Source organism: Psychrobacter sp. TB67 (genome assembly GCF_000511065.1).
GTDB lineage: Bacteria > Pseudomonadota > Gammaproteobacteria > Pseudomonadales > Moraxellaceae > Psychrobacter > Psychrobacter okhotskensis.
Genome location: NZ_AYYA01000046.1, coordinates 1 through 57,671 on the forward strand (window position 1 = coordinate 1; position 57,671 = coordinate 57,671).

Below are 57,671 nucleotides of genomic sequence, written 5' to 3' on the forward strand. Positions count from 1 at the left end.
TTTTACCTTGCCAGTTGTAGCTATCGATACAAGGCTCACCAATCGGTGCATAGCCATGAGAGCGAATGGTCTCGTGCTCAAAGCCGCTTTCGTCCATATATACAATGGGGTAGCCTTGCTGCTTAAAGTGCTCAAGCTTATTCTGATATATCGCTCTTTTGATCGGACAGGCTTTTGGATGTTCTAAAGTCTTTTTTTTGACTGATGCCTAGACGCTTTAGGGCATGATGAATGCCTGTTTTACTACAGTTTAGACGACGTGCTCGCTCATACTGGTAATCATCAGGATGTTCTTTGACATCATTAAGTAGCACATCATCTGGTATTTTATAGGGTTTGGTTTGCCTGGTTGTTTTGCTATGAACACGTCTCTTCCAGTTCTGTATGGTGGTTGGGCTGAGATTATAGAATTCAGCTGCCTCGGCAAAGGTCATACCATCATCTAAGCTTTTTAGTACTTGTTTGCGAAAATCTAGCGAGTAAGTCATGGTCTTTATAATAACAATTGAATTTGATAGTTAGTTTATAACACTTTTAGGTGGGATTGACTATAAACTATCCGGCAGCCAGCAAATTAATAGCGCTCGAATAAATTTTAAGCAAAAAACATGAATAAAATACGAGAAAAAAGATGAGGATAAATAATAACTGAAATATTGTTGTACGTAATACGAAACACACTTTAGAGCCACAACCGTGACGGGTCAAGCCTCAGTATCTTGCCGTCGTCTATTGTATAATCAGTGCTGATGTGATAAGGAAATGATTTCGACTTTTATCATAGCGTTATTATTTATTTCCCAACAAGAACATTGTCGTCATCATATACTGAGTTTTTGAGCTGTGAGTGCCTTGATATTGCAGGGATTTTTTATACTTTGATATTTCGATTTTATTGCTGACGAATAATAATGAGCACCATGTTTTGACTATTAACCCGATGAATCGGTGCTTAATTAAGCGCGTTAATTTAGTTATAGAAGCCGCTGAAAATAAAAAGAAACCGCTGACTATAAAAATATGAGAGTGATATAAACTATCAACCATAGAATAAATAAGACCAGTAAAGGATATGAGTGATGGCAGGATATATTTTGGCTTTAGATCAAGGCACCACTTCGAGTCGCGCGATATTATACGACGATCATGCCCGACCGATAAAAATGGCGCAACAGCCAACCACATTACAGACACCCAAAGCTGGTTTTGTGGAGCAAGATGCCCAGCAGATTTGGCAAACTCAGATTAGCTGTGCGCATGACGTCATTAACCAAGCAGGGCTGCTCGCTACCGATGTGACTAGTATCGCCATCACCAATCAGCGTGAATCTATTGTCATGTGGGACAAAAAAACGGGCAAACCCTTAGCGCCTGCGATTATTTGGCAAGATCGCCGTACCGCAAACTATTGCAAAACCCTTGCAGCTGAAAGTGCGAGTACTGGTGTTCATAGCGATGAGACGGATGACGGTGATGATATGGCACATCGAGTGCAACGTATCACCGGGTTACGTTTAGATGCTTATTTTAGCGCCAGTAAAATCGCATGGTTGCTGGAAAACCATCCAAAGCTTAGCGTGCGTGCGAGCAAGGGTGAGATAGCTGTTGGCACTATTGATAGTTGGCTTATCTATAAATTGACAGGCGGCGAGCATGTCATCGATATTACCAATGCTTCTCGCACGCTGTTATACGATATTCATAAGCTGGAATGGTCAGAGGAGCTGTGCGCCCGCTTTGCTATTCCGATGAATATCTTACCTAAAGTTTTGCCCTCTGATGGGGATTTTGGTAAGACTAAAAAAGGCTTGTTTGCCAAGCAGATTCCTATTCAGGCGGTATTAGGCGATCAGCAAGCGGCACTTTTTGGCCAAGGCTGCCTCGATGCTGGTATGGCCAAAAATACCTATGGGACGGGCTGTTTTATGCTGATGAATATCGGTCAACAGCCCAAACTTAGCGAGCATCAGCTGTTGACGACGATAGCGTGGCAACGCAAATCGGCAACACTGCGCCCAGACAATTTATCCTTTGATCAAATCGTGCAGTCTGGCAAGCGTATGCTACAGCCGCCCAAAAAAGAAGTCACCTACGCGCTAGAGGGTAGCGTGTTTATGGCAGGGGCAATCGTCCAGTGGCTGCGTGATAATCTGGGAATGATTCAACAGAGCGGTGAAGTCGAAGACTTAGCGCGGCAGGTTGATAGTAGCGAAGGCGTGGTATTGCTCCCTGCATTTACGGGACTTGGCGCACCATATTGGCGCTCGGACATCAGTGCAAGTATTACAGGTATGAGTCGCGGCACGACCAAAGCGCATATCGCCCGAGCGGCGTTAGAAGCGGTCGCCTATCAAACCTATGATGTCTTAATCGCTATGCAAAAAGACAGCCCGCACCCTTTAACCGAATTGAGGGTCGATGGCGGCGCTGCCAATAATGATTTGCTCATGCAGTTTCAGGCAGACTTATTGGGCGTCCCCGTACTGCGTCCTAGAGATACAGAAATTACTGCCAAAGGTGCTGCGCTGCTTGCTGGTCTAAAAACGGGGTTATACGATGCGGCCACTATGAAAGCATCTTGGCAAGTCGATCGCATTTTTGAGCCAAGCATGTCTGCTGACGAGCGCGAGCAACACCTGCACAAATGGCAACAAGCGCTTGAAAGAGCATTAATGAAGGTCTAAAAAGAGCGGCAATAAAGCGTCGATTCAATTCTTGCATTCAGTCTGTTTTATTAATAAGTTTGTTTAAAATTACTGAAATGCCTAGGCCAGTGTACACAATCGTCATAAAGATACAGGCTGTAACGCAAGACAATCGAGATTTGGACACAGTTTACATAATCTGCCTATCTGTCTTTGTCCTTAAGTTTCTATACTTTAGATGAATGGAGCAACACTGCTAACTTTCAATCATAAATCTAATATATAACAAATAATTTAAGGAAAATATTATGAGTAACCATGACGGTATTGATCGTAGTGAAGTAAAGCACATGTCTAAAGAGACTAAGCATGACCTAAATGCTGACATCATCACTGGTGAGCCAGGATCACATCCAGTAGGTACAGGCATAGGCGGCATAGGCGGCGCAGCAGCAGGTGCGGCTATCGGTACGATGGCAGGACCACTCGGCACACTCATTGGTGGTGCTATTGGCGCTATCGTCGGTGGCGGTGCAGGTCATGCGGCCGCTGAAGCTATTGACCCAACGCGCGAAGAAGCTTACTGGCGCGCAGAGTATGCGAATGCAGACTATTATAAAGAAGGCCATGATTTTGACCGTGATTTACATCCTGCCTACGCAGTCGGTTACGCCAACCGTGCCCGTTATCCTGCAGATGCTCGCTTTGAAGATCATGAAGCAGACTTAGAAAACTCATGGCATGAAGTAAAAGGTGAGTCACGTATGGAGTGGAATGAGGCACGTCGAGCATCACGTGATGCATGGAATCGTGTATCGTAATATTGGGAAATAGAGAATTTCGGCATCTTAATCAGTACCATCATTTGTATTGATAGCTTAGTCAGTATCATCGATAGTATGACTGATTAACGATACAGTATTTTTATAGCCGAGTTCTTACCCTTGATAATTGCAGTTATATAAAAGCTTCTAGAGTATGCTCTAGAGGCTTTTTTACATGTTGCACCTTTGATAGTTGTGGTAATCTTAACGATGTCTCAATAACCCATAGAGCGACCATGACTGACTCTTCTTCTGAAACGTATGAACTTGCCCCTGATATCGCCAGATTTTATCAAGGCAAGTCTTTACAAGGTCAGCCACCCAGTCTTTGGACATTGATATTGTCTCAGGTTACTACTTGGATATTTGCACGGTCGCTCATGAATGCGGCCGTTTTAGGTTTTTTCTACGGTATCGCTGGTACTTTGGCTTATGGGATGTACTATTTTAGTTTTATCACTGGCGCACATATTGTTGATAGCTTACGATTCAAACATGGTTTTAATAACATACAGACGTTCATGCAAGTCAAGTTTGGGGCAACTGGTGAGCATCTTTATAATGCAGTGATTGGTTTTCGATTAGTGAGCGAGGTATTTAGCAACTTACTGGTGTTTGGGTTTATCACAACCTTGTTCGTGGGCTTTAATGAGAATTATTTAATACTGATTATAGCGGTCGCTACCTTAATTTATTCTTCAATTGGTGGGCTACACACTGCGCTGAAGACAGATGTGGCTCAAGCGCTATTGACGATCTTCGCCATTATTGTTTTAGCGGTTGCCATGTTTGCACATCCCTTGTTTTCTTTTAATGCCATCATTAGCTCCTCCAATTCCGCTGACAACAAGGGATGGATATTAATGATAGTTGCATTTATCCAAATATGGAGCTATCCCGCTCATGATCCTGTCATGACTGACCGAGGATTTTTAGCAGATAGAGCGACTACTAAAAAGTCATTTTACTATGCCGCGCCTATTTCGATGGCTTGCATCTTGTTATTTGGTTTGCTAGGTGTGTTTGCACAGCTGAACAACGCGGGAGGGGTCACTGAAGTGACGCAAACGCTGAACACTCTATTTTCACCAGCGGTAATGATGTTGTTTAGCTTCGCGCTGATTATTTCAGCGATATCGACCTTAGATTCTACCTACGCCAGTGCCGCAAAATTGATAGCCATTGATATGAAACTTGTCAAACCAACTGTAAAAAATGGCAGGCTGATTATGCTAGGGTTTTTGCTGGCAGGCTTGGCCTTCATTGCAACTGGCAGCAAAGACCTATTCGATGCGGTCGCTATTAGTGGTACCGCTTCCCTGTTTTTAGCACCTGTCGTATTTTTTAGCATTTGGTCAAGTTGGGAAGTCAAACCTTGGGCCATTGTAGTCAGCTTTGTATCAGCGCTCATGGCAGGTATTATTTATATGTTAGAAAACGGTGGCTATATTGCAGTGATGGCGCCAGTGTTTGGCGCAGAGCACAAATACGTGCAGCTGTTAGTATTGTGTGTCATCGCTTCTATGATTGGCAGCGCCGCCTTTGTACTGGCTCATAAACGAGTATGATCAACCAATATTTAGTACAAGGGCTTTGATAGAGTGCGCGTTAATAGAGCAAGCGTTCTCTACATTATCAATGAACCCAGTTTTTCTAGCTATGAAATAGTAGGATAAAACAATACGAAACACTACAGATTTAGTGGAGGCGGTCTATTATTATGAACAGCTTGCGTTGTTTATTCATAATAATGCATACTATCCAAATAGCACTAGGAGTTTTATGAGTTACTCTGCCAATAAAGGTAGCGATAAACAGTTTTATATCGCTACTGCCAATTTGCTAAATTTTGCCAATCCTAATCGCATGTATTATGAAAATGCTGAGCCGTACAGTAATAAAGAGTATGAAAGTAAATTGCGTGGCATCAGCGACTTATTAGCAAAAGCCCATGCCGACATTATTGCCGTACAAGAAGTATGGGACAGCGAGGCGCTAGAGGCATTGGCAGTATCGTTAGGATTTAAGCCCGAACATGTGGTTATTCCGCTAGCAAGCAATGACAGTTCGAGTGCTTATACTCAAGGTAGAGGGGCGCAAAATACACCTGCCGTAGGTATTATTAGTCGCTTTGAACAATTAGAGACGACTTTATTAGAGCAAGTGGCGCCAAAGGCGGTGATTGATATTCCTGATATTGGTCCTTATGAGCGTTTTAACCGTCCACCCTTGGTATTGCGAGTAGATGCATTCGGGCAGCCCATTACTATTATTACAGCTCACCTTAAAAGTAAGCGCGCTTTTTTCTTACGAGATGAAGCCGGCAATTTGTTAGAAGATATGGATGACCCCAATATTCGCATTCGTGCCAAGCTTCGTAGCTTATGTATGCGGGCAGCAGAAGCGGCATCTATTCGAATGTTTATCATCGAACGCTTGAAGCATACTCGTGAGCCCTTAATCTTACTTGGTGATATGAACGACGTCACCGGTAGTGTGACCACGCAACTAATGACCGAGACTGGCGAAGTCAATTATGATAAAAGCATGCGTGATGTTGCCTTGTTCGACGCCGCTCGCATTCAAGCGCGTTATGGTTGGATGAAAGACGTGGCATATACCCACATTTATCAAGGTATGCCAGAAGTAATTGATCAGCTGTTCGTTTCAGAGGAATTTTTGCCTGATAGCAAGTTTGCAATCGGTCAGGTTGAGCGAGTTGACTATTTTAATGACCATTTAAAGTGGGATTATGCCGATAGAGTCATCGATCATGGTATTATAAGGGCGAAAATAAAACTTCATTATTAACCCTAATATACTGTTAATCGATACATTATTTTTTAACCCATGCACGTCCCTTGCTTGATAGTGTACAAGCGTTTATGATGCCTCTTCATTGAGCATAGAGCGGTAATATTAGCCCGTATTACCAACTAACAAACAGTCGTTCTTAAATTTAGAATGAATACTGTCCAATGAAGACCATATTTATAAAGATAGGGCACAACATTAAGAGACTTACAATGAGTGAAAATAGAGACGACAAAATTGAAGATGTACTGGTAGATTCGGAACTGGCAAAGAAGCTGGTACCTAATAAATTTAAATTTACCAGTCAGCAAGGTCGCGCGCGCCGTCAAAAGCTATTGATGGGTGCCAAAAAACTGAGTGAAACGCAGTCTATCAATGATATTACCTTGGCTGCTGTTTGCGAAGAAGCTGGCATTCCAAGAGCATCTGCTTATCATTTCTTTCCGAATATCGAAGCCATATTTTTAGCATTGCGCTTTTTGAATGCTATCGAGATTTTAGAGATTTTGACAACTGTAGAAACGGTTGATTACGACAGATGGCAGGGATATTTAACAGCACTTATCGATCGCTGTGTGCATATCTTTCATGAAGATCAGACCAAAGCAAAATTGATCTATGGTACGAATACACCTGATTTTGAAGGTGATAGTTTCGGTGAAGATATGGATCATCAAGTGGTTGAACTGGTATATAAACGTTTAGCAGAACGGTATGAAGTGCCAAAATTTGAAGATATCCAAGATGTTCTTTTGGTCACTTATAGTATTATCAACGCTATCTTTACGGTTTCTTACCGCCGTCATGAGAGCATTACAGAGAAGTATCTGCAAGAAGCAAATACTGCGTCAATTGCTTATCTGCGCTGTTATTTACCAGAAAAGCTACCACGTAAAAACCGCTAATTTATTTTGTGCTAAACGTGGATGATATTATAAAAGTTAACTGAAATTTTAATACAAAAAAGCCGACTATTTATGAGTCGGCTTTTTTAATTTCTATTTTTGTGACGGTCTTTTGTTTGCCTAGGTTCAATAATAACGAAAATATTGACAAGTAGCTGTCAGAAAATATCTAAGATGAGCGACATTTGGTGCCAAAAACACCTTGCTCATTTTTGCGATTGATAGGTTATTGAGCGATAGAAAACAGTTTTTGCCCTTGGCAAACATCCTCACTCGGATCCAAAGGGGCATATTGCTTGTAATAACGCACGATCAGATTCTCTAAGGCGACGTTAGCTTGCGAATCATGGGCGTTCACATAGGCCTCACGCGCTTGTTCTAGCCAGCGATCTGCCATGCGGAAGTGACTGCCTGACTCTTTTGAGCCACGCTCACACTGATTGGTTGCCGCCCATATTAAAGCCACTTCACTAAATGCCATTTCACGTGGCGCAGTACCAATACCGTCGCTGTCTTTTAAAGCACTCAAAGTTGCCCAAAGATCAGGACGCATCAAAGCAGAGTCAGACGGGATATCCTGATATAGGCTTATGTCTTGTGCGGTATCATTTTTTAGCGCTTGCAATATCGTCTCTGCCGACTGCGCTGCGTATGTACCAGCCGGTGAGCGGCTATTAATACTGTCTTGATGAATAGCATAGTTAATCCACGCTTGCGCTTTATACGCTAGATACTGCTGCTGCGCTGTCATGTCTTTTTGCTGATAAGCTTGTAGTTGCGTCAACAGGCAACTCAGCGCTCGTTGCTGCGTACTTTGGTATTTATAAGCAGAGGGTTGTGTCTGCAAATCACCATGGCAATAGTTAGAAGCTTGTAGAGTAATAGCTGGAGCCTCTTTGGCTACTGCCAGCGCTGATGAAGCAGTCGTCAGGAGCAAGACTGCTGCGAGCGTAGTATAGATAGGCTGTTTATTGGTTACAGCTTTGATCGCAGAGTACAACATAATGCGAACCTTGTATTAAGGTAATGAGTGTGGATATTGGTTTTTATTAGCACTGACTTTATAAGCCCTTAATCGATAAAGGGCTGTAAATCGGCGAGCAAATTATCATAAGCCATGCCTATGATAATTTGGCTAAATTATAACGTAGAATCGCTGGTTAAACGTTTATTTTTGCGTGGATCTTCACGTTTGAATAAATCTTCATCAAATTTGAAGCGTAGTCTAAAATAAGCGCCTTCTTGCGTGCTGTCATCATAAGCGATGTCTTCATCTTCAAAGCCCATAAAGTTGTAGCCGAGTGATAACCACAGGTTAGTCATCGGGCTGTAGCCAACTTCTGCACCAACCAGATAAGCCAAGTCATCCGCTTGTTTATTCCAGTAAGTACCTGCTTGTAGACCAATATCCCAACGCTCGCTAATGTCATATAAGCCGCGTGCATAGACCGCGTGAGCCGTGTTATCGCTTACGATATTGTCAGCATCATATTCTGTATATTTACCCGCATAGCGACCTGATAACGTTAATGGGCGCGTCGGATGATAGTTGCCGCTCCATGACCAGACAATCGCATCTTTTTGATAGGGATCGTTACCGGTAGCGTTATCATCTAAACGGTACTCAAGCTTGGCAAGCATATCGAGCTGATTGCTATCATAATCACGGTAAGCGGCACCAAGCTGGAAACGATTGATAGTACGATGACCATCATCATAATCGACCTGCGAGTAGATATCTTTCGCTAATAAAGTAATATCATCGGTGTAGCGATAAGCTATGCCAGCGCTACCGAGAAGGGTATCACTGGTGTCGCCCCAGCGTTTTTCTAGACGCCCTGAAGCCTTGTAGTTTTCTTTGGCTAGATATTCAACCCCTACGCCAGCTGCAGTTGCCGTACTATCTTTATCACCTTCTAAAGACTCGACACGCTCAAATAATGTGCTCAAGGTCAGACCTTCTTGGACATACCACTTGTTTTTTAGACCGATAGCTGCTTCTGCTTCGCGGGCACTGATCGCATCACTCATACGGTATTCGCTATAGACTTTACCATCTTTCATATAAGTGGCATCGAAGCCTACGACTGTACGCTGACGTTCATCAGAATCATCAAGACCATAGCTGCCTGATAAGCTATTGATTAAGTCATGGCGGGCATATAGGCGACCTAAGCTACCTAGTGGTGTCTCGCCGCCGATAGAGGTTGCATTGCGCTCGCTATTATCAATATCTTGCTCATATTCGGCAAATACTAACGAGTTATTTAGTTTTGGCAAACGCGCTGTTAGACGGGCGCGGGCAGTTGTCCCTTCGATGTCTTTGTCAGCGTTACTGACGCCATTGAGCGCTGATTGATTAATGATGTCATCATTGAATATTGTATCATCAGTAACATCTAGCACATCAGTGGCTGCTTGGGTATTGCGTGAGGCGGCGGTCGCATCTTGTTTGTAGTAGCGCACCCCAATTTCACCAACGATATTTTGACTGAGACGCTGCTCAATGCTTGCTTCTACACCTTCGCGACTGGCCTCTGTTGTATGATCTTCTGTACGTACGCCTTCAAACTTAAGTGCGGTTTTTTTATTATTGAGTGCATGAGTAACTTCTACACCTGATTCCGTACGTCCAGCGGTTAATGGAGAAGCACCAGTGACAAAACCTTCTTCAGCATCGTTGTAATAAGCTTTGGCACGGGTGTTTAATTTATTGTCGTAATCCAATTCTATACGTAGCGCATCACCTTCAGCATCGCGGCCTTCTAACAGCTCAGCATTAATCTGGTTACTTGGTTGAAAGTTTGGATTTTCTGCTTTATTTTTGGCATATTCTGCCACCAGTTTTAGCTTATCGTTGAACTTAATAACGCTGTTAACGCTGGCTAGCTCTTCTTTATTCAGTGGGTCATCACTATTGACATAGCTGCCACCGATGGCGATTTTAGTGGTCAGTTGTTGCTTGGCTGCAATACCGCCCACCCAATATTTTTCGCCGCCTTCATCTACTTCTACGGTAACGCGTAGATAAATAGGGTTGCCTTCCAAATCTTGACTGGCAATTGGCGCTTTTAGGTATAAACTGCGGCTGATAGGGTCGATTTCATAATCAGCGAATCGTGTCAGCGTCTCACGGCGTACGATAAGTCCAGGGTTATTCGCATCGCGAGTAATGACCTCAATGGTTTCGGAATTCTCTAGTACCGCATCGAAGTCGTTAGCCAGTGGATAAGGACCGGAAATGCCAAGCCCACGAGTTTCGTTGACGCGTTGTGATGAGCTGGTCTCAGCGATAAAGGTGGTGATACGGGTGTTGTTGTCTTCGTATTGCGCTTTGGCACCAGTCAACGTACGGTTGTACTGGCCAAGCTCGATACCTTCGTCGTTATCTATTTGAGTCTTGAGATCACCGTACATGGCGAATGAGCGACCTTTATCTACCCGTACGTAGAGCTTGCTAGTAGACTGGGCGTCGAAGCCTTTTGCCGATGAATCGCCATAAACGGGATAGTATTCACCCGGATCGATATCACGGAATAAGCGTTCGCCTTTTTTGTCACTGTCATAGGCAAGGGTTAATAGATAATCACCGCGTACTTTGCCTTTTAGGAACATTGCTGCACGACCAGTGGCTGAATAATCGTCACCGCCAGCAATCTCATTCAATTCTTGCTCAAAAGCCCCTTGAGCATCCGTAATATTACTACCATCAAAGTCTTTAAGCGATATAGCACCTTCGACGATACCGACTGCGATTAGTGGACGTAGCTTAGCGGTGAACTGTAACGGAATCACTTGCTTGCTACTACCAGTATCAATTACCATCTCACCTTTGCCAGGTACACTCGGTGCAACGACGGAAATGAGTAGCTCGCCACCGTTAACGGTGACTTGAGTGCCAGCTGTATCTTTACTGCCGTCATCAGTACTAATGCGACCAATATTGGTATCAAGCGTAAGCGAAGTAGTACCAATATAGGGACGGTTGTCACGGTCTTTTAGACTAATAACTATCTGATATTCGCTCACGCCATCAGCAGGCACTAGCTGTTCTTGAGTACGATAATTAATAGCTTGCAAGCTATCAGGCGTCGTCACTTTAATGGTTTGTTCAGAGATGACTTTGCCATTCACGTCAGTAGCGACGCCGCGTAGGGTGTTATTACCGCGCTGTAAATCAACGGCATAATAATCAAACGCAGTTACATTTTGTTTTTCTTGCTCAGCAGTTTTACCGATTTTCTCTTCTGATACGGCTGTACCGTTGGCATATAGCGTAAAATTGCTACCCAGTGGCGCTTGTATTTGTACCATTTGCTTATAAGTACTGAGCTGCTGGCCTTCACTTAGATTAATAAAAGCGACGTCATTAGTAGCGACTTCTTTTAGATACTCTTCTAATTCTTTTTCTACTGGGGGTGCTACTGTGGTTATAGCCATCTCGACACGGTTGGCAGCTGGATTGACCATCTCATTAACGATAGCAGAGTCGCAGTTACTACCAAGGTCTAAATCACCATTGATGTTGCAGCCGCTGGCTTCCACATTATCATCGTAGTCGCGGTTGTAGTCGGGCTCTAAGGTCAGCTCCGTTTTTACGGCTTGCTCAAGGGAATCATTCTTAGCGCTCACTGATTTGCTACGAGCAACCAGCTCTGCGTTCAAGCGCTCAGTGCTATCGCCCATACCACCGACAATAGCGAAGTCAGCACGATGCAGCTCACCATACTTTAAGTCAACAAAACGGCTACCGGCATCGCCAGCGTTACGGTTGCTTTGGATAACCATTTCGGTCGCGTTAGGAATAGTCGTGCGATCAACTTTTAATACGTGAGTTTTGGCGCTAACCCCATAAAAGTTATACTTACCTTCGGGATCGGTCACAATGAAGTTGCCGTTTTCCATATAAATACGTACGCCAGCAACCCCTAGCTCGCCATCATCTTTTTGTTGGATGCCATCACGGTTAATATCGTGGTACACCTTACCGACGATGATACCATCTGTATTCATCACGCCGCGCTCAACCTCGATTTTCCACTGTGCTTCTCTTGATACTAAGCTTTGACCTTGCTTATTATTAGCTACGGCAGTCGCACGGTTGATACCGTCACCACCTAAAGATGAGGCACCGATTAATACGCGATAAGTGATGTTCTTAGTTTCGCCAACCGTCATGTTACCTAAATTTAAAACCTGATATTTACCATCAGCTTTAAACTCAGTAGTTTGCGTTTGACTGATATTAGTATCAGCAGTTTTACCAACACGTACACTACCATCGACATAGTCAAAACCACGTGGTAAGGCGTCTTTTAGTTGTACGTCATAAGCAGTGGATTTACCATCGTTCTTAACACTAATGTTGTAGTTGACATAGTCACCAAGCTCTGCTGTTTTGACATCACTCTCTTTAGTCACTTGTAGACTAGGAGAGGTATCGTTAATGGCAATAGTGGCATTAATATTACGGTCGATAGCGGTTAGGTCTGATGGGTTAGGCTGTTGATCCAGTCCAACAGAAGGTACAACACAAGCATCCAAAGTGGCAGTCAGAGTATCGCCATCTAGGGTCTGGATGATATTGTCATTAATGGCGTTAGCGTTATTTTGTGTAGGGGCTGATAGACGATATTTACCAGTATTATTGCCGGTCTCTATCGCTTTTAGTGAATAGGTATCGGCCGTTATTGGTGCATTGATAGTGACCCATACTTGGTCAGGCTTATCTAGCTGAACATTACATTGCGCGTAGCTGGCTTCGATATAAACGTCCTCACCAATTTGCGAGGTACTTTTACTGCCATCAAAGTTAAAGGCGTTAAAGTCAAGACTTGGGGTAACAATGACTAGGCTATCAGTGGCTGCTGCCATTACTGATTTATCTTCGACGACTACCGCACCGAGTTTGATATCAGCAGTGTCACCGTCATTACCATTAGAGTCAGATAGCGCTTGTAGCGTAAGCTCAATGCTTTCACTTTGACCTAAAGTAATTTGGGTGGTTAGATTCTCATCCAACTTGATTTCTTGATCTTCATTATCGAAAATACCGTTGTTATTCAAGTCTTGATAGACTTTAATATTCGATAAACTGTTGGGTATGACTAGCGTCAAATCGATGGTCTGTTCGCTGTAGCTAATATTTGAAAGTACGTTTACCCAGCTGACGGTTGTGTCTGTCTCCACAGTTTGTGTGGCAGGCTGGGTTAAGTTGATACCATACTTAGGAAAAGCAGACGACTGGACACTTACTTGGTTAGAAGTACTATTTAGATTAAGGTTAGTACCATTATTAACAATATAACTGGCGTTAGCAGTGTTCTCGATAAAGTGTAGCAGAGGGTTAGGTGCTGCTAGAGCAGTATTTGATTGCATAAGAAACATAGCTAACGTCAACGCAGAGACCTTAGCGGTGCGCAATGGCATGTGTTTAGACGATGTCATTAAACGAGCTGTCATATGTCGCTTATCCAATAAAACATAAATGAGTAGCTTAGATTCTCTGAGCCTAAGTAAATTCAGATTAGAGAAGGTCTATAAGTATCTGTAGATAGTTATAGACCTTAATCTAGGTATTGAAATTAGGTCAGTAATTGCAGTTTTAAAAAAAAGCTATAGGGTGCGAGCGGTTTTGATTTTGACTTTAAACTTCATGGTTGCAGTCCCTTGAGGCGCCAACGTAGCAACCGTAGTCGTAATCGCGGTTCCATTGTTAGAAGCCGTATAGGTGCCACCAGCACTGGCAGTCGTTGTTGCACTACCATCTACATAGTCAGCGTCGTCTGAGAATTTAGCCAACTCATCTAAAATCACTACGTCAGTAATATTAAATCCTACTCCTGAAGTAGATGTGTTTTGAGCTTCGATTTGGTAGATAATACATTCACCAGGAGATGCGCCAGTAATATCTGTAGTAACGAATGTTCCTACTGAAGTGCCAGTACAATCAGCATCTATCGCTTGTTTTTTGACTAAAAGTAAGCCGCGGACAGTCGTAGAGTCTGTTACTGTAGCTGATGCAGGGGCGCCTTCATTAGCCGGCTTTAAGGTAACTAGTGTATTTTCTACTGTAGGAGTAGTAGAATTTATTGGTGTGAAGAATGGTGCATTGGTCGATGACACTTTATAGTTAATCGTAACGGTACCAGTAGGTGCTATGCCGTTAGGCAAAGCTGTTTTAATATCATATACGTTTACACCACCTACGAGAGTAGGGGTGATAGCAATCGGCGATCCAGGTGCACCACTTCCAACACCGTCTGCATCATAAGTTATGGTGACAGTATCAAATACGATATTAACTGCATCTGGCGTGTTGCCGTCATTATCTTTGATGGTGAAAGTCAACTCGCCAGCAGTATCGCCCTCAACGTCTTTACCATCGTTAGTAATGACCGTTTGATGGGTAACTTGACCGGCAGTACCTGAAGTAGGAGCGATTTCTCTAGTAGTTACACCAGTTAGAGTTAAAGCGCGTTTGATAGTCAGTAGCGCTACAGTTGAATCATCACCTGCAGAAGCTGGGGCTTCACCATTGACGTTATCCACATCGTCAGTAGGATAGAATGTAGCAACGTTTTCATCATTACTATCTGTACTATCGATAAGGGTATTAGTAGTGGCAGGATTGTTATCCAGATCATCAGTGACTTTGACATGGTTAATAGCAGTGGCAGGGACAAGCGTGCCGGTACCACCTTTTTTTACTTTTAAGAGGATGGTTATACTTTGACCTGCTGGGATATTAACACCAGTAATATTAAAGCCGTTATCACCTGCACTGCTAGTATCGATGTTGCCTTTGGTCGCCTGACCCGTAATGGTAATATTAGTGGCTGTTAGTGCTTCTGAAAGTACTAAGCCCGCTGGCAGATTATCTGTGATAGTAATATCAGTGGCATCAGCACTATATGCAGTATTACCATCGTTATTCACTACGATCCGATAAGTGGCAGTATCATCATCATTATTAAGATCTAAGGCATTATCAATCGTCTTAACGATACTAAAGGTAGGTAGCCTTGTGAATGAGTTATTCGTGTTGGTAAGGCTTGACGTTGGAGCAGCAGAGTTGGCAGCTAAGACTTTACTAGTAGCAGATATTGTTAGATCTTGGGTACTACCTGCTTTATTGCCAGTGGTTTTGGCGTTGATCGTAAACTTAATATACTGTCCCTTTTCTAAGGGAAATTCCTGACCATTAGCTATCGTATAGGGTGCGTTATTTAGAGAACGATTTTCGGTCCCATCCGCGTTATATATAACGTAGGAGACGGTAGAGTTGGCTGAATCATATTTTGGGTCATTCCCCGTCAGATTTATAGTATAAGTATCGGTACGGTTACCAGTGTTGGTCAAAGTATGCTTAAACAGTGCAAACCCATTGGGAGCCACTGCTTCTTTAGTATTTACGTCATCGCCTTTCTTACCACCCGCAGCGGTATCGTCATTTTCAGCAACCAATGAAAATGATACCTGCTCTGATACGGTGATTTTGACTTCATTGGATTCAACGACAGGCTGAGTCTGACCGCTGACATTATAGCTAGCGCTTGCTTTGTTGGTTATTTCTACGCCTGTTGTTGTTGAGCCACTTTTGGCTGCGTTAGCAGTGGTACTGATACCCAGTACAGCAGCGATACCTACTGCCAATAAGCTATAATTAAAAGTGTTTGATCTCATGTATAACTCCGAAGTGAAAAAATATAGAGGTTAGGATTCAAGAATTGTAATTAGCATGCTTTAATCAGTTATCGTGTTAGTTAACGATTGTATTAAGAGCTACAGCTGCAGATTTATTTGCTGGTAATAGCTTTATATCCCAACGTAACGTGCGGTACTCAGATAAAGGGATTTTTACTAGCTTGTCATCAACCTTGCGCATCAAAGGCATGTCAGCATAGTTCTTACCATCGGTACTGGCTTGTGCACTAGCAGGAAACGCTTCACCAGTGAAAGCCATATTTGCTGGAATAGGTAGGGTTACTGCTAAGTCATTGATATTTTGATTAACGGTATTGGTATATGTTGCTTTGTACTGGACAACAGTACCTGCTGGAGCGGTACTGACGGGTAGATAACTGATCTTGCCTTCAGCATTTTTAATGACTTTGTTGGCAGTCAGCTCCATTTTTAGAGCGTTATCAGCATGAGCAGTACTTAGTAAACCTAAAGAGATTGTGGTAATAAATAGGGTGGCACGTAGAGAATTGAAGAATTTCATTTTATGTCCTTTCTATAATCATTATTATCAGTGTGCGATTAATTTCACTAAGAACAGCCCATTTGCTTGCTGTCAGTTATGAATCGATGTTACTGATAGAATTATGAAACTGTCTTTATTATATTTTTACAATTAATAGACAAAGAATCACCATAAAAACGACAAATGGTATTCTGGGGTTGCCAAACGGTAAAAGCCCTATCTGAGGAGATAGGGCTTTATGTGTTAAGAGATTGGTTTCATTAACCTATTAAAATTACAAGAGAAATTAGCTACTGAGCATTCACAGTACTACCGTACTTGGTGTTGAAATAAAAATCGCGTTTGGTTTTTGGCGCCAAAGTAAAAGTCTTGGTCTTTACTGTACCGTTTTGACCAATAGCGACACTGTCAGAAGCGTAGTCAGCCGACGCAGATGATGGATTGGTAAGCACAGATGTCACGATGGCATTACTTACCCCTTTTTGTTGTAGCACATCTTTCATGACGAAATTATCGATATTAATATTGGCGCGGTTGGTAGCAGTAATCCTGTAAGCAATACATTTCCCTGGGTCAATATTATCAATACTTTCGGTGCTAAAGCCTATTCTAGGGTCATTATTGTTTGAAGTATTAATAGCAGGGTCGGTATAATTGAGGGTAGAAGGGCAATTGTTTATATATTGAGCTTTTTTTAGGACTAATGCGGTGTTTTCTTTAATGACATTACCAAAATCAAGGTTAAGCGTATTACTGTTTATTTTTACGCCAGTTTGATAGGTTAATACACTAGGAACAAAGCTGAATTTTCGGATGTTGGACGTGGTATCGACACTATATAGCCAGTTGTTTGGTTCTAGCTCTTCTATACATAAGTCGGTCTTACCTGCTAAATCTTTTGCCGTTACTGAAAAGCTATACTTCCCTAAGCTTGTTGTATTAACAGTAGCAATAATAGGGTTGGCGCTAGGGTTATTACTGCAATCGCTTAAGCGTACTTTTACAATATTCATCCCATCTATGCCCGCTTCATTAGTATCAAAAATACCATTAAAAAAATTGGGGTTGTTATAAGGACTTCCTATTAGCTGAGGATCAGGACTGGTAATACCACCATTGTCATTAAACACAGTACCCGAGAAGGTGTAAGCTTTGGGTGTATTGGTAATCGTACAAGTGATCTCATCACCATAAGTAGCATTAGATAAAGTGAATGAACGTGTTTTATCAGTTGAGTTGTAAGTCATAGCTGTAGTAGGCATAACAGTAGTACTACCTGTCGTAGCATTATTACAAGTATAGGTGGCATCATAATTGGCAATATCGCCAATTATCGTTCCATTCATCACTCGTTCAGTAATAGTATAGCTTGTGTTTTCAGCTATGCTTACGGCATTTCGATTATCGTTGTTAGTGACGGCTGAACCTGAGCCTGTCGTAGTGACCGCATTGACAACATTTGTTCCCCTGTTGATACTAAGCTCAAACTGATCTTTGTTAGTATTAGTATCATTGATACGTACACCGTTAAGGGCTTTTTTTACAATAATTTTGGGCGGTGCAAGACAGAAGTAGAAGTCAGAGTAGCCAGTTGCATGGCTTCCGCTAGTTTCACTCTTAGCATTATTATGTAGTAGTGTGACAACACTGTTTGCGGGTTTATATCCCCATGCAGCATCTATAGTACATTGACCAGCATTGCAATTCTCACCTTCTTTAGCGGTTACGATGTTTCTCTGCGCGTTAATATTGTGAAAAATATTATTAAAGGTTAATTGACCATTAGTAGCTGAAACATCCACTTGCTCAATATAAGGAGTCCTATCTCCATATATTGGATATCTGATACCAAAAAAACTACCGTACCCAATAATTGTATTAACCATTGTTGAGTCTAAATCTTGTATTTTATAGCCGATCTTACTGACGGGTCGATTAACACTAAGATCTAAAGAGTGATCCGTCTGCACCCGTGTAGAATTGTGTACTAAGTTAATAGCATCAGAAGTAACGCCATTATTGGAACCATAAAATGGGACTGTACCATCACTATTATTGGCATCTATCAAAATGGGAAAGGCAATGGTAAAAATTTTGTTGTCTGCAAAAGTAAAAATCTTACTGGTGTTGCCAGCTGTCCAGCTCAAGGGTAGTGCTACTACGGATTGAGCAGAAGTAGAGGTAGGAGGATTAGACCCTAAGTAATACATCTTGTGGTTCGCTGGGCAACTAGCTAATTCAGAAGTTGGAGAGGACTCAAAAGGATTAGGATCTGCCGCAAGGCCTTTATGGCTAATCAATAGCAAACTCATAATAGTCAAAAGCGCCAGCACTCTATATATATATTTACTGAATAATTGCAAGTTTATTGGATTTGAAGTGAACTGGACTTTATGCATATCTTGTTCCTATAAGCTAAAACTTGCTATAAACATTTATTTAAGTACCAGCTGTATTACTCACCAAAATGATATATACATTACGTAAATTTACATAATAAGCAATAATTAAGTAAAAACCATATAAAGCTGATGAATGGCAGTTTTATCATGACCAGTTACAGCGATAATTTATAAAAAACAACTTATAAGCTAGGTATTAACTGAAAATTTTTCCAAAAAAATAATCACTATTTATTTAAGAAATACTTGTCATGTTGCCATTTTCTTATCGCTATAAACAACCACGTAATAAGCGCCTATAATAAAGAGTACTTATCGTTTGATAACCAAATGTAGAGCGCGATTTTCTATTTCATTTTACTGTGCTGCTTTTTTTCTAATAGGCTAAAGGGTAGTTGCATCATATTGTCACCTGAGCCTTCTATGGCTGCACTATAAAGTGGGGCGGCTGAGCGTATCTTGTCACAAGTAATAAGAAAGTCATTAAACAAACTATTCGCGTATTACTATATTGAATAACACGTTGATTTAACAATACCCTGCCATGGTGCAGGGCTGACTGATAAAAAAGGATGAATAAAGATGAATTATTACAAGGATGCTGATAGCACCGAAACCCAAGAGTGGCTGGACGCCTTTGAGTCTGTCATTAAACACGCGGACAAGGATCGTGCGCAATTTTTGTTAAAAGCTTTATACAATATGGGGGTACAAGAAGGACTGCCGTTCAATCGACTGGATACGGCTTATATTAATAGTATTGCCGTCGAAGATGAGCCAATGTATCCAGGTGACTTGGGTATGGAGCGCAAAATTCGTGCCTTGATTCGCTACAATGCATTGGCAATGGTCATGCGAGCCAATAAGAATGACGATGATTTGGGCGGTCACTTAGCGACATTCGCCTCTAGTGCCACGCTATATGAAACTGGCTTTAACCATTTCTTCCGTGCAGCGAGTGATCACTTCGGTGGCGATATGATTTATTACCAAGGCCACTCTGCACCCGGTATCTATGCTCGCTCATTTTTAGAAGGTCGCTTGACAGAGGAGCAGCTTGAGAACTTTCGCCGTGAAGTCGGTGGCAAAGGCCTATCAAGTTATCCGCATCCTTATTTGATGCCCGACTATTGGCAGTTCCCTACGGTATCAATGGGCCTTGGTCCTATCATGTCGATCTATCATGCACACGTGCATAATTATATGATCAATCGCGGATTGCTCGAAGATGAAGGTCGTAAGATTTGGACCTTTTTGGGCGATGGCGAGACAGATGAGCCAGAAAGCTTAGGGGCTATTTCTTTGGCGGGCCGCGAAAAGCTGGATAACCTAATTTGGGTCGTCAACTGTAACTTGCAGCGTCTTGATGGACCAGTCCGTGGTAATGGCAAGATTATTCAAGAGTTGGAATCTGTGTTTCGCGGTGCTGGCTGGCGAGTTATTAAAGTCGTTTGGGGTGGCAACTGGGATACCTTGCTAGCCAATGATGACTCTGGCGCGCTTAAATATCGCATGGAAGAAGTGGTTGATGGGGAGTATCAGCTGTATGAAGCCCGCGATCCTGAGTTTGTGCGCACGGAGTTTTTTGGTAAATATCCTGAGTTAGAAGAAGTCGGCAAGTCGTTGTCTGATGATGATATTGCACGCCTAAACCGTGGTGGTCATGACCCAGTGAAGGTCTATGCCGCCTTTAGTGAAGCGATGAAAACCAAAGGTCAGCCAACGGTAATTTTAGCCAAAACTGTAAAAGGCTATGGTTTGTCGGATCAAGCACAAGCGGTCAACAAATCGCATCAGATCAAAAAGCTGGATCAAGATGGCTTGATGTATTTCCGTGACCGCTTTGATTTGCCGTTTACGGATGAGCAGTTAGAGACGCTACCGTTTTATCGTCCAGAAGAAAACTCAGCAGAGATGAAATATCTAAAAGGTCGCCGTGAAGCTTTGGGTGGTCATTTACCCAATCGCCGCAGTGGGCATATCCCCTTAAATATCCCTGAGTTGTCCATCTTTGACCGCGTATTAAAAGGTAGTAATGGCAAAGAGCAATCGACGACGATGGTGTTCGTACGCCTGCTGGCAGCCATGCTAAAAAACAAAGACATCCAAGATCGAGTAGTACCCATTGTCCCTGACGAAGCACGTACTTTTGGTCTAGAAGGTATGTTCCGTCAATTGGGTATTTATTCTGCTATCGGTCAAACCTATACGCCAGAAGATAGCGAAGCATTGATGGGCTATAAAGAAGCCAAAGACGGTCACATGCTAGAAGAAGGCATCAACGAAGCTGGGGCGATGAGTGCTTGGATTGCGCTCGCGACCAGTTATTCGATCAACGCCTTACCGATGATTCCGCTATATATCTATTATTCTATGTTTGGTTTCCAACGTGTGGGCGATTTGGCTTGGGCGGCAGGGGATTGCCAAGCACAAGGTTTCTTATTGGGTGCGACCGCTGGTCGTACGACACTGAATGGCGAAGGCTTGCAGCATCAAGACGGTCATTCGCAGATATTGTTCAACGTCGTACCAAACTGCGTCAGCTATGACCCCTGCTTTGGTTATGAGCTGGCCGTTATCATGCATGATGGCTTGCGCCGCATGTACGCAGAAGGCGAGCGCGTCTATTATTACTTGACGCTTATGAACGAAAACTATGAGCAGCCTGCCATGCCAGAAGGGGTGGAAGAAGGTATCAAACGCGGTATGTATTTGCTAGAAGACAATGGCTCAAGTCAGGTTCAGCTCTTGGGTTCGGGCGTTATCTTACGTGAAGTGCAAAAAGCAGCACAGATTCTAAAAGATGAGTTTAATATCACCTCCAACGTCTGGAGTGTGACCAGCTTTAACGAGCTAACTCGTGATGGTATGGCTTGTGATGATTATAATCGCTTGCATCCAATGGATGAAGAAAAGGTGCCTTGGGTCACTGAGCAATTGGCCCAGCACGAAGGTATCGTAGTGGCAGCGACGGACTATATGCGTAACTATTCGGAGCAGATTCGTGGTTGGTTACCTGACAGTCGTCCTTATACCACGCTAGGAACAGATGGTTATGGTCGTTCAGACTCACGTGAGAAATTGCGCAGCTTCTTTAACGTCGACGCCGCTCACATTGTGGTAGCGACGCTAAAACGCTTGGCTGATGAAGGTGAAGTCGAAATGCGCTTGGTCAAAGATGCCATTTCTAGCTTCGGTATCGATGTAGATCATCCACCTGCATGGCAGCAACAGCCTCATTATGATCATTTCCCAGATGCGCCAGCGCCTGATAAGGTCAACCCGCATCCTGTCCCTGAGTTCGTTGGGGAAGAAGATGATGAAATCAGTAGTGAAGGCCGTTCTGAAGATCAAGCCGATGCGACTTTACTCAATGATGGTGATGTCAAAGAATAATAACCATAAGACAAGGAGATAAACCATGGACATTAAAGCCCCCGATTTGGGTGTTGATAGCGCCGAAGTCAGCGAAATTATGGTAGAAGTTGGCGACGTCATCGAAAAAGACGACAACATTATTTTATTAGAATCTGACAAAGCCTCAGTCGAAGTACCTAGCTCTGCCGCTGGTACAGTCACTAAAATCAGCGTTGCAGTTGGCGATCAAGTCAGTGAAGGCATGGTACTGATTGAGTTAGATAGTGATACTGGCACTGATAGTGAAGACAGCGGTAATGAGAGCAATGATGCTGAGGCAGACGATCAGCAAGCTCCTGAAAATAATGCGGCAAGTGCGGATAGTGTAGATGCCGAAAACGACGATAAAGAAAAAGCACAGGAAGACGAGCAAGCATCTTCTGTCTCCGATAGCGCTGCTGACTCTGCGCCAAGCTCAGGGAAAGCGACCACTCATGCACTGCCTGATTTAGGTGTGGATGAAGCGCAAGTTTCTGAGATCATGGTGAGTGTCGGTGACATGGTTAGCGCTGACCAATCTATTTTGCTGATTGAGTCTGATAAGGCATCGGTTGAAGTACCGGCACCAGAAGCAGGGAAAATTGAGAAAATACTGGTCGAAGCTGGTGATATGGTTGCCAATGGTCAAGATTTTATCGTCATCATTAGTAGTGGCTCAGAGGCGGATAGTGCCAATAAATCAGCAAATGAATCAAAAACTGAGTCAAAAACCGACAAACAAACCAGCTCAAATGACCAAAAGCAGGCGGCGGCTGAGCCAAAGCAAGCATCTGTAAAAGAGACGTCAACCAGTACACCGACTCAATCAGCGGACAACAAGCTGAATGAAACTCAGGTGAATGAGAAGTTGGTCGATGTTTATGCTGGTCCTGCCGTGCGTAAGTTGGCAAGGCAGCTAGGTGTAGATATCAGTCAAGTGACGGGTTCTGCAATTAATGAGCGTATCTTAAAAGAAGACTTATTTGCGCATGTGAAGCAAAGCTTGACCAATAAGCAAGCTGTATCTACTAGCAGTGATAGTGCATCAAGAGCAAGTCTACCAAGCTTGCCTGATATGAGTAATGTAGAAATTTGGGGCGAAACAGAAATAGAAGATCTGAGCCGTCTACAAAAAGTGTCGATCCCGCAGCTCAATTACAATACGTATCTGCCACAAGTGACCCAGTTTGATTTGTCCGATATCACTGAAACCGAAAAGTTACGTGGTGAGCTTAAAGGCGGCATGAAAGCGGAAGGGATTGGTTTTACTATTTTAGCCTTTGTTGTTAAAGCGACTGCTTATGCCTTGACTCAGCATCCACGTTTTAATAGTCATTTAAGCGATGACAATGCCCAAATTATCCTGCGTAAAAGTGTGAATATGGGTATCGCGGTAGCTACTGACGACGGTTTAATCGTACCCGTGATTAAAAATGTGCAAGACAAGGGTCTTAAACAAATCGCGATTGAGATTGGCGAGCTGGCAGTCAAAGCCCGTGATAAAAAGCTGAGCACCAAAGATTTACAAGGCGCAAGCTTTACCATATCAAGCCAAGGTAATTTAGGTGGGACGGCATTTACACCATTGGTAAATTGGCCACAAGTAGGTATCTTGGGTGTGTCTGAAGCCAGTATGCAGCCACGTTGGAATGAGAGTAGCCAGAGCTTTGAGCCACGCCTCATGCTGCCATTATCTTTATCTTATGATCACCGCGTGATTAATGGTGCAGATGCGGCAGTATTCACCCGATATATTGCGACCTTGCTTGCTGATCCACGCCGTATTTTACTGTAGAGATTTTTGGTTTTTAACCTGTATAAACAATAAAAAGACTGTCTACGGATGGTCTTTTTTTGTGCTTAAATTTTAAGCATAAAAAAACCAGCGATTAATCTGGCTTTTTTATTGGCGATATTTTGACTATAAATTAAAACTGTTTAACGAAAGCAACGCCATATACCCAAGGGCTAATATCAATCTCACCAGCATCTACGCCGTCCAACGTAGCATCGGTTTTGATGTCCATATAACGGGCATCAATACGGAAAGATTCAGTTGCAGCAAATGGGATATCAAGACCGATATGACCAGCAACACCCACGCTATCGTCAAGATCTAAATCTGCACCATTAGAAACTCTTTCTTTAAAGAAAGTGGTGTAGTTCACACCAACACCAACGAAAGGCTTCACATTCATAGGCAGGTTATAGCCATCGAAGTGATACTGTACAGTGAGAGTAGGTGGCAAATGCTGAGTTTTGCCTGTTAAAACAGGATTACCATCTGCATCATTTAGGTCAAAATCATGATGAAATGGAATTGCTGCTAGTAGTTCAACACCAACGTTGTTGGCAATAAAGTATTCTCCACTGATGGTCGGACGCACATCGCCATCAACATCAACAGATAAACCATTATTCAAAGTACCGTTGTCGCTTTTAGGGTCGACCATATGAGCACCGGCAGCCACTGTCCAAGTACCAGCAGGTACTGCAAAAGCAGAGGTCATAGTAAGTGCAGTAGCAGCAGCTAAAACTAGGGATTGTAGTTTCATCGTTTGATTCCTCAACGCAATAATAGGTTATCGATAAGCATTTAATGAGGGATGGCATTAAGTGCTGATACACAATGTTATCATTATAGATTGCCTTGTAACATTGTAACGCTATTGTAGCATTAAAACCATTTTAACAGTAAGGTTTTTAACTAAAAAACCCTTAATAATTTTAAGGGAATGAAAGGTTATGGTGTAAATGACAGGTTCATCAAAACATATTTGTTAAACAGTTCTCGTTACTGTAAGTTAGTAGTCAGTTTTTATACGGCTGGTATAAATTAATATAAAGGGACAATTAACGACGACGGATAGGGTGTATTATGCTGGGCTACTGTAGTAACTCGCCGCTGCGCTGCGGACAAGCACGTTCAATGACTTTATTAAACCAAGTGGATTCTTGTTGCCCAGAATGCGGTGTTTTTTTATTGCCTGCTCAAAATCTCAGTCGTCAATTACGTGCCGATGAGCGATTTTTACAATACACCTTTCTTACGACGGGGTTAATGTTGCTGGCTTGCGTCTACATTTATTACGTAAATTTTGTATAATGATACTGCTTTTCATTATGTCATTTAGCGCGATAATCAGGCTTTAATACTTTTATTTCATTATCATAAGATCGGTGTTACACCGTATAGGGACCGCATGCAATTCCAACATATACGGCGCTTGCGTACTTTCGTTTATAACATTTTGCAAAATGATGAGCATGACACGCTCTTTAGCCGCTACGTCGATTATTTTTTGATATTTCTAATCATGACCAACGTGGCAGCCGTGATTGCGGAGTCTGTAGACAGTTGGTACTACCCTTATCAAGATTATTTTACATGGTTTGAAAACTTCTCCATCGTAGTGTTCTCTATTGAGTATCTGCTACGTTTGTGGAGTGTTGCCGAAGCGAAGCCCGATCACACCACTTGGCGTCAGCGTTGGCAATGGTTAAAAAGCCCCTCGGCATTGATTGATTTGGTTGCTATTGTGCCGGCGTTCTTGAACTTCTTTGTCACAATTGATTTACGCTTCTTACGTATTTTGCGCCTCTTCCGTATTCTTAAACTAACGCGTTATTTTGCGTCGATGCGTATTTTATTGGTGGTAATCAGTAAAGAGAAAGGCTCATTTCAAGCCGTTATTTTTATTCTAATCATCATGATTGTGACCGCTTCTAGTGGTATTTATCTGGTGGAGAACCATGCCCAGCCAGAAGAGTTTGAGTCTATCCCTAAAGCCATGTGGTGGGCGGTAGTGACGCTGACGACAGTGGGTTATGGTGATGTGACACCTATTACCAATGCCGGTAAAATATTGGGCGCGATCATTACGATACTGGGTGTCGGTCTGGCCGCATTGCCTGCAGGTATTCTAGCCACGGGTTTGGCAAATGAGCTGAACCAGCGCCGTGAAGAGCTAGAGCAGCACTTTCGTGAGCAACTGGTCGATAGCGATTTTGATTTGATACAGAACCAGATGATGGTAGAGAAAATACGTCGTGAGCTTGGGCTAGATAAGGAGCAGGCGCAAAACATCGTACTACAGGTATTGCGCGAAAAAGAACTGGAACGCCGTGAAAATGAAGTCGATGAGCGGCAAAAGAATTTTTGTCCGCATTGCGGTGAGGCTTTGTAAGTAATGTAGTTAGGATATCTTAAAAATGTGACGGTATTGCTGATATCAATTTTTTGTAGCCTCTGTCTGCGCAGGCATAGCAAGTAAGAAAAATGGATATCAGCAGTGCGTGATATATTGATATTACTTTTCACTCACTATATTCGTAGTAATTATTTTGAATTTGCAAAAATCAGAGTTTACAAAAAGGGTGCAACGTTTAGAGAACGTCGCACCCTTTTTTATCACATGAGATTGTGTCCATTATACCTGATTTGATGTTACACGCCTTGTGGAATAGGCAGCGCACGTGCCAATTCATGAGCGACTTGCTGCGCTGCTGTGGCTAAGTCTTCGGCGGCAAGCGGTAGGTTTTGCAATGTCAGATGCCAATCATCTACTTCTCGGCGCAAATGGGCGACCCAAAGCGTAGAGCAATCTCGCGGCAGTTGCTTTAGATTAACCTCAAAACAGCGGTTGCCTTCATCATCACTTAAATGAATCTCACCTTTTTTGACTCTAAAAAAAGCATGACCGTGGTAAGAGTTAGCAAGCAAGGCAATATGGGTGATATGTGCTGGAATCTTGTCCAAGTAGAGTCTGATTTGCTCTTGGTCAAGTGGGGCTAGGTACATTGCTTGGTCGCCACGGTCTTTGCCGTTCAGACTGTCCCCTTGATGGCGTACTGATTCGGCCTTATCGCGTAGTTGTTTGAACCAGACGATATCGCTAATAGTACAGTTATCGTCATACAAGGCGCACGCTAAGTCGATATCAATCGCCCCTTCATTCTTTTTAAAACGCTTCAACATACCTTTGGGTTCAGTCTTGGTAAACTCGTAGTTGAGCGCAAAAAATAACGTGCCCGCATCCAAACCTAATCCTTTTAAACTGTCTGATAGTAGTGGTGACGGGGCAGTGGTCGACATAATATTCCTTGTTATTTTTTGATGATTTAAATGATTTGATATTAACTGAGTATTGCTCCGGATAAAGAGAACTCAAAATAAAGAAGGTTCAAATTAAAAAGTGTGCTTTATCCGCGTCATTGATTATCCAAGGTTTTATCCAAGACAGCTTGATATAGCAGCTCAGGTTTGGCATTTAAGAGACCATTGCCAAAACCGCGCAACCACCAGACCAGCTGGGAGGTCAAATTCACCGTTGCCTGAATGGTCAGTGTGTCATCGTCATTCAAGGTAACCGTTTGATCATCGCTAAGCTTGCTTTCAGTTAGGCTCTTGCCCGCTTGTTTGGTGAATTGTAGCTCAATAGGCATATTTTTGCCATGATCGGACAGCTCACGAAATAATGGATGGCTAAAGCCCATACCACCGGCGTCCAAATAACTGTCAAGGTGAAAATTATCGGGAGTCTTTGCGGCAGTTTCTAAAATCTCGACGCTGGCAAATCGATGCAAGGCAAATGTGCGAATGACAGTCTCTGGATCATCCGTGCGAGTTGCCAGTAGGTAAATGATGACGCCGCGTTGAATGATAGCGATGGGATTTAGGATGTATTCACCGGCTTGCGATTTATTGCTACGGGTATAGCAGGCTTTAATTTGTAATTGATAAAACAGCGCGTGGTAAATATTGTCTTTGCTATCCAAGTCAATATGTGGGGCGATTAATGGCTGAGTGGCAGGCTCAATGCGCACTCTGTCTATCCATGAATGGGTGACTTTGCTGTTTTTTAGCTGCCGCCGTGCTAGGTCAAACCACGGAAATAACTCATCTAAAATAACAGGCGGTAATAGCTGGGTCAGATTGGCCTCAACCATATTAAAGGCAACCGCTTGTGAGAGATTCATGTGCGGTAAGCTTTGTAATGGTGCATCATCACGCCAGCGCCAGCCTTGCGGATTGGCATTGTTTTTTTCGATAGGGAAACGTTTCGCCAGCGCATTTAGGTCGCGCTGTACCGTGCGCAGGCTAATATCAAAGCCTGCCATCATCAACTGCTCATAAATATGCGTGGTACCCACCCAGCGATTGCGCTGTAGTTGTGATAACACTTGCCACTGCCGCGCCGTCGTTGCTGCGCCGTGGCGATTATCGCTGCTGTCTTCTGAGACATTGTTGCCCGCAGCCGCTACGCTATTGGCTTGCTCAATAGCATCTGTTTGAGTTTGGAGTAGGTTGGCATTAGCAGGATGTACAGTCATTAAGCGATAACCTTTATGAAGTCACGAGTCAGTTTTTAGGTATCTTTATCGAGTCACTAGCCGTTTATCATCGCAGAAAAGCATCGTAGCGTCTAGGGCATCCCATCAATTAACCTATTGATTCATTAAGTGGTTTTAAATGGCTAAATTTCGCTATACATCAGCCTATATGGCATTAATGGACATTTTGGTATCATCAGTATCCACACTCTGATCGATGCTTTGATTGATACTAGGATCATCATCCATCACAGCTTCATTATTGTCTTTCTTGTTTTTACGTTTCTGTTTTTTTCTCTTGTCTGCTTTTTTCTGACGTTTTGCTTTCTGCTGCTTTTTATCTTTCTTTTTGGATTTTTTTTCGTCAATGTCATCGTCATTGTTATCTTGATTTTCATCCCATAACATCAAACGGCTTAGGACTTTGCCAAACAATGTCTCTTTACGATAGCGACCTTTTTTATTCACGGTATCGATAGGTAGACCAGTCATTAACGTCAGTGCTTCACTTAGAGTATGCACACCATAAATATGAAATTCGCCTGCTTTGACAGCGGCAATGATATCGTCGCGCAGCATGAGCTGTTTAACATTGGCCATCGGAATGACCACGCCTTGCTGCCCAGTCAATTCTTGCTCGCGGCATGCATCAAAGAATCCGGCAATTTTGGAATTGATGCCACCAACCGCTTGCACTTCGCCCAATTGGTTCATAGAGCCAGTAATGGCAAATGACTGATCAATCGGCACATTTGCTAAAGCGGACAATAGCGCACAGCCTTCGCTAACGGTGGCACTATCGCCATCGATATGCGCGTAGCTTTGCTCAAAAGCAAGTGAGGCACTAAAGTTGAGCGCATGATGTTGGCTAAATAAGGCGCGCAAATAGCTGGTCATAATCAGCATGCCTTTGGCGTGTAAGCTACCACCCAAATCCACGTCGCGCTCGATATCAAGAATCTCACCCGTACCGATATTTGGTTGAATAACGGCAGTCAGGCGGGCGGGCATGCCAAACTCACTATCGGCATAGCTGACCACTGTCAGCGCATTGACTTGTCCGACAGCGCTGCCTGTGGTTTGGATAAGCTGTTGACCGTTTTTGAGCTCATCCCAATAGAGGTCACGCAGGTATCCTGAGCGCTCGTCCATATCATCGATGGCTTGCGTGACATGATGAGCATTGACAATGTTGTTACCGCTCAAACGTGCATGACGGTTGGACTCATGCAATAGCTTAATCAGTAAATCACTGTGCAAACTTAAGCGATCTTGGTCTTCTGCTTGCAGGCTTAAATGCTCGAGTAGGGCGGCTTGTGCACTACGATCAAACGGGTAGAGGTCGGCATAATCAATAATGTCGGCCATTTTTGCGACCAGTGCCAATTCGTGCTCACTGCTGCGAGGCACATCATCATGAAAGTCAGCACGTACTTTAAATACCGCATCAAACTCAGGCTCAAGCTCTAATAGCTCATAATACAAGTCTGCTTCGCCAAGCAAAATCACCTTAATATCAAGGTCAATGGGCGCAGGTGCTAATGATAAGCTTCCTGTTAAGGTTAGCATCTGCTCAAGACTTGAGAGTTTGATTTTACGCGATTGTAGTGCGCGCTTAAGACCCTGCCATGCATAAGGATGCTCAAGTAAATGACTGGCTTCTAACAATAAATAGCCGCCATTGGCACGATGCAGGGCGCCCGCTCGAATCATACTGACATCGGTGGTCACCGTGCCCAGTTGGGTGATTTGCTCAACATGACCCAATAAGTTCAAATGCGTCGGCAAATCTTCAAAGACAACGGGTGCGCCGCTGTCTGGCGTGTGACTGACAATGACATTGACCGCGTAACGGCTCGGAGTCGTCGCCAGAACTGCCGTCACAAACTCTTCATCATCGCCATTGACGATGCGCTCGACATGCGTAACCATGTCGGCAAATACCGCTTTGAGATAATCAACGACCAGCGGATGACTGGCAAACTGCTCATAAATAGGGGTAAACAAAGGTTGCAGTGCACGACGTGCAATATTGCGATGTAATGCTTCTATGGCGTCATTGGCTTCGTCTTCTAACTGCTCTAAGGCGATGGTCAGCTGACTCAAGCGTTTTTGCATATGGTTCTTTTGCACGAAGTTACTTAGCTCAGCTTCGTATTCACTATTGCCATATTCGTTGTCGTTACCGTCAGTAGCATCTTTGCTAGAAATAGTCGTTTTCTTACTTTCTCCGATTACTGATGTGTTTTGACTGTTGATAGATGTTTTGGCATCTTTATTATCCGCATTATTGTTTTCAGTCGCGACTTGATCGGTTTCTGTTGTCAGTTGGCTTGGATGGACAAACACGGCTTTGTTATCAAAGGAGCGAAACGTCAATGCCAAATCATATTGCTTACCCTCAGCATTGAGCACATCATAAGCCTGACTTTCTTTTTGATGCGTGTCGTTTTTGATGGCTTCAATCTTGCTTTGATACTGGTCGCTACGAAAGCGCTGGCTCAGGCGTTTTTTGGCCTGTTGCCATAGACTATTAACTTGCTGCTGCAGTAGCGAGGCTTGACCAGCAGGAAGGCGCAAGGCGAGCGGTGTGCGTGGATCGGTGAAATTATGTACATAGACCCAGTCATCAGGTGTCGGCGCATCGGCAGCGATACGGGTCAGTAGGCGGCTGATAACGGTGCGTTTGCCCAAGCCATTTTCACCAGCCGCAAACACATGATAGCCACTGGCTTTGATATCCAAAGCCGTCTGCAACGCTTTTAACGCACGCTGTTGACCAAAGCCCACGTCCAAATCTGGCGCGGTACGTGTGTCCGTCGGCAGCTCATCGGCATTGCTATATCGCTTTAATTGCTCAGCGCTGACAAGGCAGCGCTGCTTAACCTCAGTAAAGAGGGGATGCGGCGTATCTAGTGTTGTTTGCGTGCCGTCTGTCGTTTGGTCGGTCAATTCAGCAATGGGTGTTACCATATTAGTCGTGTCTTTTATATTAGCGTCATTTGATGTTTTGGACATAGGGGCATGTTTCTGTTCGGTCATAGGCGTATGGTGTGTCGTCTTAAAAAATGAATTGTTTTTAAAGGGTAGAGTAGGTATTAATTTTTTTTATACAGTTTCTTTATGCTTAATTTTTAATGAGTAATTTTTTAATTGGTAATAAGACATCTTACAAGATATGGCGGTGTTTTAAATAAGTCATTAAACGCAGATTTGTATCATAATTGGATGCGTCACTGAAAATAATCAATAAAAGAGCAACAGATAGAGGGTCAGTTTAATGCCATCAAAGCAGAATAACGCCTCAATAGCCGCGCAGATAGTATAAGATGTCTCACATTGGCGCAATCTGCAACTATTCAATAGGCAGACTGCATGATAAAATAGACGGTTCACATGTCAAAACTGGATAACTCGTTGTATGTCAGCTTCCGCTAAAAAAACTTCATCGCCTGCCAACATGGGTAATATCCATATCGACCCGACTGGCTTTGTAAAGCTTGGCGCGCAATTGCCAGCGCTAGCTAATACCTTGGCACAAGCGATTAATGAGCTAAGTCTACCGTTAAGTGAGACGCAGCAGCGCACGTTATTATTGTACTTAGACCAGCTTTTATTGTGGAATAAAGCGTATAATCTGACCGCTATCACCGATCCAGAAGAGGCGCTGATTAAGCATGTGATTGATTGCTTGGCTATTATAACGCATTTGCCGTCAGGCTCGCTGCTGGATATCGGCACAGGGGCTGGCTTGCCCGCCGTAATAATTGCGATTTGTCAGCCTGAGCGGCAGTGTACGGCGCTTGATAGCAATCAAAAAAAGATTCGCTTTATTAAGCAAATCAGTAGCGAGCTTGGCTTGAGCAATATGCAGCCTATTGCCTCTCGTATTGAAGCGCATGAGGCCAGCTATGACGTGGTTACTTCTAGAGCATTTGCCAGTCTAATCGATTTTGTTGAGGCCGCGCAGCCAAGACTGGCGGATAATGGTTATTTATGTGCGATGAAGGGTAAAGCGCCAAGTGATGAAGAGCTACAAGCGCTAGATAACGACTGGCATATTAAGACCATTAAGCTTAACGTGCCACGTCTGCATGACAGTCGTCATTTAATTGAATTGTCTGCTAAAAATGTCTAAGCTATGAGCACCTTATAGTCGTGAAACATCGTTTACCTTGATATTTAAATAGCATAATATCTAAAAAAGCTTTATGCAAAGCGAGCCATTTATATCGTAAGTATTATTTATATGTTAGGTATAGTGATAAGAAGCTGAACGCCAAAGATTGCGATTGCTAAAATGACTATTAATAACAGGCAATTATTAAAAGTAGGCAGTCACAGATACATAGTACAGACAGTCGGTAAAATACAGTAAAGACCCTAATTAAATTGAGTGAGTGTATGGAAATCATAGCAATTGCGAATCAAAAAGGCGGCGTGGGCAAAACCACAACGGCAGTAAATTTGACCGCCAGCTTGGCTGCTAAGCGCAAGCACGTACTGCTGATTGACCTAGACCCACAAGGCAATGCGACCAGTGGTACTGGTGTGGACAAAAATGACTTAGCGCTGACGATAGCCGATGTGTTGCTGGATGGTGTCTCGCTATCTGATGCTATTGTTAACAGCCCAGCAGGGTTCGATGTGATCGGGGCCAATCGTGATTTGGCTGGTATGGATATCACCTTAATGAGTAAAACCAACAGTCATGAGCTGTTTAAGACAGCGATGGCAGCGTTGGTCAATGATCAGATCGCGGCTAACAAACCTGCTTATGATTATGTGATTATAGATTGCGCCCCAAGCTTAAACTTGCTGACGATTAATGCCTTGGTCGCCACCGACGGGGTTATTATTCCTATGCAGTGTGAGTATTATGCATTAGAAGGCTTAGCGGACTTGTCGCAAACGATTGAACGTCTAACAGAGCTCAATCCGAAGCTATATATTCGCGGCGTCGTCAGAACGTTATTCGATGCGCGCAATACATTGGCTCGCGATGTCTCTGCTGAATTAGAAGCGCACTTTGGCGATATCATGTACAAGACACATATTCCAAGAAACATCCGCTTGGCAGAAGCACCCGCACATGGCTTGCCAGTTATCGCGTACGAGCGCTGGTCAAAAGGGGCGCGTGCTTATCAAAAATTGGCTGCTGAAGTGATGAAACAGTAATAAAAAAGCCAATAGTTTTGTGTGTATAAGCACCAAAAACTAGTCATAATGGAAAATGACCAAACAGAAAATAGTATTAAACATCGTATTTATTATCGTCAGTCCAAAATAATATCAATACAAGACAACTGAGTGCTAGCGATACATTAGTATGGTCAGCGGGGTTGAGTCTGTAGTGATTTATAGTGGGCAGGCTGTAGCAATGAGTAAGCCGCAGTAACAATTATTTGGCTTTTATTTTAGCGTTAGAGGATAGGTAATCATGGCGAAGAAAAGAGGATTGGCTGCTAATCGAGGCTTGGATGCCTTGTTAGGGTCAATCAAAAAAGAAAAGCAAATTACCGCCTCTGCCTTGCAAGATGATATGGCTGCGCGTGACAACACTGTGCCAGCTGAAGCGCTAGAAGCTGATAGCGAAGAAGCCAGTGCGCCTGCCAAAACTGCTCGCGCCAAAGCCAGTGAAAAACCGGCTGCAAAAACTACAGCGTCTGTCGCGACTGATGGTAGTCGTACCGCCCGCTCGCCGCGTACGGCAAGCAAAATACCTGCCAATAAGTCTCGTGCAGCTAGCACAGACAATAATGGCGCAGAAGACCAAATCAGCTTGGTGCAAATCGATGTGGCACGTCTACAAGCGGGTAAATATCAACCGCGCCGTGATATGAGCGAGACTGCCCTAATGGAATTGGCCTCTTCTATCGAGCAGCATGGCGTGATGCAGCCCATTGTTATCCGTCCACTATTAGCCAACGAAGACAAAAGCGAGGCATTCGTCACCCACGAAATCATCGCAGGTGAGCGGCGCTGGCGTGCAGCAAAAATGGCGGGCAAGTCTGTCATTCCTGCCATCGAGCGTGCCCTATCAGATGAGCTGGCCATTGCGCTGGCATTGATTGAAAATATTCAACGTGAAGACTTATCAGTGATTGAGCAAGCCGCTGCACTACAGCGCTTTCATACAGAATTTGGCATGAGTCATGCGATGATTGCCGAAGTCGTTGGCAAAGCCCGCACGACGGTATCGAACCTGCTGCGTTTGAATCAGCTGCACGATACGGTAAAAGACCATTTAGCCAACAGCGCCCTAGATATGGGGCATGCGCGCACGCTTTTGGCATTATCCTCAGAACAACAGCCTATCATTGCGCAAAAAATCATTGATGGCGGCATGACGGTGCGAGAAGCTGAAAAACTGGTCAAATCAATTTTGCAGCCCGCCCCCAAAACCAACCGTACGGAAAAAGCACAGTCTCGTGACGCTGAACGTCTGACGCAAAGACTGACCGACATGCTTGGTGCTGAAGTTAAGCTTAAGCATAAAAAAGACGGGCAGGGCAGTGTCGAGATATTCTTCCACAGCCAAGATCAGCTAGCCGCTTTGATTAAACATATAGAAGCGCAAGCTTAAGACGCTGCATAAGTGCGACTACGGCTTAAATGCTTAGATATAGAGCTATCCTTGTAACAACCATTTTATAAGTATATAGAAGAGAGTCAGTATGTGGGAGTTGGTAAAGGCGGGCGGTTGGTTAATGACGCCGATTGTAGTGTGTTCAATACTGGCATTAGTCATCATCATCGAGCGTAGCCATACCTTACAGTTTAATAAAATTGTACCGGGCAGATTGCGCGAACAGCTAATCACCCGCCTACGCGAAAACGGCGATATTGGCCGTACCCAGTTGATGAATGTTAAAGAAAAGACACCCTTGGGTGATATTTTAGCCACTGGTTTGCTCTATCGTCAGTATGGTTTGGACTCGATGACCATGCATATGCAGAATCGTGCCAGTGTGCAGGTACATCAGTTAGAAAAGAACATCAATATGCTCGGTACCATAGGAGCGATTGCGCCGCTACTCGGATTATTGGGGACGGTATTGGGGATTATCTCGTCGTTCTTAGCGATTACTGATGGCGCGATGCAAGACCCAACGATGCTCGCCGCTGGCGTGTCCCAAGCACTAATCACTACAGCAGCGGGCATGATTGTAGCTATACCAGCGTTGGTTGCCTATCGTTATTTTCAGCGTCGTATCATTGATATCAACGCCCAATTTGAGACCCAAGCAGGTCTGATGATTCAAGAGTTGTATGATTATCAATTGCTTGAAAATACTTATAATACTCATTTGAAGAAGCCAATACAGGGTGCATCACCTGCCGAAAATGAAGACAATAAGCATGTAGTGGATGCGCTAAGTTTAGATAATAGTACGGCAGCAACGTCATCGTATTAACAATGGTATGAGTCGTATTCGCAATAATATGAACAGTCGTTCATTAAGAAAATAAGTATTAAGTCAATTAAAGAGAGTGATATGCGCTTTAGAAAACCAACGGTTGAGCCGCTCGAAATTAATCTAACGCCAATGATTGACTGCTTATTATTCTTAATTGTGTTCTTGCTACTGGCGACGTCGTTTAATCATTTTAGTCGCTTAAATATCATTCTGCCCGAAGCAGAAGGTGTGGCACTGACAGAAGAGAAAAACAGTATCGAGGTGGCGGTACAAGAGGATGGCAGTTATTTGGTTAATGGTATTACTCTTGCCAGCAGCAATGAGGCTGAGTTGACCAGTATGTTACAGCAAGAGGCGGGCAGTAATCGTGACATGCTATTTGTTATTGCAGCGGATGCCAATGCTACCCATCAATCAGTGGTGCGGGTCATGGATATTGCGGGTAAGCTGGGTTTTTTAAACCTAAATATTAGTACCGTCGTACCACTCGGTCAGCCTTTGCCACAATAACTTTTATCGCAATAGCTTTTACTACAATAGCCTTTGGGTGTTTTTGCACCATAATTTCTAATTGTACGATTTAAAAAATGTCAGCTTTGTACCGCTGTTGTATAACATCAAAATCCTATAAAATTGTGCCATCAGCACAGTCCATTCATGTCATAACACCCAAATTGAGGCTTTTATGAGCCAAATATATCAATCCGACTCAAAAGCATCTGCCAACAAACTATCAGCGGAGCCATCAACGACGCCTAAGCATAAGACTTTACTGCGTTTACTCAGATATTTAAAACCTTACTGGTGGGCATTGCTGTTGACTATTATAGGCTTTGCTATTAATGCATCGACCGAGATTGGGACAGCGAAGTTATTGCAATATATTACTGATGCGATCAAGCAAAATGATCAGAGTAAAAGGGATTGGTTTCCCGTTCTAATTATTATGCTTTTTTTAGTTCGCGGTGTGGGTAGCTTTTTTGGTAATTACTATTCTGCTTTGATTTCACGAAATCTGGTTTATGAGCTACGAGTAGAAGTTTTTAATAAGCTGCTGCGCTTGCCAAGCTCATTTTATCTGGCCAACCCAGCTGGCACTATCTCGTCAAAGCTCATCTTTGATGTTGAGCAGGTCACCGCTGCCAGCACTGATTCGATGAAAACGGTATTGCGCGATGGTTTGACGGTCATAGGATTGATTGGCTTTTTGCTATACAGTAATTGGCGTTTAACCTTGATTCTGTTTGTCGTTTTGCCGCCGATATTATGGCTGATTCGTATCGCCTCCAAGCGTTACCTTAAGCTTTCTAAAGGTATTCAACAGACGATGGGTGATGTCAGTCATATCACCAATGAAGTCATCGGTGGCTATCAAGTGGTCAAAAACTACGGTGGACAAGCGTACGAATCCAAGCGGTTTGATCTGACTTCAAAAAAGAACTTACGCCAAGGCATGAAAGTTGTCATCACTAACAGTATTAACACGCCAGCAGTACAGCTGCTGATGGCGATGGCCATGTCGGTCGTGGTATGGCTCGCGCTGCGTCCGGCGGTGATAGATAATATCTCAGCTGGTGAGTTTATCTCCTATATTGCGGCAGCAGGGCTATTGAGTAAGCCGGTACGCTCGCTGACTGATGTCAATCAAAAGCTACAAAAGGGTCTTGCTGCTGGCGAATCAATATTTGCGCTACTGGATGAACCAGAAGAAGAAGACACAGGCGTGCTCAATCCCACTTTATCAGGTGACATTCATTTAGATAATGTCAGCTTGATTTATCCGGATTCGACTATAGCTTTGCGTGATTTTAATTTAGAGATACGCTCAGGCGAGACGGTTGCGTTGGTGGGGCGCAGTGGGGCGGGTAAGTCGTCCTTAGTGAACTTACTAACGCGCACCTTGACGACGACTTCAGGACAAATCAGGATAGATGGCTTACCTATAGAAGAGATTACCTTGGAGAGTCTACGCTCGCAAATTGCCATGGTCGATCAACAAGTGGTCTTATTCAACACCACAATATTGAATAATATTGCTTATGGTAGCTTGGCTAATAAATCATATGCCGAGGTCGAAAGGGCGGCAAAAGATGCGTTTGCCCATGACTTTATCAAAAAAATGCCTGACGGATATAATAGTGAGATTGGTGCTGAGGGTCTACAGCTATCCGGTGGGCAGCGTCAACGCTTATCTATCGCTCGTGCGCTATTAAAGGATGCGCCGATTTTAATTTTAGATGAAGCAACCAGTGCTTTAGACAACGAATCTGAGTATTACATTCAGCAAGCGCTTGATAATGTCATGAAAGACCGTACCACGCTAGTTATTGCCCATCGACTAACCACGATTGAATCAGCCGATCGTATCGCAGTGTTAGATAGTGGTCAAATCGTTGAGTTAGGGACGCACGACGAATTGATAAGATTACAAGGCCATTACGCGCAAATGTATGAGCGTGACTTTGAATAGGTTCATCTGCTTCTATCCTGTAATCATCTTGCCATTTAAGTAGCATTAAAATAATAGGATAAATAGTCAATAATAATGAGCATTGAGACGACAGTGACGCGTGCATGGCAACGTCAAGCCGCTTGGTTATGGCTATTATTGCCTATTAGCTGGTTGTATGGGCTCATCACCATGCTGCGTCGCCAAGCTTACAAGGTTGGGTTGTTAGCAAGTTACCGCGCCCCTGTTCCTGTCATGGTGATTGGCAATATTAGCGTGGGCGGTAGCGGCAAAACGCCATTAATTATTGCTCTGGTCGACTATCTCCAAGCACAAGGTATCAATGTTGGCGTGATCAGTCGCGGTTATGGTGGTGATAGCAGTCAGATGCCAGCCTTGGTCAATGCCGCCAGTCTACCCAGTGTGGTAGGGGATGAGCCTTGTTTAATTGTCAATATGACGGGTGTACCAATGGCGGTCTGCCCGAATCGTAAGCAAGCGATTACTACTTTATTGGCTGCTCATCCAGACCTACAATTAATCATCGCCGACGATGGTTTGCAGCATTATGCGTTGCAACGTGATATTGAATGGATTGTGGTCGATGCAGCACGGGGCTTTGGCAATGAGCAGTTATTGCCGACCGGGTTTTTACGTGAGCCGATGTCGCGCCTACAAGGTGCTACTGTTATATATCATGAAGGGCCAAATAATAGTGCAGCGCCTCATAGTAAAAACACCGAGCAACAGTCACAAGCTGAGCATCTGTCTATGCACCTGCAAGCAGACGACATGAAATTATTATGGCAACCTGTATTAGCTGACGCTCGAACAACTGATTTGCAAGTCTTTGACTCTCAAGTTAGTGATTTTCAATTAACTGGCTTTGAAGTAAATAACAAAGCACCTGAAAAGGGCAGCAAAGTCCACGCTGTAAGCGGTATTGGCTATCCGCAGCGGTTTTTTGATACTTTACACGCGCTTGGTTTTGAGGTCATTGGTCACCCTTATCCTGACCATTATGAGTTTAGTATGGCTGAGCTGCTGCAATATCGCCAATATCCCATCGTGGTAACCACTAAAGATGCGGTAAAACTAAGAGCCTTACTATTGCCACTAACTGCTGAGCAACCACTAAGTGCTGAGTATAAAGCTCTCATAAGTAGACTTTGGGTATTGCCGGTGACTGCAGTACTATCGGGTAGTTGTTATGATAATTTACAGCAGCAATTAACCGTTTTAAATATTGATGTCTGTAATAGTGAAAAGCCGTAAAGCCTAAAATTCAAATGATTTTTGTAGGAATACACCATGTCGCCATTTATTACACCCGCCAAAACGCATATTGTCGTTCCTGCTCGTTTTAAGAGTACGCGATTACCCGGTAAGCCATTATTAAACATTCATGGTAAGCCGATGATTCTGTGGGTCGCTGAAAAGGCGCAGGCAGCACACTTCGCTGATGATATGTGTATTGCGACCGATGATGAGCGTATTGCCAAAGTATGTATGGATGCAGGTTTTGATGTGGTGATGACCAGCGCAGAGCATGCTTCGGGGACTGACCGTTTGGCAGAAGTTGCTGCGATTAAAGGCTGGGCTGAGCATGATATTGTGGTCAATATGCAAGGTGATGAACCGTTGGTACCGCCGCTATTATTAGAGCAGGTGAAGGCGCTGTTGGTAGCCGATGATGCTAGCGTGATGGCTACCTTGTGTGAGCCTATCGATGACCACGAGACTTTTATGCGTCCATCAGTGGTAAAAGTCGTCAGTCAGCACGCTAACGATTTGCAGCGAGCGCTATATTTTAGTCGAGCACCGATTCCTTGCGATCGCGATGTCCTATTGGCTAATGAGAGCCAGAAACAGTCGCCCAAAAATGCTTATCGTCATTTAGGGTTATATGCTTATCGCGTCAGCCTATTGCAGCAGTTTGTGCATTGGCCGCAAACACCGCTTGAAATACTTGAAAGCTTAGAGCAATTACGCGTTTTAGAGAATGGTGGTCATATTGCTATTGCCACAGCCGCTTGTCAGCTACCAGCAGGTGTCGATACGCAAGAAGATTTAGACCGTTTAAATAGCATGAGTTTGGCAGATTTTCAGAATCCTATGGCTAAATAGCCTAAGTAAAAATATGATTTTTGCCAAACAATATTATTGTGACGCCTAGCAATCGCACTATCTACTAATCGCGCTATTTACCAATTCATCAAACGCAGTTGTTAAATACGGCCGTGGAATATGATCGTGAAACACAGTCATCAAGCAAAGCTATCGAGCAAAATTTATGAGTGACTTCACAGAAAATACAGGTGCATTAGATACCTCAGATTGCATTTATTTTGCACCGTTACTGCCGTGGCAGCAAAGTCTGTGGTCGCAGTTGACCAAGCGGGTGTCAACGTCGCAACAGTCTTTGCCTCATGCAATGCTCGCAGCAGGGATGCAAGGCATGGGTAAGCGCGCGTTTGTATGGCGCTTAGTCGCTTGGTTATTGTGCCGCAAGCGCGATACTCATCCATCTGGCGCTTGCGCAGAATGCGAGAGCTGTCAGTGGCTCAGATCCGGTACCCATCCAAGCCTACAAGTGCTTCCTCTCGTCAGTATGCCAGTCAGTGCAGAAAATATAAGCAATAGAGAAACTGCCAATAGTAGCGCTAAGGACAAAAAATCTGCCAAAACCGCCAGCAACAGTGCTCTTAAAATAAAAGTTGATGATATTCGTGCGTTGCAGCCTTTTATTTATCAAGGCGGGCAAGGGATGCGCATCTGCGTGCTAGATCATGCCGAGCAAATGACCGTTGCTGCTGCCAATGCGCTGCTTAAGACGTTGGAAGAGCCACAAGCGCAAGTCCATTTATTCTTAATCAGTGATACGCCAGCGCAGCTATTACCCACTATCAAAAGTCGGGTTCAGCAGCTAGCTCTGCAAACTATTGAGCCTGCTAGCGCTGTTGACTATGTCACACAAGCGCTTGGGTCTACAGTTAATCGTGAAGCGGTCGCTACGTCGGCGATTGAGCAGCTTATCCAATTGGCAAACGGTGCGCCTTTAGCAGCAATAGCGTTGGCGCAAGCACCTTGGTACAGTAAGCGCGCGTTATGGCTGACAACATGGCAAGCGTTACGTAGTGGCAAACGAAGTAGTATCGCAGCCAGCGATTATTGGCAAACCCAGCTGAGTATCGCAGAGTTTATCCAGCTGTCTGAGCTAATGCTGCTTGACATGCGCCGTGTCTGTCTAGGACTGAGCGAGCTGCAAAAAGACATCAGTCTCTTGGCAGCATTAGAGGCTTATCAACCTACTGACAGTGGTTTAGAGGGCTTTGCGACTAGCCTACAACAGACCAAAATTGCGCTACAACAAAATGTGCAAGAAAAATTCGCCTATGATAAGCTAATGCAAGAATTGGCTTCTCTATAGTCAATCCACCATAGCAAATAAGTAGAGCAGGACTAAGAAAATTAAAAGGCATACTGATCATTTGATGGTTTGTTAATGTGCTGGTCTCTGTATTATTTATTACTCATAAAAATATCTCAAACCTCATTTATAAAGGAAGCGGACTATGGCAATGCCAGGGCGTGGCGGGATTCTGACCTGCCATATGGAAGATATCGAAACGTTGTACGCCAGTTATTTATCCTTTGTCAATAATGGGGCACTATTTATTCCCTCTGAGCGCGTGCAAAATTTGGGCGATGAGGTATTTATTGCGGTGACTTTGCCCAATTCTAGTGAGCGCTTACCGATGAATGGTAAGGTGGTATGGATTAATTCTAAAGCCCAAAGCGGTCGTCCAGCCGGTTTTGCCGTGCAGATTGGTACTGATATCGCAGGCCAAAGAGTTAAAAACGAAGTCGAGCGTTTATTGGCTGGTAAGATTGACAGTTTACAGTCTACTTATACTATGTAGCATGTATATAGTCAGAGCACTTTTAAACCGCTACGGTGTTACCCGCCCTAGATGTACTTAGTGTAATATCTGCGGTCGGTCGCCTTGTAGCGATTCTAAAATTCCTTGACTATATCTATCCGCACGCTTATCTGTTGAAATAATAATGAGTTTCAAAAAAAATAATGTGATAAAAAATGCCGCCTTAGATATAAGGTGGCATTTTTTTTGAGTAAGATAGTACTGGATTGAGTACGACTAAGTAAAGCAAAAAGATATGTTAATAACGCGGTGGTACATACATATCATCTGGAATCGGCTCACGGTAATACTCATCATCGCGTTTACGCTCGGGCAATTCTACTTCATCGCGTGGCACTTCTTTATAAGGAATTTGCTCAAGCAGATGAGCAATACAATTTAATCTCGCCCGTTTCTTGTTATTGCCTTCGACCACCCACCAAGGTGCTTCAGGAATATGAGTACGCTCGAACATGGTTTCTTTGGCCTTGGTATAATCCTCCCAACGCCGCCGTGATTGCAGGTCCATCGGTGAGAGTTTCCACTGCTTAAGCGGGTCATGAATGCGGCTCATAAAGCGCGAATGTTGCTCATCATCAGTAATCGAAAACCAGTACTTTACCAAGCGAATGCCGGAGCGCACTAGCATACGCTCAAACTCGGGCACCGACTGAAAAAACTCCTCATACTGCGCATCCGTACAAAAACCCATAACGTGCTCGACGCCGACGCGGTTATACCAACTACGATCAAATAGGACAATTTCACCAGCGGCAGGTAAGTGCGCCACGTAACGTTGAAAATACCATTGTGATTGCTCACGTTCCGTTGGTGCAGGTAGGGCAGCGACTCTACAAACGCGCGGGTTTAAGCGTTGGGTGATACGCTTAATGGCACCGCCTTTGCCCGCCGAATCACGACCCTCAAATATCACCACAATACGCTCACCGCGAGCCACTACCCAATCTTGTAGCTTGATAAGCTCACGTTGCAAGCGCACCAACTCTTGGAAATAAGTACGCCGATCGAGCTTTTCTTGTGCGCTCATCTCACGGCCATCAAAACGAAAATCGCGCATATAGTCATCGATTTCGTTCTCAAGCTCTTCATCATAGGTATCAATTAAGTCTTCATGCATTCTACGACGCAACGTATCGTCAAAGACTTCTTTGTCGATACGTTCAATAATAGTGGTTTGTTCTAGCTGGTTCTGATCACCGCGTTCTTCCGTTCTTAAAGGTTGGGGGTCAATCGTTGAGAATGTTTTCGTCACATCAAACTCCTCAGGGCTAAAAATGGCTTGCTTAAGCTTTTTTAACAAATACTTTGTCATACCCATAAACGTTACCTTTGATCGGCTAAGTGGTTTTGCAAACCCTTGTTGTTAGAGGTTCCTTAATAATAACAAATACAGCCAACAAAAAAATGCCCTTTAATTAATTAAAGGGCATTTTTAGTTGAAACTAGTGTGTTGGTTAAACAGGTCAACCAACGCATTTATTCCGCATGGTTATTCTTGCTGTTTTTAAGATTACTTCTCTAAGATACAAGTAACGCCTTGACCGCCAGCGGCACAGATAGAGATAAGGGCACGACCTGAGCCTTTTTGATCCAATAATTTAGCAGCAGTGGCTAAGATACGACCACCAGTCGCAGCAAATGGATGACCTGCTGCCAATGATGAACCATTGACGTTGAGCTTGCTACGATCGATAGAGCCTAGTGGGGCGTCAAGACCTAGACGCTCTTCACAGAATTTCTCATCTTCCCAAGCCGCTAGCGTTGATAGCACTTGTGAAGCAAAGGCTTCATGAATTTCATAGAAGTCAAAGTCTTGTAGCGTCAGACCAGCGCGCTCAAGCATACGCGGTACAGCATAAGCAGGGGCCATTAATAAGCCTTCTGTCGTGCCAGACTTACCGATGAAATCAACAGCGGCGGTCTCTTGATGAACGATATAAGCCAATGGCTTCAGACCATGCTCTTTTGCCCACTCATCTGTACCCAGTAGTACACATGATGCACCATCGGTTAACGGGGTAGAGTTAGCAGCCGTCATGGTTGGGTTGGCGTTCTTTTTGCCAAATACAGGCTTTAATTTGGCTAACTTTTCTAAGGTAGTGTCCGGACGCAAGTTATTGTCACGAGTCAACCCTTTATACGGGGTGATCAAGTCATCAAAGAAGCCCTCGTCATAAGCGCGTGCGAGGTTTTGATGGCTGTTAAAGGCAAGCTCATCTTGTGCTTCACGGCTGATATTCCACTCAAGCGCTGTGATGGCTTGATGGTCGCCCATCGATAGACCTGTACGTGGCTCACCGTTTTGTGGTGAATCAATTAAGTCTTTTGGATTTAAACCCATCAATGCTTTTAGACGTTGTTTGTTGTCTTTAGCAGCGCCTAGCTTGATAAGAACCTTACGTAAGCCATCGCCAACTGCGATAGGTGCGTCAGAGGTGGTATCTACGCCACCAGTAATGGCTGAATCGATAATACCAAGGGCGATTTTGTTCGCAGAAGCGAATGTTGCTTGCAAACCGGTACCACAAGCTTGTGAGATGTCATAAGTTGGGGTATGCGGGTTTAGAGCAGTGTTTAAGGTGGCTTCACGCGTTAAGTTGATATCGCGGCTTAATTTCATGACCGCACCAGCAACGACTTCACCGATTTTTTCATCTTGTAAGTTAAAGCGCTCAACCAAACCGTTCAGTGCAGCGGTTAACATGTCTGTGTTGCTGACGTCTGCGTATGAGCCATTTGAGCGTGCAAATGGGATACGGTTACCACCTAGGATGGCAACGCGGTTTTGACCTGAAGTAAGTTTGCTCGTGCTTGATTTCTTAGCAGCAGTGGCGGTCTTTTTAGCAGCTGCAGTATCGACTTTATCATCCGTTTCTTTTGCGCTGGCAGTGCTTTTAGTGTTCGTGTTTTTAGTGTCAGTATCTTTTACAGCAGATGTTTTGGCCGTAGTTGCTTTATTATCGGTGCTGCTGGTTTTATTAGCGGCAGTGTCTTTTTTAGCGCTATCTGCTGACTTAGCATTGTCTGACTTGGTATTTTCAGACTTAGCATTGTTTGCTTTGCTATCAGTAGACTTTACGACTGTGCTTTCAACAACAGGGCTCTCAGGGTGATTATTTTTATTACTCATAATATTATCCTTAAAATATTGGCAGAAGAAAAAAAGAAAATAGCCCTTAAAAAGGGTGACTAATCAAAATATATTGCTTAAGTTGCTCAGCAGTATGACTCAGTGATTTAATGCAGTGAACAAATATTATCATTTATTGTACCGTCTAGCTGTGTATCATAAGGCGTTTTTGCTGCCTTACTGTATGTCTTTAGCAAACTATGTGACTCTTATTTAAGCTCAGTAATCTCTCAGTCCACTGATAGCTATAAAGGCAGTCATGATATTTCTTAGAATGATAACTTTCGTAGACTGGCTAGTATTGATTATTAGCATTGCATAACGGCACGTTTGATAATATATTGTTATCGATAAATGCATTTGCCATAACTTATAGGTCTGATTTTAGCACAAGATAGCAATTTTTAAATCTAAAAAAAGAGACTGTCTTGTATACTGGCTTGTTTACAGATTGTTATAGACATTTTTGGCTTTTGGACTTGTTTACTATGTGAGTGTATAGTTAAGGCAGTTTTGTACCCATTTACTAAATATAAATAATTATGATGCTGATGAGTCTTTATACTTGTTGATGTTTGTATGAGTGATTATAAAAGACAAATTCCATTTTTCATTTACTCTTATCTTAACCTTTCGTTATAGGAACTATATTATGTCAGACCGTTATGGTGATTTTGTTCAATCTTCTATTGGTAAAAAAGTCGCAAAAAACTTAGGCTTGCCTATGCCGGTAGAGCTTGACCGTTTTGATAGTGGTCAACCCTTGGTACGCGGTAGCGTATTGGTCGGTCGCGCTGCTGGCGATGACAAAAGCGTGAGTGAGTCAATCGCCCGCATCTTGTCAGACGTCCATGCCGAGGTATTTGTCAATAGCAGCGATGGTATCAAAGATGCGCTTTCTGATGCGGGTGTTGAGGCAAAAGCCAATACGGGCGGCGATGATAAATTTAAAGTCTTGCTTTTTGACGCCAGTAATATCAGTAATGCTGACCAGCTTAAAGAAGTGTATGAATTCTTCCACACCGTTGCTCGCCGCGTAGAACGATCAGGTCGAGTAATCATCGTGGGCCGTACGCCAGAAAACTCGACTGATATCGAAGCAGCATTGGCACAACGTGCGCTTGAAGGCTTTGTGAAGTCAGTTGGTAAAGAGTTTAAGCGTGGTATTACTGCACAGCTTATCTACGTTGAAGAAGGTGCTGAGCAAAATCTAGATTCGACACTACGCTTTTTCACTTCTGCGCGCTCAGCTTATGTGTCAGGACAAGTCGTACGCGTCAGCAAAGGCGATAACGTCGATGTCGATTGGACACAGCCTCTAGGCGGCAAAACCATGCTAGTCACTGGCGCAAGTCGCGGTATCGGCGAAGCCATCGCGCGCGTATTGGCTCGTGAAGGTGCTCATGTTATCTGTCTTGATGTTCCGCAGCAGCAAGCTGACTTGCAAAAAGTCGCTAGCGAAATTAGTGGCTCTGTCTTAACCGTCGACATCACCAGTGCCGACGCGGGCAAAGAAATCGCAGAAGCAGCGCAAAAGCGTGGCGGTCTAGACTCAATTATCCATAACGCTGGCGTGACACGTGATAAAACCTTGGCAAAAATGGATGAGAAAAAGTGGGACATGGTCATCAATATCAACTTAGGCAGTATCGCTAAGCTGAACCGCTACTTGCTTGACAATGACGTCCTAAAAGAAAACGCGCGTATCGTCTGCGTATCATCTATCTCAGGCATCGCGGGTAACTTGGGTCAAACCAACTATGCCACTTCAAAAGCAGGCGTGATTGGCTTGGTGGATGCCACTGCCAAGCAATTAGAAGATAACGCTAAGGGCATGACTATCAACGCTGTTGCTCCAGGATTTATCGAAACGCAAATGACAGAAGCCATCCCATTTGCTATTCGTGAAGCGGGTCGCCGTATGAACTCAATGAGTCAAGGCGGCTTACCAGTCGACGTCGCTGAGACTATCGCATGGTTTGCATCTCCTGCTTCTGGCGGTCTAAATGGCAACATTGTACGCGTTTGTGGTCAAAGCTTGCTAGGTGCATAGCCTTGAGTGCATCGTCCTAATTCGTTTGTGGGTATAGGTGATGAATTTGCTCATGGTAAATCCATGATATCACTTACAATTTTTTATGTGCCTCACATATGCTTACGAAAGAATTGCTGATAAATTGTAATAAAGCTGCCCAAGGGTGGCTTTTTTATGATAAAAACACAGGAACTTTATGATAAAAGCACAGGAACCATGAGCCCAATTGATTTTTGTTGGGATAAGCGCCTATACTAGATATAAGGAATAGGTATAAAAAATATCTATATATAACGGCTGCCTTGTATGAAAAATGCTATGTATTAAATATATCGAGCAGAGCGCTTATAACATCACTCAACGGTAAGCTTAATCAACGACTTCATAGCATCTCGAGATGCACTAAGAAAATTAGCTTGAGCCACACTTAGGATTTATTATGTCAGACAAACATTATGATGCGTTGCCAAAAGCGCATACGACTTACGCCAATATCGTAAAAAGCTTATTGCCGATTGGCAACAGTGGCAAAATCAGTAAAGACCAATTGCCGCAAGCGACCTATTATGTAGATGATTTACACATCGATCAAAGCAATCTTGATGATTACCGTAAGATTTGTGGCTTTGCTGATAATGGCAAAGTGCCTGTGACGTATTTTTCGGTCTTATCGCAGACCTTACAGATGAATATGATGGTTAAAGAGCCATTCCCGTTTGCCATGCTAGGTCTGGTACATGTGGATAATAGCGTGACTCAGTACCGTCCTATCGGTGAGCGTGAGACTGTCGCTATGGCAGTGAAGTTCGATAACTTGCGTGATCATGCTCAAGGTCAACAGTTCGACTTTGTGACGACGGTCAAGTCAGAGGACGAAGTCATTTGGGAAGGAACGTCAACCTATCTGTCACGTAGTAAAAAATCGGACAGTAGCAAAAAAGATAATAAAAGCAGCCCGCGTGCAGTAACGGTGAAGCCAGCAGTGAACGCTGACGGCGTGCATAGCATCTTTGAAGTGCCAGAGGACATTGGTCGTCGCTATGCTTTTGTTTCAGGTGACTTCAACCTTATCCATCTGCATCCATTATCAGCGCGCGCGTTTGGTTTTCCTAAAGCCATTGCTCACGGTATGTGGTCAAAGGCCAAGTGCCTTGCCATGATGGACGAGCTACCTGATGCTTGTACGGTTGATGTGTCATTTAAGTTGCCTATCTTTTTGCCTGCTGAAGTAGAGCTTATTGGCGATCCGGTCGCGCAGCTTGACAATGCAGACGACACTTGTGAGTTTGGCTTATATAGCTCTAAAAACGACAAGCCACATCTGGCGGGTGTTATTAAATTGCAGAAGTGACCGTTAATTAACTGCCAACAAAACGATAACCAGTAAGCTAAGACGCCTTTATCTCAATAGCCACACCTAACGAACACATTTATAACTATGACTTCACAAAATAAAGTAACCAGTACCGTACATTCTGATCGCTCGGCCGCAGCTGATACAGTCGCTGCGAACGATTACGCTGCGACTGACAGCGCTACTATTGACATCAGCGCTTGTGATAATGGTGTCGATCTTGCCACTATTTTCGTCCCTTACTTTCGCCCTGATGCAAATACCATTGTGTGCGGTGCGCTCGATGAGGAAAAAGTGGCGGCTTTGGCCGAAGCTGGGGTTGAGCTAGTCATTAACTTACAACCTGATGACGAGTTGAGCTTTGATGAAGCAGCAGCAGTTGAGCGGGCAGGCATGCACTATGAGCAGCTGGCTATTAGCGGCGCTGCAGATTTAAAGCAGCTTAAGATATTGGCGTTTGATAATATCTTACGCCAACATCATGGCAAAAAAACAGCGTTGCACTGTGGCTCTGGCAATAGAGTAGGTGCAGCGATTGCTCTGCGGGCAGGTTGGCTACGCGGGCGTAAGATGGATACGGCTATGGAGCGTGGTCGCGGTCATGGTTTGACGAAGCTTGAAGACGAAGTTTATAAGCGTTTGTTAGTACCGCGCTAAAGCATGAAGAGAAGTAATAAAAAAGGCGACCAATAGGTGGCCTTTTTTATTATTAAGTAATTTATTGGCATTTTGGAAATGCCGTAGTATATAGGTGCTTAAGATTAAGGCGCTAAGGCGTTTTAAAATCTTGAAGTTTCAATGACCTGTCATAATTATAAAGAATGGAGTAAAGCAACCATGAGCGACAACAATAATAAAACCAATCAAAACCCTAACGATCAAACCGATAGCGAGCTTCAGCAACATTTGCAGCGAATACTTACCGATTTACAGCTTGATGATGCGCCTGCTGGTGGTGCGGTGGTTGTCTATCAGGACGGCAAATGTATCGCACAAGCGAGCATAGGGCTGGCGCGCGCGAATTTGTCATGGAGTCCTGATACTTTATCGCTTAATTTTTCGACGGGTAAGGGCGTATTGGCAACGCTGGTGCATGTATTGGTTGCGCAGCAGTTGCTTGCTTATGATGAGCCGATTGCCAGCTATTGGCCCGCATTTGCTGCCCAGCATAAAGGTGATATTACGCTACGCCATGTTATGTCGCATCAAGCCAATTTATTCTCTATTCAGAGTATTGATGCGGACAGTGAAGAGTTGCTCGATTGGCAGTTGATGCTTAGTAAAGTCGCTGCGATGTCAGTCACTGCACCTGAAGATGCCGAGTTATACGACAGCGCGTATAGTGCCTTAGTCTATGGCTGGGTATTAGGCGGCGTGATAGAAGCGGTGACTGAGCTGTCATTGGCTGAGGCGCTGCGGCATTATTTGACTGAACCACTGGGTATCGCAGACAGTTGTTATTTCGGCGTACCCGCTAGCAAAGTAGACCAAGTGGCGATGCTGGCCAAAAACTTTGCTGGGTCAAATGAGGACAGCTCACAGTTAGGTAATAGGCGTCATAAACCTACGATAAAAGCAGACTCAGCAGAGACATTAAAAACGTATGCAAATCTACCCAGTTATGGGTGTTGGCAGCAGCACACACTAGCAAATAAAAAAACGGCAAATACAATTCAGGGTGATGAGCAAAACAATTTGACTATACTAGACACGGCTCATATTAATGGTTTGTATTTCAATACGAGCAAGCTGAATCTAAGAAATTATAAAGCGGCACTCATACCTGCTAATAAACAACCTATTGACTATTACCAGCGTGAGACGTTACAAGCAGCCATTCCAGCGGCCAACGGTGTTGCCTCAGCGCAGGCACTAGCCATTATCTATGCGATGTTGGCTAATGGCGGGCAATGGCAGGGGCGCACGCTCATTGATAGCGCCACTTTTGAGGCGCTAGCCAAACCGCAAGTCACAGGGCTAGATGCTGTCATGCCATCGAATATGGATTGGCGCTTGGGTTATCATCGACTACTCAGTATTTGTGCTGATACTCAAGCGAGCTTTGGTCATATGGGTTATAACGGTTCGGTTGCGTGGTGTGATCCTGCGCGGCAGTTATCCTTTGCCTTTATTCATAACTTTGATACCACGATGCTCAACGATGTTCGTCAGTTTGCCCTAACCGAAGCTGTGTTTGACTTGTTGGACAATAAAATCCTAGCGCCATAACGATACAGAGTAATCATAATCACTGTTGATTTATCCGTATTGGGGCGAGGGTTAATGTGGTTTTTTCGGCGTCATTTTAAGCAACTTGCTGGCGCTGAGGCCATGGATAAAGATTGAAGCCAGAATCACAATCGAGCAGACGACCCATAATTTGAGCGCATCTTCCTCACCAAAAAAACCTTGATTGAGCGCGTAAGATAAATAATATAAGGTACCAATACCGCGGATGCCCAATGCAGAGATGGCATATTTTTCGGTGTGTGGCAGGTTTAGCCCAGATAGGGCAATGAAGCCGCCAATCGGGCGTATCAATAATAAAAAAGTGAAGCTGACGATATAGACACGCCATGTTAGCTCAACACCCGACTGTAACCCTTGACCAAGAAACATCCCAAAAGTGACGAGCACGAGTGACATCAGCAAGCCTTCTGATTGCTCTGCAAAGTCATGCAGCTTGTTATGATAACTGTGTTCATGCTCTGAACGACGAAAAGCAAATGCTGCGATGAATACCGCAATAAAACCATAGCTATGTACCAATTCTGCTAAACCATAGGCCAGTAGTGTTAGCGCAATCACCAAATAACCTTGAGAGATGGTGGTTTCGTGGCTGTACTTTGAAAACACCAATTTTGCTAACAGTTTACCGACGATGATACCAACTACCAAGCCTGCGCCAATTTTCCACAGTACGTCATGAGTAAACCACGACCAGAGCATCTCACCAGTAAAATCCTTACCTTCGCTAAAAGCCTCTGCTATTTTAATCGCCAAATAAACAAATGGAAAAGCCAGCCCATCGTTTAATCCAGCTTCTGAGGTTAAGGTGAATCGCGGCGTATCTTCACCGCCTGTGTTCGGTGGTCCGACTTGAATGCTAGAGGCCAATACGGGATCAGTCGGTGCCAGTACCGCGCCCAGTAAGATTGCTGCACCCATACTAAGACCAAAAGCATAATAACCCAAGGCCGCCATAGCAAAGATGCCAATTGGCATAGTGATAAGCAACAGACGGACAGTCGGGCGCCACAATCGCCAAGACAACTTAGTGTCAATCTTGATACCCGCGCCAACCAAAGAGACCAACACCACAATCTCGGTTAATTTCTCGACGATTAAACCATTATCAAGCGGATTTAAAAATGATAATGTCGTCCAATAATAACCCATCAGTAGACCAAAGCTGACTTGCAACATAGGTAAGGAGATAGGCGTGCGCTTAAAGATAATAGGAAACAACGCCCCTAATAAAAAGGTGATGCCACAGACCAATAAGAATAAATTATAGTTTTCAATCATAGGTTTGCTACACACTGTGTCATAGGGTTTAAATTTTTTAGGTTAGAGGGTATTTATTAGCTCATTAATAATGACGGTAAAAATTTTTTATTACTACAAAAAAACGTTATCAGAATAGTGACTACGTTGTTTTTTGGTGAAAAAAAAGCCTGAATACTAAAAAAGCCTGCATCACGCAGGCTTTTTTAGTATTCAGGCTTAGGATAATTCTAGTAAAAATATTCTAAAAAATGCTAGGTAAGGTTTTTAGCTTAGCGCTCCACTTGGCTCACATCGCGCACCGCACCAGTATCAGCACTGGTAGTCATTGCTGCATAAGCACGTAGGGCAGGAGAAACATGACGCTCACGGCTGACAGGTTTCCACGCATCGCGTCCGCGAGCTTCCATCGCTTCGCGACGAGTGGCCAAATCGGCATCGCTGACCTGCATATTGATGGTACGATTAGGAATGTCGATATGGATGATGTCGCCTTCTTCAACCAGACCAATCGCTCCACCTTCAGCCGCTTCAGGGCTGGCATGACCGATTGATAGGCCAGATGTACCACCAGAGAAACGACCATCGGTGAGTAGAGCGCATTCTTTACCCAAGCCTTTTGACTTCAGGTAAGTCGTTGGATAGAGCATTTCTTGCATACCAGGGCCGCCTTTCGGGCCTTCATAGCGGATGATGACAACATCACCTGCAACAATTTGATCATCAAGAACGGCGGCGACAGCATCATCTTGTGATTCAAAGAGTCGCGCGCGCCCTGTGAAAACTAAGATGCTTTCATCGACACCAGCGGTTTTGACCACGCAGCCACGCTCTGCAATATTGCCGTATAGTACAGCAAGGCCACCATCGGTTGAATAAGCATGCTGGGCACTGCGGATACAGCCTGACTCACGGTTGACGTCAAGGTTTGACCATTCTTTTGACTGAGAAAACGCCTCAGTCGTGCGCACGCCACCAGGCGCGGCGATATAACGCGCACGTGCCTCAGTATTGTCAGGGTTCATGATGTCCCATTTATCAATCGCTGCTTTCATCGTCTCACTATGGATGGTCGGCACGTCAGTCTTCAATAATCCGGCACGATCAAGCTCGGCTAGTAATGCAAAGACACCACCAGCACGATGCACATCTTCCATATGGTACTTTTGCGAGGCAGGCGCAACTTTTGCCAGACAAGGTACGCCGCGACTCAGGCGATCGATATCTGACATTTTAAAATCAACTTCCGCTTCGTTGGCGGCTGCCAATAAATGCAAAATAGTATTGGTCGAGCCACCCATGGCGATATCTAGGGTCATCGCATTTTCAAAAGCTGCCTTACTGGCGATTGAGCGCGGTAATACCGAATCATCATCTTGCTCATAGCGACGCTTGGCTAATGAGACGATGGTGCGACCCGCTTCTAAAAATAATTCACGACGCAGCGAATGAGTAGCCAACAGCGAGCCATTACCCGGTAATGCCAGTCCTAACGCTTCGGTCAAGCAGTTCATCGAGTTGGCCGTGAACATACCTGAGCATGAGCCACAAGTCGGGCAGGCTGAAGCTTCAATAGCGGCGACATCTTCATCACTAATGCTGTCATCAGCGGCATCCATCATCGCATCGACGAGATCCAGCTTACGAACGGCGCTGCCGTTACTGTCTTCATTATTGTGACTTTTACCGACTGTACTGGCCAAAATTTTGCCCGCTTCCATCGGCCCACCTGAAATAAATACCACGGGAATATTAAGGCGCATTGCGGCCATCAACATACCAGGGGTGATTTTATCGCAATTAGAAATGCAAACTAGGGCATCGGCGCAATGCGCATTGACCATGTATTCAACAGAGTCGGCAATCAAGTCGCGACTCGGTAGTGAATACAACATACCGCTATGACCCATGGCAATACCGTCATCTACCGCAATGGTATTAAACTCTTTTGCGACGCCGCCCGCTTTTTCAATCTCACGCGCCACCATTTGCCCGAGGTCTTTTAGATGCACATGACCGGGTACAAACTGGGTAAAGGAGTTGGCAATTGCAATAATTGGTTTGCCAAAGTCGCCGTCAGTCATACCTGTTGCACGCCATAGGGCACGTGCACCTGCCATATTACGACCACCAGTAGAGGTTTTTGAGCGATAATCCATGTGATATTCCTTACAAATAAGCGAGATTTATGAACGTGTGCAGCATCAGCTGTGATGCCGATAGTGTGCTTTTTATGTAGAGTGAGTACTAGTGAATAATACTAATTCGTTACCATACCATTAGCTATGAGTAACTAAAAATAATGGGGCAATAAACAATCGATCAATATGAGACAACATACTCGCTACTCAAGACGCGCTAAGATAGCATCATCAAACCATGGTAACTCGGTTTTGTCAGCTTCTAATTTGGCAATGACCGTCAATGCATGCGTGGCTAGTAATTGTTGGTAATCAGCGCTGGCCTCAATAGTCAGTAGCGGCGCTTCAGTTGTGCCATGTTCATCGATACTGATTAAGGTCTGTTTGGTATTTTTATATAGGATATCAACGCGACCAAAAAACTGCCAGTCTTTAAAGGCTGCAGTGATAGCGTCCGCTTCATTCTGTGTATAAATCTGCTGGGTGTCTTTACCAGTATTAGTCCAATGCAAGCGTACCGCCAATTGTAGCGCCTCGCTAAACACCACCAACGAGCCAATGACTTTGACATGCCAAGGGCTAGTTATCAGCGCTTTATCAATACCGATAAATTTCGCCGCCTCAACAGCCGTCATAGGCGTATTAAACTGCGCCAGCAATTTGGGCGTCAGCGGATAAGTTGCTTTGATACTGTCTTCTAGGCTGTCGTAATGATATAAGAATGGCAGCGGCAGATCTTGGGTGATAATCTTCTTAATAATTTTACAGTTATGGATACGCCAGCTGATCGTTTTATCGCTTAGTGCTTCTGCCAAGATAATCGCATTGGAATCTATCTCTTTACTGTTATTATCAACCGCAGATTCGTTCTCTACACCGCTATTATTCATAGCAGGGGTGCCAGTATTGCCAGAGGCAGATTCTGTATTATGAGGGTCTGAATAAGAGTCGTTGGCTGTAAATGAGTGAGTCAGCAAGGTAGGCAAATCCATAAACGTCGCGTCAGCAAAATAGGCTATTAATATAACATTTATAGTAGGCACCTCGCCAATAAATTAATGGCTTCAAGAGGTGAAGGTTTGCTTCGACAATTTGGATGGATAGGCAATTACAGATAGCCATTATGGTAACTTGTGCTTAACCCATAATTCGTCCACTATATGACAGACATTGTATTCAATACTGATAATCAAACAATCAAAGGAAAAAATAATGACACAAGCCAATCAACCGACTAATTATGACGACAGTAATATTTTTGCTAAAATGCTAGACGGTGATATTCCCTATCATAAAGTATATGAAGATGATAAAACGCTCGCCTTTATGGACATCATGCCGCAAGCAGAAGGTCACGTGTTGGTTATCCCCAAGCAAAAAGCCGTTGATTTAGGTGATTTGGAGCCAGAATATGCCGCAGCAGTATTAATGACCTCTAAAAAGATCGTGCAAGCACAGCGTCAATTATTTGAGCGTGAAGGTGTTATCCAGATGCAGTTGAATGGGTCACAAGCAGGGCAGACCGTCTTTCATTATCACGTGCATCTGATTCCATCAAGCATTCATGAGCTAGGTCGTCATGCAGTGACACAGGCAGATCATGGAAAATTGGCTGAGACGGCTAAACAACTTGCTGCAGTGATTTCTACTTTATAAGACAAGAACACCGTTTTATTACTTGGTAAATCAACTTTGCGCGTTAGATATTAAGCGTTTCTTGATAATTATAATTAGGCGGCTAACAAGCGGCCTTTTTTATTGCTTGGTAATAGTCATGTAACATTCGTTAAAGTAGTGTTACAAGTGAAAGGTACATCTGGGGTTGAGGCAAAGAGTGTGGTACAAATTATATTTTGTTGGGCGCACCGGTTCTACATTGTGTTTACCAACAACCTTTATATTTAATAACGCTGCATTAATTTGAGGACATCACTTTTTATGAGTAAATTACCTCGCTCTACCATTTTGCTGCCAGTATTTGTACCAGCCGCCACCATTATGCTGTTATTGGTCATTGGCACAGCGATTAATCCAGTAGCTGCTGGCGAGCTATTTAGTACCGTACTGGCATTTACCACCGATACTTTCGGTTGGTTTTATATGTTGGCAGTTGCCATATTTTTGATGTTTATTATTGCTTTAGCGTTTTCGTCTTATGGCAGTATTAAGCTGGGTCCTGACCATGCCGAGGCTGAGTATAAGTTCCTTGAATGGTTCGCCATGCTGTTTTCCGCAGGGTACGGTATCGCGTTATTGTTCTATGGAGTGGCAGAGCCTGTGTTGCATTTTGCCAGTCCGCCGCTGTCCACGCCGCAGACGATTGAGGCTGCAAAAGAAGCCATGCAAATTGCTTATTTCCACTGGGGTTTTCATATTTGGGCAATTTATGGCGTGGTAGGTTTGTCGCTGGCGTATTTCTCCTTTCGTCATGGTTTGCCATTGTCAGTACGCTCAACGCTATATCCATTAATCGGTGACAAAATCTACGGCCCTATTGGTCATACCGTCGATGTGTTTGCGATTGTGGGTACGATGTTTGGTATCGCTACCAGTTTAGGGCTGTCAGTGGCGCAAATTAACGCCGGTTTAAACTATCTGCTACCAGATATGGTGCCAGTGAATACCACGGTGCAAGTTATCATCATTGCTTTGGTAACAGCCGCTGCCTTGGTCTCTGTGTTAGCTGGGATGGACAAAGGCGTAAAGCGCTTGTCTATCTTAAACATGTTGTTAGCAACGGCATTGATGCTATTTGTCTTCATCGTTGGCCCGACTGTTTTTATACTCAATGCCTTTATGGAAAATACAGGCAGCTATTTGGGTAATATCGTTGAGCGTACCTTTAGCCTGCAAGCCTATCAATCGAGTGATTGGATCGGTAGCTGGACACTATTTATCTTTGCATGGACGATTGCATGGGCGCCTTTTGTTGGGTTGTTTATTGCCAAAATCAGTCGTGGTCGCACCATTCGTGAGTTTGTGCTGGGCGTAATGTTAGTACCAACACTATTTACTTTCTTTTGGTTTTCAGTATTTGGTGATACCGCGCTACACATGATTATGGTCGATGGTTATGATGCCTTGATTAGTGAGGTGCAAAACAACCAAGCGATAGCCTTATTTAAATTGTTAGAAAACTTACCCTTCACTCAGATTGTCTCGT

39 protein-coding genes (1 of these 39 running past the window's edge) are annotated in these 57,671 nt (G+C 43.9%); 24 read left to right on the top strand and 15 right to left on the bottom strand.

Annotated elements, in window-relative coordinates:
* Window positions 1-137: 137 nt before the first annotated feature.
* On the bottom strand, window positions 138-488 hold the full coding sequence (locus tag W293_RS0107115; protein WP_025650793.1) for an IS630 transposase-related protein: 351 nt from the start codon (window positions 486-488) through the stop codon (window positions 138-140).
* A gap of 591 nt (window positions 489-1,079) precedes the next feature.
* Here W293_RS0107115 and glpK point away from each other — a divergent pair.
* The 5 genes from glpK (at window position 1,080) to W293_RS0107140 (ending at window position 7,188) form a co-directional block, all read left to right on the top strand.
* Window positions 1,080-2,684, top strand: coding sequence for a glycerol kinase GlpK (gene glpK, locus W293_RS0107120; protein WP_025651775.1), 1,605 nt, complete (start codon window positions 1,080-1,082; stop codon window positions 2,682-2,684).
* A 269-nt stretch (window positions 2,685-2,953) separates the two neighbouring features.
* The gene (locus W293_RS0107125; RefSeq protein ID WP_025651776.1) at window positions 2,954-3,466 is read left to right on the top strand and encodes a hypothetical protein; all 513 of its coding nucleotides are present in this window, start codon (window positions 2,954-2,956) and stop codon (window positions 3,464-3,466) included.
* Window positions 3,467-3,705: 239 nt separating this feature from the next.
* A complete protein-coding gene (locus W293_RS0107130) occupies window positions 3,706-5,037 on the top strand; it encodes a hypothetical protein (RefSeq protein WP_025651777.1) in 1,332 nt (443 codons plus the stop codon).
* 214 nt (window positions 5,038-5,251) lie between these two features.
* Window positions 5,252-6,280 (top strand): endonuclease/exonuclease/phosphatase family protein, encoded by a 1,029-nt coding sequence (locus W293_RS0107135; protein WP_025651778.1) that lies wholly within the window; start codon window positions 5,252-5,254, stop codon window positions 6,278-6,280.
* A gap of 215 nt (window positions 6,281-6,495) precedes the next feature.
* The gene (locus W293_RS0107140; protein ID WP_025651779.1) at window positions 6,496-7,188 is read left to right on the top strand and encodes a TetR/AcrR family transcriptional regulator; all 693 of its coding nucleotides are present in this window, start codon (window positions 6,496-6,498) and stop codon (window positions 7,186-7,188) included.
* Window positions 7,189-7,414: 226 nt separating this feature from the next.
* Here the strand turns inward: W293_RS0107140 and W293_RS0107145 are convergent, their stop codons facing one another.
* The 5 genes from W293_RS0107145 to W293_RS16740 all read right to left on the bottom strand — a co-directional run bounded on the left by W293_RS0107145 (window position 7,415) and on the right by W293_RS16740 (window position 18,795).
* Window positions 7,415-8,191: a hypothetical protein gene (locus tag W293_RS0107145; protein ID WP_025651780.1), complete on the bottom strand. Its 777-nt coding sequence runs from the start codon at window positions 8,189-8,191 to the stop codon at window positions 7,415-7,417.
* A gap of 137 nt (window positions 8,192-8,328) precedes the next feature.
* Window positions 8,329-13,650: an SdrD B-like domain-containing protein gene (locus W293_RS0107150; RefSeq protein WP_025651781.1), complete on the bottom strand. Its 5,322-nt coding sequence runs from the start codon at window positions 13,648-13,650 to the stop codon at window positions 8,329-8,331.
* A 153-nt stretch (window positions 13,651-13,803) separates the two neighbouring features.
* Entirely contained in the window at window positions 13,804-15,873 is a 2,070-nt protein-coding gene (locus tag W293_RS0107155; protein WP_025651782.1) for a hypothetical protein, read from the bottom strand.
* A gap of 76 nt (window positions 15,874-15,949) precedes the next feature.
* On the bottom strand, window positions 15,950-16,414 hold the full coding sequence (locus W293_RS0107160) for a hypothetical protein (RefSeq protein ID WP_025651783.1): 465 nt from the start codon (window positions 16,412-16,414) through the stop codon (window positions 15,950-15,952).
* A gap of 272 nt (window positions 16,415-16,686) precedes the next feature.
* The gene (locus W293_RS16740; RefSeq protein ID WP_025651784.1) at window positions 16,687-18,795 is read right to left on the bottom strand and encodes a hypothetical protein; all 2,109 of its coding nucleotides are present in this window, start codon (window positions 18,793-18,795) and stop codon (window positions 16,687-16,689) included.
* Window positions 18,796-19,380: 585 nt separating this feature from the next.
* Here W293_RS16740 and aceE point away from each other — a divergent pair.
* Together aceE and W293_RS0107180 are read left to right on the top strand one after the other, a co-directional pair.
* On the top strand, window positions 19,381-22,194 hold the full coding sequence (aceE, locus tag W293_RS0107175) for a pyruvate dehydrogenase (acetyl-transferring), homodimeric type (protein ID WP_025651785.1): 2,814 nt from the start codon (window positions 19,381-19,383) through the stop codon (window positions 22,192-22,194).
* Window positions 22,195-22,219: 25 nt separating this feature from the next.
* A complete protein-coding gene (locus W293_RS0107180) occupies window positions 22,220-23,989 on the top strand; it encodes a 2-oxo acid dehydrogenase subunit E2 (protein ID WP_025651786.1) in 1,770 nt (589 codons plus the stop codon).
* 133 nt (window positions 23,990-24,122) lie between these two features.
* Here the strand turns inward: W293_RS0107180 and W293_RS0107185 are convergent, their stop codons facing one another.
* Window positions 24,123-24,749 carry an OmpW/AlkL family protein gene (locus tag W293_RS0107185; protein WP_025651787.1) on the bottom strand — a complete coding sequence of 209 codons (627 nt, stop codon included), beginning with the start codon at window positions 24,747-24,749 and terminating at the stop codon, window positions 24,123-24,125.
* A gap of 648 nt (window positions 24,750-25,397) precedes the next feature.
* Between W293_RS0107185 and W293_RS0107190 the strand changes: the two genes are divergently transcribed.
* Entirely contained in the window at window positions 25,398-26,381 is a 984-nt protein-coding gene (locus W293_RS0107190; RefSeq protein ID WP_025651788.1) for an ion transporter, read from the top strand.
* 260 nt (window positions 26,382-26,641) lie between these two features.
* On the opposite strand, the gene W293_RS0107195 is transcribed toward W293_RS0107190, so the two are convergent.
* From W293_RS0107195 to W293_RS0107205, 3 genes are all read right to left on the bottom strand, one after another.
* Window positions 26,642-27,289: a TerD family protein gene (locus tag W293_RS0107195; RefSeq protein ID WP_025651789.1), complete on the bottom strand. Its 648-nt coding sequence runs from the start codon at window positions 27,287-27,289 to the stop codon at window positions 26,642-26,644.
* Between the two features lie 116 nt (window positions 27,290-27,405).
* Window positions 27,406-28,527 (bottom strand): helix-turn-helix transcriptional regulator, encoded by a 1,122-nt coding sequence (locus W293_RS0107200; protein WP_025651790.1) that lies wholly within the window; start codon window positions 28,525-28,527, stop codon window positions 27,406-27,408.
* Window positions 28,528-28,692: 165 nt separating this feature from the next.
* Window positions 28,693-31,545 (bottom strand): ATP-binding protein, encoded by a 2,853-nt coding sequence (locus W293_RS0107205; protein ID WP_227502387.1) that lies wholly within the window; start codon window positions 31,543-31,545, stop codon window positions 28,693-28,695.
* Between the two features lie 442 nt (window positions 31,546-31,987).
* On the opposite strand from W293_RS0107205, the gene rsmG reads away from it, so the two are divergent.
* The 10 genes from rsmG (at window position 31,988) to W293_RS0107255 (ending at window position 42,320) form a co-directional block, all read left to right on the top strand.
* Window positions 31,988-32,665, top strand: coding sequence for a 16S rRNA (guanine(527)-N(7))-methyltransferase RsmG (rsmG, locus tag W293_RS0107210; protein WP_374190023.1), 678 nt, complete (start codon window positions 31,988-31,990; stop codon window positions 32,663-32,665).
* Between the two features lie 266 nt (window positions 32,666-32,931).
* Entirely contained in the window at window positions 32,932-33,705 is a 774-nt protein-coding gene (locus tag W293_RS16215; RefSeq protein ID WP_037025999.1) for a ParA family protein, read from the top strand.
* 262 nt (window positions 33,706-33,967) lie between these two features.
* Window positions 33,968-35,113, top strand: a complete 1,146-nt coding sequence (locus tag W293_RS0107220) for a ParB/RepB/Spo0J family partition protein (protein WP_025651793.1) — start codon at window positions 33,968-33,970, stop codon at window positions 35,111-35,113.
* Between the two features lie 91 nt (window positions 35,114-35,204).
* Window positions 35,205-35,945 carry a MotA/TolQ/ExbB proton channel family protein gene (locus W293_RS0107225; protein WP_025651794.1) on the top strand — a complete coding sequence of 247 codons (741 nt, stop codon included), beginning with the start codon at window positions 35,205-35,207 and terminating at the stop codon, window positions 35,943-35,945.
* A gap of 81 nt (window positions 35,946-36,026) precedes the next feature.
* On the top strand, window positions 36,027-36,458 hold the full coding sequence (locus tag W293_RS0107230; protein WP_025651795.1) for an ExbD/TolR family protein: 432 nt from the start codon (window positions 36,027-36,029) through the stop codon (window positions 36,456-36,458).
* Window positions 36,459-36,633: 175 nt separating this feature from the next.
* Window positions 36,634-38,418 (top strand): lipid A export permease/ATP-binding protein MsbA, encoded by a 1,785-nt coding sequence (msbA, locus tag W293_RS0107235; protein WP_025651796.1) that lies wholly within the window; start codon window positions 36,634-36,636, stop codon window positions 38,416-38,418.
* Between the two features lie 75 nt (window positions 38,419-38,493).
* Window positions 38,494-39,672, top strand: a complete 1,179-nt coding sequence (gene lpxK, locus W293_RS0107240; protein WP_025651797.1) for a tetraacyldisaccharide 4'-kinase — start codon at window positions 38,494-38,496, stop codon at window positions 39,670-39,672.
* 36 nt (window positions 39,673-39,708) lie between these two features.
* On the top strand, window positions 39,709-40,524 hold the full coding sequence (kdsB, locus tag W293_RS0107245) for a 3-deoxy-manno-octulosonate cytidylyltransferase (protein WP_025651798.1): 816 nt from the start codon (window positions 39,709-39,711) through the stop codon (window positions 40,522-40,524).
* Between the two features lie 166 nt (window positions 40,525-40,690).
* Window positions 40,691-41,827 carry a DNA polymerase III subunit delta' gene (locus tag W293_RS0107250; RefSeq protein WP_025651799.1) on the top strand — a complete coding sequence of 379 codons (1,137 nt, stop codon included), beginning with the start codon at window positions 40,691-40,693 and terminating at the stop codon, window positions 41,825-41,827.
* A 145-nt stretch (window positions 41,828-41,972) separates the two neighbouring features.
* Window positions 41,973-42,320, top strand: coding sequence for a PilZ domain-containing protein (locus W293_RS0107255; protein ID WP_025651800.1), 348 nt, complete (start codon window positions 41,973-41,975; stop codon window positions 42,318-42,320).
* 259 nt (window positions 42,321-42,579) lie between these two features.
* Here the strand turns inward: W293_RS0107255 and ppk2 are convergent, their stop codons facing one another.
* Together ppk2 and W293_RS0107265 are read right to left on the bottom strand one after the other, a co-directional pair.
* On the bottom strand, window positions 42,580-43,659 hold the full coding sequence (gene ppk2 / locus W293_RS0107260; RefSeq protein ID WP_240990777.1) for a polyphosphate kinase 2: 1,080 nt from the start codon (window positions 43,657-43,659) through the stop codon (window positions 42,580-42,582).
* A 192-nt stretch (window positions 43,660-43,851) separates the two neighbouring features.
* The gene (locus tag W293_RS0107265) at window positions 43,852-45,471 is read right to left on the bottom strand and encodes an acetyl-CoA C-acetyltransferase (protein ID WP_025651802.1); all 1,620 of its coding nucleotides are present in this window, start codon (window positions 45,469-45,471) and stop codon (window positions 43,852-43,854) included.
* A gap of 652 nt (window positions 45,472-46,123) precedes the next feature.
* Between W293_RS0107265 and W293_RS0107270 the strand changes: the two genes are divergently transcribed.
* The 4 genes from W293_RS0107270 (at window position 46,124) to W293_RS0107285 (ending at window position 51,089) form a co-directional block, all read left to right on the top strand.
* Window positions 46,124-47,524: a 3-oxoacyl-ACP reductase gene (locus W293_RS0107270; RefSeq protein ID WP_025651803.1), complete on the top strand. Its 1,401-nt coding sequence runs from the start codon at window positions 46,124-46,126 to the stop codon at window positions 47,522-47,524.
* 421 nt (window positions 47,525-47,945) lie between these two features.
* Window positions 47,946-48,857: a MaoC family dehydratase gene (locus tag W293_RS0107275; protein ID WP_025651804.1), complete on the top strand. Its 912-nt coding sequence runs from the start codon at window positions 47,946-47,948 to the stop codon at window positions 48,855-48,857.
* Between the two features lie 87 nt (window positions 48,858-48,944).
* Window positions 48,945-49,517 carry a beta-lactamase hydrolase domain-containing protein gene (locus W293_RS0107280; RefSeq protein ID WP_025651805.1) on the top strand — a complete coding sequence of 191 codons (573 nt, stop codon included), beginning with the start codon at window positions 48,945-48,947 and terminating at the stop codon, window positions 49,515-49,517.
* A gap of 180 nt (window positions 49,518-49,697) precedes the next feature.
* Complete coding sequence (locus W293_RS0107285) at window positions 49,698-51,089, top strand: serine hydrolase domain-containing protein (protein WP_025651806.1); 1,392 nt, start codon at window positions 49,698-49,700, stop codon at window positions 51,087-51,089.
* Window positions 51,090-51,140: 51 nt separating this feature from the next.
* Here the strand turns inward: W293_RS0107285 and W293_RS0107290 are convergent, their stop codons facing one another.
* The 3 genes from W293_RS0107290 to W293_RS0107300 all read right to left on the bottom strand — a co-directional run bounded on the left by W293_RS0107290 (window position 51,141) and on the right by W293_RS0107300 (window position 55,500).
* Window positions 51,141-52,388 carry a cation:proton antiporter gene (locus W293_RS0107290; RefSeq protein WP_025651807.1) on the bottom strand — a complete coding sequence of 416 codons (1,248 nt, stop codon included), beginning with the start codon at window positions 52,386-52,388 and terminating at the stop codon, window positions 51,141-51,143.
* A gap of 251 nt (window positions 52,389-52,639) precedes the next feature.
* Window positions 52,640-54,526: a dihydroxy-acid dehydratase gene (gene ilvD, locus W293_RS0107295; RefSeq protein WP_025651808.1), complete on the bottom strand. Its 1,887-nt coding sequence runs from the start codon at window positions 54,524-54,526 to the stop codon at window positions 52,640-52,642.
* A 185-nt stretch (window positions 54,527-54,711) separates the two neighbouring features.
* Window positions 54,712-55,500 carry a hypothetical protein gene (locus tag W293_RS0107300; RefSeq protein ID WP_025651809.1) on the bottom strand — a complete coding sequence of 263 codons (789 nt, stop codon included), beginning with the start codon at window positions 55,498-55,500 and terminating at the stop codon, window positions 54,712-54,714.
* A gap of 220 nt (window positions 55,501-55,720) precedes the next feature.
* Here W293_RS0107300 and W293_RS0107305 point away from each other — a divergent pair, with 220 nt between their 5' ends.
* On the top strand, window positions 55,721-56,164 hold the full coding sequence (locus W293_RS0107305; protein ID WP_025651810.1) for an HIT family protein: 444 nt from the start codon (window positions 55,721-55,723) through the stop codon (window positions 56,162-56,164).
* Window positions 56,165-56,446: 282 nt separating this feature from the next.
* Window positions 56,447-57,671, top strand: the 5' portion of a protein-coding gene (locus tag W293_RS0107310; RefSeq protein WP_025651811.1) for a BCCT family transporter. The gene runs 821 nt beyond the window's last position; 1,225 of the gene's 2,046 nt are visible here — the first part of the coding sequence; the start codon lies at window positions 56,447-56,449; its stop codon lies beyond the right edge, outside the window.

Coding starts and splice junctions, on each gene's coding strand:
- W293_RS0107115 (WP_025650793.1), bottom strand. CDS start 488: ATGACTTACTCGCTAGATTTTCGCAAACAAGTACTAAAAAGCTTAGAT.
- glpK (WP_025651775.1), top strand. CDS start 1,080: ATGGCAGGATATATTTTGGCTTTAGATCAAGGCACCACTTCGAGTCGC.
- W293_RS0107125 (WP_025651776.1), top strand. CDS start 2,954: ATGAGTAACCATGACGGTATTGATCGTAGTGAAGTAAAGCACATGTCT.
- W293_RS0107130 (WP_025651777.1), top strand. CDS start 3,706: ATGACTGACTCTTCTTCTGAAACGTATGAACTTGCCCCTGATATCGCC.
- W293_RS0107135 (WP_025651778.1), top strand. CDS start 5,252: ATGAGTTACTCTGCCAATAAAGGTAGCGATAAACAGTTTTATATCGCT.
- W293_RS0107140 (WP_025651779.1), top strand. CDS start 6,496: ATGAGTGAAAATAGAGACGACAAAATTGAAGATGTACTGGTAGATTCG.
- W293_RS0107145 (WP_025651780.1), bottom strand. CDS start 8,191: ATGTTGTACTCTGCGATCAAAGCTGTAACCAATAAACAGCCTATCTAT.
- W293_RS0107150 (WP_025651781.1), bottom strand. CDS start 13,650: ATGACAGCTCGTTTAATGACATCGTCTAAACACATGCCATTGCGCACC.
- W293_RS0107155 (WP_025651782.1), bottom strand. CDS start 15,873: ATGAGATCAAACACTTTTAATTATAGCTTATTGGCAGTAGGTATCGCT.
- W293_RS0107160 (WP_025651783.1), bottom strand. CDS start 16,414: ATGAAATTCTTCAATTCTCTACGTGCCACCCTATTTATTACCACAATC.
- W293_RS16740 (WP_025651784.1), bottom strand. CDS start 18,795: ATGCATAAAGTCCAGTTCACTTCAAATCCAATAAACTTGCAATTATTC.
- aceE (WP_025651785.1), top strand. CDS start 19,381: ATGAATTATTACAAGGATGCTGATAGCACCGAAACCCAAGAGTGGCTG.
- W293_RS0107180 (WP_025651786.1), top strand. CDS start 22,220: ATGGACATTAAAGCCCCCGATTTGGGTGTTGATAGCGCCGAAGTCAGC.
- W293_RS0107185 (WP_025651787.1), bottom strand. CDS start 24,749: ATGAAACTACAATCCCTAGTTTTAGCTGCTGCTACTGCACTTACTATG.
- W293_RS0107190 (WP_025651788.1), top strand. CDS start 25,398: ATGCAATTCCAACATATACGGCGCTTGCGTACTTTCGTTTATAACATT.
- W293_RS0107195 (WP_025651789.1), bottom strand. CDS start 27,289: ATGTCGACCACTGCCCCGTCACCACTACTATCAGACAGTTTAAAAGGA.
- W293_RS0107200 (WP_025651790.1), bottom strand. CDS start 28,527: ATGACTGTACATCCTGCTAATGCCAACCTACTCCAAACTCAAACAGAT.
- W293_RS0107205 (WP_227502387.1), bottom strand. CDS start 31,545: ATGTCCAAAACATCAAATGACGCTAATATAAAAGACACGACTAATATG.
- rsmG (WP_374190023.1), top strand. CDS start 31,988: ATGGGTAATATCCATATCGACCCGACTGGCTTTGTAAAGCTTGGCGCG.
- W293_RS16215 (WP_037025999.1), top strand. CDS start 32,932: ATGGAAATCATAGCAATTGCGAATCAAAAAGGCGGCGTGGGCAAAACC.
- W293_RS0107220 (WP_025651793.1), top strand. CDS start 33,968: ATGGCGAAGAAAAGAGGATTGGCTGCTAATCGAGGCTTGGATGCCTTG.
- W293_RS0107225 (WP_025651794.1), top strand. CDS start 35,205: ATGTGGGAGTTGGTAAAGGCGGGCGGTTGGTTAATGACGCCGATTGTA.
- W293_RS0107230 (WP_025651795.1), top strand. CDS start 36,027: ATGCGCTTTAGAAAACCAACGGTTGAGCCGCTCGAAATTAATCTAACG.
- msbA (WP_025651796.1), top strand. CDS start 36,634: ATGAGCCAAATATATCAATCCGACTCAAAAGCATCTGCCAACAAACTA.
- lpxK (WP_025651797.1), top strand. CDS start 38,494: ATGAGCATTGAGACGACAGTGACGCGTGCATGGCAACGTCAAGCCGCT.
- kdsB (WP_025651798.1), top strand. CDS start 39,709: ATGTCGCCATTTATTACACCCGCCAAAACGCATATTGTCGTTCCTGCT.
- W293_RS0107250 (WP_025651799.1), top strand. CDS start 40,691: ATGAGTGACTTCACAGAAAATACAGGTGCATTAGATACCTCAGATTGC.
- W293_RS0107255 (WP_025651800.1), top strand. CDS start 41,973: ATGGCAATGCCAGGGCGTGGCGGGATTCTGACCTGCCATATGGAAGAT.
- ppk2 (WP_240990777.1), bottom strand. CDS start 43,659: ATGGGTATGACAAAGTATTTGTTAAAAAAGCTTAAGCAAGCCATTTTT.
- W293_RS0107265 (WP_025651802.1), bottom strand. CDS start 45,471: ATGAGTAATAAAAATAATCACCCTGAGAGCCCTGTTGTTGAAAGCACA.
- W293_RS0107270 (WP_025651803.1), top strand. CDS start 46,124: ATGTCAGACCGTTATGGTGATTTTGTTCAATCTTCTATTGGTAAAAAA.
- W293_RS0107275 (WP_025651804.1), top strand. CDS start 47,946: ATGTCAGACAAACATTATGATGCGTTGCCAAAAGCGCATACGACTTAC.
- W293_RS0107280 (WP_025651805.1), top strand. CDS start 48,945: ATGACTTCACAAAATAAAGTAACCAGTACCGTACATTCTGATCGCTCG.
- W293_RS0107285 (WP_025651806.1), top strand. CDS start 49,698: ATGAGCGACAACAATAATAAAACCAATCAAAACCCTAACGATCAAACC.
- W293_RS0107290 (WP_025651807.1), bottom strand. CDS start 52,388: ATGATTGAAAACTATAATTTATTCTTATTGGTCTGTGGCATCACCTTT.
- ilvD (WP_025651808.1), bottom strand. CDS start 54,526: ATGGATTATCGCTCAAAAACCTCTACTGGTGGTCGTAATATGGCAGGT.
- W293_RS0107300 (WP_025651809.1), bottom strand. CDS start 55,500: ATGGATTTGCCTACCTTGCTGACTCACTCATTTACAGCCAACGACTCT.
- W293_RS0107305 (WP_025651810.1), top strand. CDS start 55,721: ATGACACAAGCCAATCAACCGACTAATTATGACGACAGTAATATTTTT.